The sequence below is a fragment of the Rhodopirellula sp. SH410 genome (genome assembly GCF_055811895.1).
Map to the genome: position 1 here is coordinate 459620 of NZ_CM147949.1, position 57671 is coordinate 517290.

The 57671-nt window shown below is 56.0% G+C and carries 46 protein-coding genes, 3 tRNA genes and 1 pseudogene (2 of these 50 running past the window's edge); 30 read left to right on the forward strand and 20 right to left on the reverse strand.

Annotated elements, in window-relative coordinates; translation table 11 throughout:
* Both SH410x_RS01890 and SH410x_RS01895 read left to right on the forward strand, forming a co-directional pair.
* Positions 1-728: the end of a helicase-related protein gene (locus tag SH410x_RS01890; protein WP_473674112.1), read on the forward strand. The gene continues 2875 nt to the left of window position 1, outside the view; only the last 728 of its 3603 coding nucleotides appear in the window; its start codon lies beyond the left edge, outside the window; it ends in the stop codon at positions 726-728.
* A gap of 20 nt (positions 729-748) precedes the next feature.
* Entirely contained in the window at positions 749-3850 is a 3102-nt protein-coding gene (locus SH410x_RS01895) for a sacsin N-terminal ATP-binding-like domain-containing protein (RefSeq protein WP_473677225.1), read from the forward strand.
* A gap of 127 nt (positions 3851-3977) precedes the next feature.
* Here SH410x_RS01895 and SH410x_RS01900 read toward each other — a convergent pair whose 3' ends face one another.
* Positions 3978-4466, reverse strand: a complete 489-nt coding sequence (locus SH410x_RS01900) for a hypothetical protein (RefSeq protein ID WP_473674114.1) — start codon at positions 4464-4466, stop codon at positions 3978-3980.
* A gap of 723 nt (positions 4467-5189) precedes the next feature.
* On the opposite strand from SH410x_RS01900, the gene SH410x_RS01905 reads away from it, so the two are divergent.
* A complete protein-coding gene (locus SH410x_RS01905; protein WP_473674116.1) occupies positions 5190-5495 on the forward strand; it encodes a hypothetical protein in 306 nt (101 codons plus the stop codon).
* Positions 5496-6471: 976 nt separating this feature from the next.
* Here SH410x_RS01905 and SH410x_RS01910 read toward each other — a convergent pair.
* From SH410x_RS01910 to SH410x_RS01925, 4 genes are all read right to left on the reverse strand, one after another.
* Positions 6472-6543 (reverse strand) — tRNA-Arg (locus SH410x_RS01910).
* An 86-nt stretch (positions 6544-6629) separates the two neighbouring features.
* Positions 6630-6698, reverse strand: a tRNA-Leu gene (locus SH410x_RS01915).
* Positions 6699-6797: 99 nt separating this feature from the next.
* Positions 6798-7685: an AAA family ATPase gene (locus SH410x_RS01920; RefSeq protein ID WP_473674118.1), complete on the reverse strand. Its 888-nt coding sequence runs from the start codon at positions 7683-7685 to the stop codon at positions 6798-6800.
* A 31-nt stretch (positions 7686-7716) separates the two neighbouring features.
* Positions 7717-8130, reverse strand: a complete 414-nt coding sequence (locus SH410x_RS01925) for a hypothetical protein (protein WP_473674120.1) — start codon at positions 8128-8130, stop codon at positions 7717-7719.
* An 8-nt stretch (positions 8131-8138) separates the two neighbouring features.
* Between SH410x_RS01925 and SH410x_RS01930 the strand changes: the two genes are divergently transcribed.
* Positions 8139-8333, forward strand: coding sequence for a transposase (locus tag SH410x_RS01930; protein ID WP_473674122.1), 195 nt, complete (start codon positions 8139-8141; stop codon positions 8331-8333).
* Between the two features lie 626 nt (positions 8334-8959).
* Here the strand turns inward: SH410x_RS01930 and SH410x_RS01935 are convergent.
* Genes SH410x_RS01935 through SH410x_RS01950 form a run of 4 tightly spaced genes read right to left on the reverse strand, consistent with a single transcriptional unit; the run spans position 8960 to position 11032 of the window.
* The gene (locus tag SH410x_RS01935) at positions 8960-9865 is read right to left on the reverse strand and encodes a hypothetical protein (protein WP_473674124.1); all 906 of its coding nucleotides are present in this window, start codon (positions 9863-9865) and stop codon (positions 8960-8962) included.
* A 49-nt stretch (positions 9866-9914) separates the two neighbouring features.
* Positions 9915-10370: a methyltransferase domain-containing protein gene (locus SH410x_RS01940; RefSeq protein WP_473670559.1), complete on the reverse strand. Its 456-nt coding sequence runs from the start codon at positions 10368-10370 to the stop codon at positions 9915-9917.
* Positions 10348-10587, reverse strand: a complete 240-nt coding sequence (locus SH410x_RS01945) for a hypothetical protein (protein WP_473670557.1) — start codon at positions 10585-10587, stop codon at positions 10348-10350. The genes SH410x_RS01940 and SH410x_RS01945 overlap by 23 nt, the downstream gene beginning before the upstream one ends.
* Positions 10588-10621: 34 nt before the next feature.
* Complete coding sequence (locus SH410x_RS01950) at positions 10622-11032, reverse strand: hypothetical protein (protein WP_473674126.1); 411 nt, start codon at positions 11030-11032, stop codon at positions 10622-10624.
* A gap of 185 nt (positions 11033-11217) precedes the next feature.
* Between SH410x_RS01950 and SH410x_RS01955 the strand changes: the two genes are divergently transcribed.
* The 4 genes from SH410x_RS01955 to SH410x_RS01970 all read left to right on the forward strand — a co-directional run bounded on the left by SH410x_RS01955 (position 11218) and on the right by SH410x_RS01970 (position 19158).
* Positions 11218-12132, forward strand: a complete 915-nt coding sequence (locus SH410x_RS01955; RefSeq protein ID WP_473674128.1) for an anti-sigma factor family protein — start codon at positions 11218-11220, stop codon at positions 12130-12132.
* A gap of 9 nt (positions 12133-12141) precedes the next feature.
* The gene (locus SH410x_RS01960; protein WP_473674130.1) at positions 12142-14463 is read left to right on the forward strand and encodes a heavy metal-binding domain-containing protein; all 2322 of its coding nucleotides are present in this window, start codon (positions 12142-12144) and stop codon (positions 14461-14463) included.
* Positions 14464-14478: 15 nt separating this feature from the next.
* Positions 14479-18456, forward strand: a complete 3978-nt coding sequence (locus SH410x_RS01965; protein ID WP_473674132.1) for an efflux RND transporter permease subunit — start codon at positions 14479-14481, stop codon at positions 18454-18456.
* A 150-nt stretch (positions 18457-18606) separates the two neighbouring features.
* Positions 18607-19158: an RNA polymerase sigma factor gene (locus tag SH410x_RS01970; protein WP_473674134.1), complete on the forward strand. Its 552-nt coding sequence runs from the start codon at positions 18607-18609 to the stop codon at positions 19156-19158.
* Between the two features lie 166 nt (positions 19159-19324).
* On the opposite strand, the gene SH410x_RS01975 is transcribed toward SH410x_RS01970, so the two are convergent.
* Positions 19325-21076 (reverse strand): TolC family protein, encoded by a 1752-nt coding sequence (locus SH410x_RS01975; RefSeq protein ID WP_473674135.1) that lies wholly within the window; start codon positions 21074-21076, stop codon positions 19325-19327.
* Positions 21077-22047: 971 nt separating this feature from the next.
* On the opposite strand from SH410x_RS01975, the gene SH410x_RS01980 reads away from it, so the two are divergent.
* The 4 genes from SH410x_RS01980 to SH410x_RS01995 all read left to right on the forward strand — a co-directional run bounded on the left by SH410x_RS01980 (position 22048) and on the right by SH410x_RS01995 (position 29855).
* A complete protein-coding gene (locus tag SH410x_RS01980; RefSeq protein WP_473674137.1) occupies positions 22048-24171 on the forward strand; it encodes a heavy metal-binding domain-containing protein in 2124 nt (707 codons plus the stop codon).
* A gap of 11 nt (positions 24172-24182) precedes the next feature.
* Positions 24183-27698: an efflux RND transporter permease subunit gene (locus SH410x_RS01985; RefSeq protein ID WP_473674139.1), complete on the forward strand. Its 3516-nt coding sequence runs from the start codon at positions 24183-24185 to the stop codon at positions 27696-27698.
* Between the two features lie 113 nt (positions 27699-27811).
* Entirely contained in the window at positions 27812-28957 is a 1146-nt protein-coding gene (locus SH410x_RS01990; protein WP_473674141.1) for a hypothetical protein, read from the forward strand.
* 439 nt (positions 28958-29396) lie between these two features.
* Complete coding sequence (locus SH410x_RS01995) at positions 29397-29855, forward strand: hypothetical protein (RefSeq protein ID WP_473674142.1); 459 nt, start codon at positions 29397-29399, stop codon at positions 29853-29855.
* 194 nt (positions 29856-30049) lie between these two features.
* Here the strand turns inward: SH410x_RS01995 and SH410x_RS02000 are convergent, their stop codons facing one another.
* The 4 genes and pseudogenes from SH410x_RS02000 to SH410x_RS02015 form a co-directional block, all read right to left on the reverse strand.
* Entirely contained in the window at positions 30050-31513 is a 1464-nt protein-coding gene (locus SH410x_RS02000; RefSeq protein WP_473674143.1) for a PP2C family protein-serine/threonine phosphatase, read from the reverse strand.
* A gap of 405 nt (positions 31514-31918) precedes the next feature.
* Entirely contained in the window at positions 31919-32302 is a 384-nt protein-coding gene (locus SH410x_RS02005) for a hypothetical protein (RefSeq protein WP_473670527.1), read from the reverse strand.
* A gap of 149 nt (positions 32303-32451) precedes the next feature.
* A complete protein-coding gene (locus tag SH410x_RS02010) occupies positions 32452-32730 on the reverse strand; it encodes a metal-sensitive transcriptional regulator (protein ID WP_473670526.1) in 279 nt (92 codons plus the stop codon).
* 128 nt (positions 32731-32858) lie between these two features.
* Positions 32859-33902, reverse strand: a pseudogene (locus SH410x_RS02015) (heavy metal translocating P-type ATPase); the annotation flags it as partial.
* A 329-nt stretch (positions 33903-34231) separates the two neighbouring features.
* On the opposite strand from SH410x_RS02015, the gene SH410x_RS02020 reads away from it, so the two are divergent.
* From SH410x_RS02020 to SH410x_RS02050, 7 genes are all read left to right on the forward strand, one after another.
* On the forward strand, positions 34232-35365 hold the full coding sequence (locus SH410x_RS02020) for a helix-turn-helix domain-containing protein (protein ID WP_473674145.1): 1134 nt from the start codon (positions 34232-34234) through the stop codon (positions 35363-35365).
* Positions 35337-35876, forward strand: a complete 540-nt coding sequence (locus SH410x_RS02025) for a hypothetical protein (protein ID WP_473674147.1) — start codon at positions 35337-35339, stop codon at positions 35874-35876. The genes SH410x_RS02020 and SH410x_RS02025 overlap by 29 nt, the downstream gene beginning before the upstream one ends.
* 81 nt (positions 35877-35957) lie before the next feature.
* Entirely contained in the window at positions 35958-36200 is a 243-nt protein-coding gene (locus SH410x_RS02030) for a hypothetical protein (protein WP_473674149.1), read from the forward strand.
* Between the two features lie 86 nt (positions 36201-36286).
* Positions 36287-37081, forward strand: coding sequence for a hypothetical protein (locus SH410x_RS02035; RefSeq protein WP_473674151.1), 795 nt, complete (start codon positions 36287-36289; stop codon positions 37079-37081).
* A gap of 152 nt (positions 37082-37233) precedes the next feature.
* Positions 37234-37698 carry an Rrf2 family transcriptional regulator gene (locus tag SH410x_RS02040; RefSeq protein ID WP_473674153.1) on the forward strand — a complete coding sequence of 155 codons (465 nt, stop codon included), beginning with the start codon at positions 37234-37236 and terminating at the stop codon, positions 37696-37698.
* Entirely contained in the window at positions 37691-38386 is a 696-nt protein-coding gene (locus tag SH410x_RS02045; RefSeq protein WP_473674155.1) for a class I SAM-dependent methyltransferase, read from the forward strand. Before SH410x_RS02040 ends, SH410x_RS02045 begins: the two co-directional genes overlap by 8 nt.
* 129 nt (positions 38387-38515) lie before the next feature.
* Positions 38516-39916 carry a class I SAM-dependent methyltransferase gene (locus tag SH410x_RS02050; RefSeq protein ID WP_473674157.1) on the forward strand — a complete coding sequence of 467 codons (1401 nt, stop codon included), beginning with the start codon at positions 38516-38518 and terminating at the stop codon, positions 39914-39916.
* A 310-nt stretch (positions 39917-40226) separates the two neighbouring features.
* Here SH410x_RS02050 and SH410x_RS02055 read toward each other — a convergent pair whose 3' ends face one another.
* Positions 40227-40919, reverse strand: a complete 693-nt coding sequence (locus tag SH410x_RS02055) for a hypothetical protein (protein WP_473674159.1) — start codon at positions 40917-40919, stop codon at positions 40227-40229.
* 362 nt (positions 40920-41281) lie between these two features.
* On the opposite strand from SH410x_RS02055, the gene SH410x_RS02060 reads away from it, so the two are divergent.
* The 4 genes from SH410x_RS02060 (at position 41282) to SH410x_RS02075 (ending at position 44818) form a co-directional block, all read left to right on the forward strand.
* Positions 41282-41608 (forward strand): ArsR/SmtB family transcription factor, encoded by a 327-nt coding sequence (locus tag SH410x_RS02060; RefSeq protein ID WP_473674161.1) that lies wholly within the window; start codon positions 41282-41284, stop codon positions 41606-41608.
* 176 nt (positions 41609-41784) lie between these two features.
* On the forward strand, positions 41785-42159 hold the full coding sequence (gene arsD / locus SH410x_RS02065) for an arsenite efflux transporter metallochaperone ArsD (protein WP_473674162.1): 375 nt from the start codon (positions 41785-41787) through the stop codon (positions 42157-42159).
* 191 nt (positions 42160-42350) lie between these two features.
* On the forward strand, positions 42351-44126 hold the full coding sequence (gene arsA / locus SH410x_RS02070; protein WP_473674163.1) for an arsenical pump-driving ATPase: 1776 nt from the start codon (positions 42351-42353) through the stop codon (positions 44124-44126).
* Between the two features lie 260 nt (positions 44127-44386).
* Positions 44387-44818 (forward strand): arsenate reductase ArsC, encoded by a 432-nt coding sequence (locus SH410x_RS02075; RefSeq protein ID WP_473674165.1) that lies wholly within the window; start codon positions 44387-44389, stop codon positions 44816-44818.
* Between the two features lie 98 nt (positions 44819-44916).
* Here SH410x_RS02075 and SH410x_RS02080 read toward each other — a convergent pair whose 3' ends face one another.
* Positions 44917-45972 carry a bestrophin family protein gene (locus SH410x_RS02080; RefSeq protein ID WP_473674167.1) on the reverse strand — a complete coding sequence of 352 codons (1056 nt, stop codon included), beginning with the start codon at positions 45970-45972 and terminating at the stop codon, positions 44917-44919.
* A 314-nt stretch (positions 45973-46286) separates the two neighbouring features.
* On the opposite strand from SH410x_RS02080, the gene SH410x_RS02085 reads away from it, so the two are divergent.
* A complete protein-coding gene (locus tag SH410x_RS02085; protein WP_473674169.1) occupies positions 46287-46835 on the forward strand; it encodes a cysteine hydrolase family protein in 549 nt (182 codons plus the stop codon).
* A 309-nt stretch (positions 46836-47144) separates the two neighbouring features.
* Here the strand turns inward: SH410x_RS02085 and SH410x_RS02090 are convergent, their stop codons facing one another.
* Positions 47145-47756 (reverse strand): 3-keto-alpha-glucoside-1,2-lyase-like domain-containing protein, encoded by a 612-nt coding sequence (locus SH410x_RS02090; protein WP_473674171.1) that lies wholly within the window; start codon positions 47754-47756, stop codon positions 47145-47147.
* A complete protein-coding gene (locus SH410x_RS02095) occupies positions 47677-48000 on the reverse strand; it encodes a hypothetical protein (protein ID WP_473674172.1) in 324 nt (107 codons plus the stop codon). Before SH410x_RS02095 ends, SH410x_RS02090 begins: the two co-directional genes overlap by 80 nt.
* A 575-nt stretch (positions 48001-48575) precedes the next feature.
* On the opposite strand from SH410x_RS02095, the gene SH410x_RS02100 reads away from it, so the two are divergent.
* The 3 genes from SH410x_RS02100 (at position 48576) to SH410x_RS02110 (ending at position 51205) form a co-directional block, all read left to right on the forward strand.
* Positions 48576-48755: a hypothetical protein gene (locus SH410x_RS02100; RefSeq protein WP_473674174.1), complete on the forward strand. Its 180-nt coding sequence runs from the start codon at positions 48576-48578 to the stop codon at positions 48753-48755.
* Positions 48756-48964: 209 nt separating this feature from the next.
* Positions 48965-50086, forward strand: a complete 1122-nt coding sequence (locus SH410x_RS02105; RefSeq protein ID WP_473674176.1) for a hypothetical protein — start codon at positions 48965-48967, stop codon at positions 50084-50086.
* A gap of 267 nt (positions 50087-50353) precedes the next feature.
* Entirely contained in the window at positions 50354-51205 is an 852-nt protein-coding gene (locus SH410x_RS02110) for a DUF1853 family protein (protein ID WP_473674178.1), read from the forward strand.
* 739 nt (positions 51206-51944) lie between these two features.
* Here the strand turns inward: SH410x_RS02110 and SH410x_RS02115 are convergent.
* Positions 51945-52029 (reverse strand) — tRNA-Leu (locus SH410x_RS02115).
* A gap of 508 nt (positions 52030-52537) precedes the next feature.
* On the opposite strand from SH410x_RS02115, the gene SH410x_RS02120 reads away from it, so the two are divergent.
* A complete protein-coding gene (locus tag SH410x_RS02120; protein ID WP_473677226.1) occupies positions 52538-54709 on the forward strand; it encodes an ATP-dependent DNA helicase RecG in 2172 nt (723 codons plus the stop codon).
* Between the two features lie 201 nt (positions 54710-54910).
* Positions 54911-55438: a hypothetical protein gene (locus SH410x_RS02125; protein WP_473674179.1), complete on the forward strand. Its 528-nt coding sequence runs from the start codon at positions 54911-54913 to the stop codon at positions 55436-55438.
* 65 nt (positions 55439-55503) lie between these two features.
* Here the strand turns inward: SH410x_RS02125 and SH410x_RS02130 are convergent, their stop codons facing one another.
* The gene (locus SH410x_RS02130) at positions 55504-57000 is read right to left on the reverse strand and encodes a Do family serine endopeptidase (protein ID WP_473674181.1); all 1497 of its coding nucleotides are present in this window, start codon (positions 56998-57000) and stop codon (positions 55504-55506) included.
* 329 nt (positions 57001-57329) lie between these two features.
* On the opposite strand from SH410x_RS02130, the gene glgC reads away from it, so the two are divergent.
* Positions 57330-57671: the 5' portion of a glucose-1-phosphate adenylyltransferase gene (gene glgC / locus SH410x_RS02135; RefSeq protein ID WP_473674183.1), read on the forward strand. The gene runs 915 nt beyond the window's last position; only the first 342 of its 1257 coding nucleotides appear in the window; the start codon lies at positions 57330-57332; its stop codon lies beyond the right edge, outside the window.

Here is a 57671-nt window from a genome sequence, read left to right on the forward strand (position 1 = left end):
TACTGCTCGACGCTCTTCGTAAGTTCCCGCGTTCAACCGAGCCAGTTTGGCGACACTGGGAAAAATGGCTCAAAGGTGACTTGCCAACGCTGTCAATCACATTCGACCAAAAAACAGCCGCCGAAAATGACCGGGCGACCTATCTTAACGTACTACATCCGCTTGTGCGGCAAGCCGCCGAAGCATTGCAGCGGAATGGGATGCTGACGGTTAGCCTGGAAATCGTCGATAACACACTCGTTCCGGGAGAGTACGCATTCGCGGTCCATCAATGGCGGAACACCGGTGTGAAGCCAGACGAAACACTGGTCGCGATTTGTGATTCGCCAGAGGTCGAGGCTCAACTGATGACGTTGCTTCAGACTGCGTCTGATTCAGCCAAAGGCAGGAGCCTGGAAGCCGAACAGATTAAACGATTGGACGCTCGCCATCACGCGAAGTGGAGCGACGCTCGTGCCGAACACATCGCTCGCAACGTTGAGTTGGTCCAGCATCGGATTCAGAGCTTACTAGCCAGCGGTAGAGCACGCTGCCAATTACTCGAAGATCAAATCAACGCTGCCACGAATGACAAAATCACACTGATGAAGCAACGAGAACTTGCGTCGGCGCAGCGAGACGGTAAACGTCGACTTGAGGAGTTGGAAAAGTCTTCTGGAACTGCGGATATCCATGCGAAACAAGTTGTCGTTGGACGGTTGCATATCGTAAATGCGAAGGGGCAGTGAGAGTGCATTTTATCGAACAGGTGCGGGCAAAAAGACAAAAACTGGCGGATGTTTTAGTCGACGAAGAGTACTCGGGGCTTCGGCAATTCGTTGAAGAACTTTACCCCGACAAGGCTCACTTTATCTATGAGTTGCTGCAAAATGCCGAGGACACCGGGGCACGAATTGTCCAGTTTCGGTTGGAGAAACATCGACTCATCTTTGCTCACGATGGAAGGTCGTTTACGGAGGACGATGTTTGGGGAATCACCAACATTGGCAAGGGAACCAAGCGAGACGACGAAGACAAAATTGGTCGCTTCGGTGTTGGCTTCAAGGCCGTGTTCGCCTATTCCGAGACTCCCTCAGTCTGGTCACCGACACACAACTTCCGAATCAGTGATCTCGTTCTTCCCACTGAAATTCCGCCACGTACGCCGGCAGACAACGCAACTGTCTTTAGTTTTCCATTTAATAATGCGAAAAAATCGCCACAGGCTGCCTTTAGCGAGACGGCAGAGGGACTGCAGTTGCTTTCCGAAGAGTTGCTGCTCTTCTTGAACCATATTCATCGAGTAAAATGGGAGGTCATAGACGGTGACAAAGGTGAACTGAAACGCATCGACCGACCGCCTCATGTGATCGAAGTTCAGAAGATAGTCGATCGCAAGATAATCGCTAGTTCGTCTTTCCTACGATTCAAACAGTCAGTAGGCGGTCTCCCTTCGCAGAACGTGGCCGTTGCGTTTCCACTGGAGGCGAAAAACAGTGATACTGCGCGGCGCGACTCCGATCCGATTTCAGAGGCATTCCGCGTTGTTCCACCTTCACTCGCGCGGGTGTCTGTCTATTTCCCTGCTGAGAAGGAAGTCTCTGGGCTAAGGTTCCATATTCACGCGCCGTTTGTGCCGGAGTTGAGCCGAGCGAGTATTAAGGACACGCCAGCGAACGAACCATTGTTTCAACAGTTGGCGCACCTGCTACCGGAGTCACTGAAAATGATCCGTGACCTTGGTCTATTGACCGTAGACTTTCTGAATGTGCTTCCACATCACAACGATACAATACCGTTAAAGTATCGGGCGATTCGCGATGCGATTATCGATTCAATGAACGTGGATTCGCTAACGCCTACTATGTCCAAAACCCATTTCCCAGCACGGAAGTTGCTTCAAGCGAAGGCCGTCCTAAAAGAACTGTTAACAGTCGATGATCTTCGGCAGATTTTAAACGACGATAACGCATGTGATTGGGCAATTGCTGCACCACAACGAAACAGTCACGCGGATCGCCTATTGGCTAGTCTTGATATTCGACGCTGGGACATTGATTGTTTTGCTAGTTTGCTTGCGAGACGAAAATGCGAGGATTGGTTTCGGGATGTTCGAAGCCGCAGACAACAAATGCCGGAGCCAAGCGAGGAATTTGACGATTGGTTGGCATCTAAGCCTGCCGATTGGTTTCAACTACTGTACGCAATGCTCTACCGAGAATTTGGCGAGAAGGGCGTTCTCGATCGGTTTAAAGCAATGCGAATTGTTCGCTTAGTCGACCACAGTTTCGCAATGCCGGATCAGGCTTTTTTTGGCAAGAGTGCGACACAGAATGATGACCGCTTTCCCAAGGTGGACTCGCATGTTTTTGAAAGCGGTAAGAGCAAAGTAGATCAGGAAGCAGCGAAGAGGTTTCTCGAAGTTGCAGGGGTTCGTGCCGTCGGTGAACTCGAAGAAATTCAAGCGATCCTTGATACATACTATTTGAATAAATCGACACGAAATTTCTCTGACCATCTCAGTGATTTAAGCCGTTTTCTTAAGCTAATTCATTCAAAACCGAGATCAGTCGATCTATTTGCAGAACGCCACGTGCTGCTCAGCGAAACTGACATCTGGTCGCGTCCATCCGAGTTGTATCTGGATGAGCCATACTGCGCGAGTGGACTATCTGCATTCTTCCAAACCGTTGGTACGAGACGCGGTCCTCTCGCCCTATCTAGAAAGTATGCAGAATTTGACGGAATAGCTAAGATAGCTTTTGAGTTTGCCGAAACTATCGGTGTATTGTCAAGCCTCCAAATTTCCACGACGAGTTGCAACGCGAATATCAACGCGACATATCTCGTTGAACAGGCGCCTGGAAATCCAAGTCGCTATCAGATCGACGAAGACTATCAAATTATTGGTTTAGACGAAGCGTTGCTAAATCCGTCCGTACCGCTGGCCAGACTGCTATGGAAGACGCTCTCACGGCACGAGGACTCAAGCTGGACTCGTGCGAAATACCGCAACAATCTAACGCAGCCTACGCGTGAATCGGTCTCTCAGCTTGCTTATATCTTGCGTGATTCGAGATGGTTACCGCAGCGCGGCGGTGATTTCGTTCGACCGGCCGACGCCGATACCCGATTGTTACCGGATGACTTCGAGTACGCCCCAGGTTGGGAATGGCTCACTGCGATCGCGTTTGGCGCAAACATCGCAAAGCGATCCGAGGAGTACAAAAAGAAAAAGGAGTTCGCCGTTGAGTTGGGCTTCAACGATGATCAGTCGCTCGAGGATGCCAAGTGGTTTGCAGCCCTAGATGCCGACGCGCGGCAATCGTTCAGATCTGAATATCGCTCAAGAACGAACGTTGAACTACCAGAACGCTCGCCCGCCAATCCCGAACGACGAGCCGAAAAAGTAAGTCAACTCGCTTTGGACGCTCCCGAAGATGAGAAGGAGAACCGACCGAGATCAGTTTCAACGGTCAGCCCCAGCGTTAAAAAGGAGATAAAAACGTATCTGTGCGAGCAATACACCAATGCTGATGGAGCTATGTTTTGCCAAATTTGTCAGAACGCCGTTCCGTTTTCTTTGGCCAACGGTGATCCCTACTTTGAGACCGTTCAATTCATTCCCAAGACTAAGAAACTACACTTCCAAAACTATCTCGCACTCTGCCCCAACCACGCGGCGATGGTTCAGTTTGCCAACGAATCGAAGGACGCGATCGCTGAGCAATTTGCTAGTCTCGACGGTGATCGTTTGCCGATCGTCCTCGCTGGGAAGTCGTTCGACGTCTTGTTCACCGAAACACACCGTAGAGATCTGCAGGCGGTCATTAAAGCGTCCCCGCAATCCGGGATCGTCCAAAATCCGTAGTATCGCCAGCACTCGGATAGATCAAGTGCGCGGATGAACGAGGAATTCCAACACAACAAGTTGCTTGAGTTCGTCGATGCTTTGAAACCTAGTTGATAGCTTACGCGGCGTTTTTCGGAAAATCCACTCAAATGTTGTCGCTACTCCAGCGAGATTCGACGCATGAGCCGAAGCGCTTTTCCACATGTCCGCCCGTTCGCGTCAACAATCGCTTAAAGCACGTTTCGGAATCAAAAATGAAACACGCCTTGTTAATCGGAACGCCGTGTCCCGCTATGCGAGTACTTCCAAACGCGGTAATTCCGTTCAGGCTCGGGAATCCAGGCTCTAGTCGATTGAAAATTGCGTGCCAAAGCTCCGTCAACTCATCCGCATTTTGCACGCAAGTGTCGTGACCATACCCGCTATCGTCAATTTTTAGGTCAATAGTCTCGACGAGCGTCTGTCGCATTTCATCCAAACTGCTGTGAGCATTGAGTGAATCCAAGCCTACGAAATCCTTTCGATACTCGCGACGCCACTGGCGAGTCATCGCCGAGAAATGCCGACAAGCACGCAGTAAATCAAATCGCTCTTCCTCCCTTAGTGACGCCAGCACGTTATCGTAGGGGATCACGATTCCGCTATTTGAAATGTCTCTAGCTGGGCGACCCTGAAACTGCCTTTCAGCCCAAGCTGCGAAGACTTCTCGACAAGGCCTACATATGGCCTGAGCTTCATCGCTTCGACTACGCTCTCGCCAAGGCTTGAGACCGCCGTCCTTTCAAGCTTCACGCCCGGTTAATTGCCGGACAGCTTCGAGCCCAAGTCGGGCCCAACGGGGCAAAGCCCTGATCCTTTTGCTGGGTCAGGACCACCGTCGTAGCTGCATGGCCCAGCCGATCTTTGACGGAGTTCTCGACCCGCTCGTGATTCACGATCCACTCACAAGCCAAATCGTTCGTTTGTGGGACGCGGGAACTCGAGACGTTCGAGCGATCGCGAAACAGTGCGGGGTGCATTCCACTAGGCTCCCCACCGGAAGGTTTTGAGTGATGAGCCAACGGACCTCCCTTTCGCTCGCGTTGATACCTGCATCCTCAAGCAGTTTTCGCAATATGGTTCTCCCGGGCATTGGCACTTCGGGATAGCCGAACGTGGCCAGAATGGGCCCCGCCGCTTCGAGCAGTCGCTCTCGCGTTTCTTGGGGGCTTGAACGAGGCTTGACGCGAGGCCGTGCCGTTCGCGTCTGACACCAATCCCCCCACTTCCGCACTGACTTCTGGCAGCGAGTCATGAGAAATCGGCTGTGCCACTGCTGAGGCGAGCAGAGGGTCGTCGTTGGCCAGAGAAACAGTCCGTGGGTGTTGCTCTCCAACTTTACCTGTTTAAGCTCGTTGCCCACGATACCGCCGTGCACTTCTTCCCGCACACCACGGAACACTGCGCTGCAAAGCTTCCGGGCCTAAGCTACGAGCATGACTCGGCTGGCAACGCTCTTGCCGCGATGGTCAAACCGGGACTAATCGAATTTCGCCATCATCGATCTTTCTCTGATGCTCGTGTGCGAATGATCGCCAGACGCATCATGATGCACCCCGACTCTTGCTTCACGGCGCTGTTCACCGTCACTTACCAAGGGCGAACTTTGATCGCGGGTGCCTGATAGTACGCTGGCCGCGACGGTCGTCACGGTTTTGGATCGAGTTTCGGTTGTGGTTTTCATGTTTCCGTAATCGTTGAAAGATTGAATTGTGCAGGCGTGTTCTCTGTCGGGCAGCGAGTTTGGATTACTCGCGGCCCGTCGTAATGGCGAAACAGGAATGTAAAACACGCATAGTTCGATCTCTCGAGACGATTGGGGAAAACGCGACTAACGAAGTGGTTGAATCAGAATCGCTTCGATGCTCTATCCAATTGAGCTACGGCACCGCTTGGCAATGCCGGCGGGAATCGAACCCGCAACCTCCGAATTAAGATGTACTCCGAAACGGCAGTTAGTCGTGTACGATGGGCGACGAAGTTTTTGGCCGGAGGTTTCTTTCTGAGCTACCGGCGTTCCTTGCGGATACCGAGCGGGGCTTGAACCCGCGGCCTCGTCGATCGCTCGACGCGCTCTACCTATGTACTCCGAACCGGCAGTCGCCTTGTTCTGGTGTTGTTTGTAAAAACGATTGACGAAGTTTGTTAATCAGACGGTTCGATGCTCTACCAACTGAGCTACGAAGCGAACGCAAGGTTCGCTTCGGTGGGACTCGAACCCACGACAGTCGAGGTGATGTAGTCCAATCAGGCAGTCAATCGTGTAGGGGTGGCGACGAAGTTTTGGCCAGACGTTTTTACTGAGCTACTCGCGAACACTTGTCCGCTGGCGGGGATCGAATCCGGCACACTCCGAGAACATTCGATCTCGGCTCTGGTTCAGAGCCGAGTAACTCGCCCAGTCTTCGAACCTGGTCCGACAGTTTCGAAGACTGCCATGCTGTCCAGCACACCCGCGAGTCATTTGATTGTCTTCATCATTCATAGTCACAAGAGCCGACGACTGGGTTCGCACCAGCATGGGTCACGCCAAAAAAAATGACAGCCAAGAGCGGTGCCATTCTACATCGAGCCACGTCGGCTGGCTTTGTTTCCATCAGTAGCCCGACCAGGAATCGAACCCGGAACTTCTGGTTAGAAGCCAGAGATGATGTCCGTTTCACCATCGAGCCGTTTCAAACAAGCGGAAGGCGAGGGAGTCCGATGCATTACCTTGTCTGCCACAATCCCATGTGTCGTCGTTGATGTTTCGTTTCAGTCGGCGTGGCGGGAATTGAACCCGCGACCGTCGCCTTATAAGGACGCCGCTCTCACCCCTGATACGCCGGGGCATTATTGATATTCAGCGGTTGCCCGCCGAACGCATTGCCTTCGTATATCTGTTCGAGTCGACTGGATTGAATATTTGATAACATCAGAAAGCTCGTTACTCGCTCGTGGCGTGAATGTGACTTGTGTGTTCGAAGAGATAGACTATCTCGCGGCCGGATGGTTCACCAAAATGACAGATTCCGTAAAAACAATCTCCGCGACATGGCCTCGAATGGACTTGGAACACTGACAATTCGACAAAGTCTTCGTTGCCATGGGCTGGGCGCCGTGGTGAAAGCACATGCCTTGAGCGTTTGCCAATGGAGTGTCGCGGACGGGCCGATCGCCGGATAACAGATTGACGCTGGTGCATGCGTCGATCGGAATATTTGGGAGCCAGCGTGTGAACTGGTGACAGGCCTCCCAGGCTGCTGAAGTCCTCGCCGCCGCGATACAGCGAAAGCAATCCGCTTTTCTTGAGCGTTTGGGTCTTCATTTCCCAAACCGCATCGGCAGTGATCCGTTCCTGACGGACCAGTGACAAGCTGAAAGCGTTCTCGGCTTCCATGCGAGTCAAGCCAGCCGCGGCGTCGATCACCGTTTGAAGTTCAGAGTCTTTCGGCAATTCCCCCTCTTCAGTGGCGATTCCCCGAGCGATCTCATCGAGTTCCTGGCGGTTGGGCAGGTCATGCTCCATCACGACGAACATCTTTTCGAGTTCCGTCGGGATCTGCACCACCGGCGAAAGCACGACCACGATCGTGCGGTTCTGCTTGCCAGCCACGATCTGCCGTGCCAGCGCCTGGACGACCTCAGCGGATTGCAAGAACCGATGAAAGTTCGCGTATCGCCAGCCGGGAAGGCTGACAATCACGCCGGTTGCCTCGCTGCTAAACAGCTTGACCGTGCCCCGCGTGGGCGGATCGAGTTGGAGACGACGGCAAGCGGAACCAACCGCGACCTCGTCTCGAACTTCTGTTTTGATTTCCACAATGTGGCTCATGGATTGGTTCTCCTTTGCTTAAGTGAAATGGTTAAATCGGTGGCTCGACGTCATCCGTCGAGTCACCACTGAACAATGCGTGATTGGTTTCCTCGTCGTCGTGATCCAACGCTGGACGCCAAGACGCAGGCCCCGGCAACAACCTTGGTTCATCCGATGTCATTTCGAGAACGAGCATCTCAGCGACGGCCGCATGGTCCGGTTCTTGCAAATACATTTGCCGGATCACGAACACCGCGACGACGAGTGGCAGCACGCACGCAACGGTCAGCCCAAAGTTCTGAATCACCGTCGCGATGATCGGATCTCGGTGACGTTGCGATGCGATATCGCGACGATCCTGTTCGAGCTGGTTATGGCCAGAGTAGATGACCGATTGTTGTTCATTGAGCTGCGAAGTCATCGCAGTTTGGGCGGCGAGCCACCGCGACAGGACTTTCACCATTGAAGACGATGGCCAAAACCCTGACGCGGCTTGAGGAAGGGCTGTTGAGTTATTTCAAACACCGGATTTCTTCTGGACCGATGGAGGGCACCAATAACAAAATCAAGACGCTCCAACGACAATCCTACGGCATTCGTGATCGCGAATACTTCGAACTACTGCTTTATTCGCTCCATCAGAAAAAGTACGCTTTAGTCGGATGAGCCAAAAAAGACACGTTTTCGCGTCCAAAACGGTGTTCTGTCGCCGCGGTAATACGCCGAGGTGGCCAAGACCGAAGCAAGCTTCGCGGCTGGCTGAGTTGCGGAGGTTTGTCCAACCGCCGCGCCGTAGCAGAATTGCCAAGTCGCATCGGTCGAGTTGACCGATGCAGCGAAATATCGGTCCAGTTCATAACCCCGCAGTCGCTGATCCGAATCCGATTCCCACAACTTCTCGGAACGATCAAAGGCGTTTCCGACCCTGATGTGAACAAGGGGTCGACATGGCTCCCATGTCAGCCTTTTTTTTTACGCCGTATTTCGCGGTGCTTGCGAATTCACCGACGCCCGGCCGAGTTCTTCGTTTCTCTGCCCGCGTCATGAATTGGGTAATGGGATCGGCGGTGATTTGGCCTCTCTGGGCGGGATTTCTTTGTTTCTCTGCCGCTCCGGGTTAAGGAATGTCTTAATCGCCCTGACGGTCCCAACGTGAAAAGGGTTTGGCTCGGCAAAACGCTCGCTTTTTGCGAGACTAGTTTTTGCTACCTCCTAAGAAGAGCCGGTCTCTTGGGAGACCGGCCGAGAACGCTGGGTAATGCGGCTTAGAGAAACCAAGAATAGTGTCGCTGCTAGAACGCGGGCGGTGTGACGCCTTTGGCTTTTAAGGCGGCGAGGTATTTGTCTGGCTCGGCGGCTAGCTTTTTGGCGCAGCCGGGGCAGCAGATGTAGACGGCTTTACCGTTCACATTCACTTTGCCGGGGACGCCCATGCCGCCGAGTGGTTCGTCCATCACGGGGCACGTTTTCTGAGCGGCGATCGCGTCGGCGTCGGCGAGCGTCGACTGGAAGACACCTTCGCGGACCTGTTCGCCTTTGGCGGTGTAGTACTCGGTCAGATATTGCTGCGGCGATGCTTCGACTTTCTTCGTGCAGCCGGCACAGCAAACGAACAGCGATTTGTCGCCGATCGAGATCTTGGGTGGCTTGCCCATCGAGCCGAGTGGTTGGCCGCTAACGGGGCACGTGGCTTGAAGGCTGATGAGTAACTCGTCGGATAGTTTGCCGCTGGCGAGTTTCCCCATCGCGTGGAAGCCGAGCGGTTCGCTGCCGATGTTTGTGATCTGGACGTTCATGTGCAGCGGCTGATCAGCGACCTTGGAAAGATCCACGCCGACTCCGATGGCGAGGTTGTTCAGTGTCTTGAGTTCGTAGTTGTATTCCTTCTCGCTGTCGCCGACACGCAATTTCAAGGTGCCAGTCGCATCGGGTGGTGCGATCGGTTGGTCGTTGCTGCCAAGGATCATGAACATGATACCTTTGTCGGCGATCACGGTTTCGACACGGCGTTCGCCAACGATTTGCACGGTCCCGCCGTGTGGGCCAGCGGTCGCTTCGGCGGCATGACCGGCGTGCTGGTGAGCCGCGTGGTCATGGTCAGCGTGGTTGTGCGGTGTGGCCGCTTCTTGGGCAAATACGAACTGGGGTGCTGCCAACAGTGCGGCAGTGCATACGGTTGCGAAGAATTGACGTCTCATGGAATGTTCCGTTGCGGAGGAAATTGGGAGAAAGGCGATCCGTCGTGGGTTAGCTTGTGTGGTGATACACGTGGAAGACAGCCGATCCGTACTCGTAAATCAGGGACTGCTCGAAATACTCGGCGTCGGCCAACAACTCTGGGAACCGAAATTCGTCGATGATCAAACAAAGGTCGCGAGGGTGTTCCTTGAGCGACGACCGGATCATTTCGAGGAAGCGATCGGTAACGGGGTAGTCTAACGGTGAGTAGAGAAAGAAGACGGTTTCGTTTCCGGCCATCTGATAGTCGAGAATATTTGTGCAGGTGACTTTGATCGAATCAGCATTGGGACAGACCTTGCCGAACGCCTCGACGTTTCGCTCCGCGATCCGGCATAACGCGGGCGAGATTTCCAAGTCGAGGACTTGGTCGAATCCGTGTTCCGTAGCGAGCAACAAGACTCGGCCCTTGCCGCATCCAACGTCGACGAACACGCCTTCGTCAGGGAGGTCGACCTTGTCCACGATCTTGCGAAAGTACCTCGCACGCGTTGGCTTGTATTTTACCAGTGTGCTGTTTGTCTTCTTCGCTGATGTCCAGGTCGTTGATTGCGACCTCGGTTCGGGTATCAAGCTTGTAGCGTTTATCGAACGTGTAGTCGTCGATGACGCTCAAGACACTTTGCATCGTCGTTGTCTGTCTCGTGGAGGAAATCTGTTTCAGGAACTCATTAGTGGCCATTGGTACTTTCGGGATTAAGCTTTGTCGTTGCCGGTTACTTCAATTTTGAGAGATATTTGTCGGGGTCGGCGAGCAGTTTTTCCTTGCAGCCGTCACAGCAAATCCACACAGACTTGCCGTTCACATCGACCTTCTCCGGGGCTCCCATCGTGCCGAGCATCTCGTCGCTGACGGGGCACATGTGTTGGGCCATCGCGGACTTGGAGTCTTCCGGCGACAGTTCTTTCAGACCGAGCATCATCTTGGCCATCGGTGAATCGGCATCCATGGCGGCGTGGTCATGGTCGGCGTGTTCGCCGTGGTCATGATCCGAATGGTCATCGGCTGTTTCGCTGGCGGGGGTCGCCGGCGGAATGATGGGATCGGTCTCGGGCTTTTTGCAGCCGTAGAGACCCAGTACGAGTAGACCGCCAAGCAGGACGGGAAGCGATTTTGTCAAACGCATTGGATTTGCCTTTGCAGAGATACGAGGGCGGATGTTCCGTCGAATGTGCGTTTGGATGCGTGGGGCGTGGCTTTCTTCACGACTTGGCGAGAGAATTATCTTTTTCTGCTGAAACCGTGAAGAAATGGACTCGTCGAGCATCCAAAACCACGTCAGCAAAAACGCCCCTGGAGAATGAGCGGGTCATGTCTACGAACGAGTGCCAATCGGTGCAGCCTTTTCTGTCGGCCTACCACGACGGTGAGTTGTCGGCTGCGCAGGTTGCTGTGATCACGAAACACGTCGAATCGTGCTCAGCGTGCTCGTCCGAACTGGAAGCGATCGCATCGCTTGGTTCGATTTTCTATCAGGCTCCCGTCCTGGCGAAACCGGCCGATCTGTGGCAGCGAATTGAACGTGAGCTTCCGACGCCAGCAGAGCCGGTAACACTGTCGCGGAGATTTGGCGTTTGGGTTCGCGAGTCACCGTACGGGGCGGGATTGGTTTCGACGGCGGCGTCCGTTTTGGTGCTGCTGGGTGCGGGACTTTGGTACGGCGGCGACAATAAGCACGACATGGCTGGCAACGGTGGTAAGATGGCGATGCACGGCAGCGACGGGCATACCCACAACAATAAGATGCCAGCCGAGCACATGGCCGAGTTCGCCGGCGTGATGACCGACTATTTGCAGAAATTGCCCAGCGATCCGGACGCTGCGGAAAAGATGCTGCTGTCGAAGTACAGCGGCGAAACCGTCGACTCGGATGGTGCTGTGAGGTTGGTCGGCTATCGACCGATCATCTCAGGCGGATTGCCAGAGGGTTATTCATTGGCGTCGACCAGCGTGTTGAAGATGCCGTGTTGCACGTGCGTGAAAGCGGTTTGCAAACGCAGTGACGGATCGACATTGGTGTTGTTTGAGCACGACGACGAAGACACCGCGTGGTTCGGCGATCGTCCCTCTACGATGGCGATGTGTGGCGACAAGGATTGCTGTCTCGTTGATCTCGATTCCAGCATCGCGGCGACCTGGAAGCAAGGCACACGAAGTGTGACCGCCGTCGGCGTTCGCGATCAAGAAGAAGTGGCGACGCTGGTGAATTGGTTGGACAAGTCTTAAGGAAATCTCATGAACGAACTGATCAAACGACACCGCGGAAAACTCTGGATTGCACAGGCGGTAGCGTTTGTGCTGTTCGGTGTGTTCGTTGCCTCGTGGTTTGGTGGCGGGGAATCAGGCGAGTCGAAAGTCTCTGCGACTTCCGCTACGGGGGAAGCTCAATCCAAGCCTTCGATCTGGACATGCAGCATGCACCCGCAGATTCGTCGGGACGGTCCAGGCAGTTGTCCGATCTGCGGGATGGACTTGGTGCCAGTCAGGGAATCGGCCGACGGAGTCCGCACGGTTTCGATCAGTTCAGAAATCAAGAGTCTGATGAAGGTGCAAGTCAGTCCCGTGCGTCGGCAATATGTGACGGCCGAAGTTCGCATGGTCGGCAAGATCGACTACGACGAAACTCGCCTCGCACACATCACCGCTTGGGTGCCTGGTCGCTTGGAACGCATGTTCGTTGATTTCACGGGCGTCGAAGTCAACAAGGGCGATCACATGGTGCAAATTTACAGCGAGTCACTTTACACGGCTCAAGAAGAATTGCTTTCCGTGACGAAGCGTGATCGACCGCTGAGTACCTCGCGCTTCATCGAACCACTTGATCTTGCCGAATCCGCTCGCGAGAAGCTGCGTTTGCTCGGTTTGACCTCAGAGCAAATTCAGGCCATCGAACAGCGAAGTAAGTCGTCCGAGACCGTAACGATCTATTCACCTGCCGGCGGCGTGGTGGTTGCGAAGAACAAGCAAGAAGGCGACCGTGTTCAAACTGGCGACCGCATCTACACCGTCGCTGACCTGAAGGTCTTATGGGTTCAGATGGATGCTTACGAATCGGACCTGGCTTGGTTGCGGTACGGGCAAGACGTCGAGTTCACGACAGAAGCATATCCCGGCGAGGTGTTCCGCGGCCGAATCGCGTTCATTGACCCAATACTTAACGAGGACACGCGAACCGTGAAGGTTCGAGTCAATGTGCCGAACGAAGATGGTCGCTTGAAGCCGGAAATGTTCGTGCGCGCAATCGTGCAGAGCAATATCGCGGCCGGCGGTCGAGTACTGAATGCTTCGCTGGCGGGAAAGTGGATCAGTCCGATGCACCCGGAAATCATCAAGGACCAACCGGGCGATTGTGACATTTGCGGCATGCCGTTGGTGCGAGCCGAGTCGCTTGGCTACGTCACAGCGGAGCCAACGAATGCCGCGAAGCCTTTAATCGTTCCCGTAAAGGCTGTGCTGCTGACTGGAACGCGAGCGATTGTGTACGTCCAGATTCCCGATGCAGAGAAGCCGACATACGCCGGTCGCGAGATCGTGATCGGGCCGCGAGCCGGCGACTTCTACCTAGTGAAGTCCGGGCTCGAAGAAGGCGACTTGGTCGTGACCAACGGCAACTTCAAACTCGATAGTGCGCTGCAGATTTCTGCGAAGCCCTCAATGATGACGCCGCAAGGTGGCGGCGGGGGAGGCCACAACCACGGCGGCATGGAAATGCCTAAGGCAGACGAAGGTGTGAAAATGGACACGAGTCCGATGGAGTTGGCTGCAGCGGTACGTGACGCGATGCAAGGTATTGTTGAGCGATACAAAAGGATTCTAGAAAAGGTCGAAGCGGCGAACCTCGCAGCGATTCGCGAAGGCTACGGTCAACTGGGTAAAAATGTGGAGGCCGTCCCGGCAGACTTGATCGGTCCTCAAATGCGACCGCAGTGGTTCGAGGTTGCGATGCTATTGCGGAACGATGTCACCGAAGGCCGCGAGGTCAATTCCATGCGTGATGCCGATCGGGTGTTCGCGTTGACTCGCCAGCACGTCGATCAGATGAAGGGTCAGTTTCCGTTGCCGATGTCGCATGACGAAATGCAGATGCCAGCGATGGCGACCATGGACGCTCCGCCAGAAGTCGTTGAACAACTCAGTGGTTTTGTCGCTCCTTACTTGCAACTTAGTCAAGCACTCGCGGCCGACGACATGGAAGCGGCGAAGCGAGCAGTCGAACCGTTGCATCGGAGATTGGCCGGCTTGCTGCCGATCGTCTCCAAAGCCAAATCGGTCGAAGTGTGGAGCAAAGAGAAACGCGACTTGTCTGAGATCATTGCACGACTGCAGAAGGCGAACGATCTCGAACCCTTGCGTAGCGGGTTCGCTTTACTGTCCGAGCAGATGTTGAGTCTCGAGCGGATGTTCGGACTGCCGACCGACGAAACCCTCTATGAGCTTCATTGCCCGATGGCCTTCGAGGGTCGCGGTGCGTCGTGGCTTCAATCCGATGACGCGGTTCGCAATCCGTACTACGGCGCTTCGATGCTGAAGTGTGCCGACAAAGTCGAAATGCTGTAGGCCAAGTAATTTAGCATGACAAACAACGATGAGACCATTGAAATCGCGAAACGCTCTATCCTTGGTCGACTGATCTGGTTCTGCTTGACCAATAAGCTGGTCATTTTGTTGTTGGTCATTGCGACGATGGGTTGGGGCGTCATGGTCGCTCCATTCGACTGGGACACCGGAGCGTTGCCTCGCGATCCCGTACCCGTCGATGCGATTCCGGACATCGGCGAGAACCAGCAAATTGTGTTCACGCAGTGGATGGGTCGTAGCCCGCAAGACGTGGAGGACCAAATCGGTTATCCGCTGACGGTCGCGCTTCTCGGTATTCCTGAAGTGAAGACGATCCGCAGCTATTCGATGTTCGGATTCTCGTCGATCTACATCATCTTTGGCGAAGACGCGGACTTCTATTGGTCGCGAACGCGGGTGATAGAAAAACTGAACAGTCTTCCGGCTGGAACCCTGCCGGAAAGTGTGCAACCCACGCTGGGACCGGACGCGACGGCGCTTGGACAGATCTATCTCTACACGCTCGAAGGCCGTGACCCGGATGGCAACGCGACGGGTGGTTGGGATTTGCGAGAGCTGCGAACGATCCAGGATTACTACGTTCGTTATTCGCTGATGTCAGCGGAAGGCATCAGTGAAGTCGCTTCGATCGGCGGCTTCGTTCAGGAATACCAAATTGACGTGGACCCGGACGCGATGCGGGCCGCTGGTGTGACGCTGGCCAATGTATTCGAGTCCATTCGCATGACAAATGTCGATGTCGGTGCGCGAACGATTGAATTGAACAAGGCCGAATACGTCATCCGGGGTCTCGGCTTTATCGAGAGCATTGAAGACATCGAGAAGACCGTCGTGAAGGTGACTGACAATGTGCCGATCACGGTGGCCGATGTTGGCAACGTATTGCTTGGGCCAGCGCTTCGTCGAGGTGCGCTCGACAAAGCCGGTGCCGAAGCCGTCGGCGGTGTCGCGGTCGTGCGTTACGGTTACAACCCGTTGGCGGCGATCAAGAACATCAAGCAACGTATTAAAGAAGTCTCGCCGGGTTTGCCGACGAAGGTGCTCGTTGATTACACCAAGACGTCGGCCGATGAAGTTGATCTGTACGCTGATCAGCATGACCTGGAGCCGATCACAGGAACAACCCCCAGCAGTGATGCGTGGGTGAAACATCTTCGTGGCATGCCTCAAGAACAGTGGCCGACCTGGATCACGACCAGCCAAGTCGCGGTCGTTCCCTTCTATGATCGTACGGGCTTGATCTACGAAACGCTGGGCACGCTAAACACGGCGCTCTTTGAAGAAATCCTCGTCACGATCATCGTGATCCTGGTGATGGTCATCCATCTGCGCAGCTCGTTCCTGATTAGCTCGCTGTTACCGCTGGCGGTACTGATGTGCTTCATCGCCATGAAGACTTTCGGCGTCGACGCCAACATTGTGGCGTTGTCAGGCATCGCGATCGCGATCGGGACAATGGTCGACATGGGAATCATTGTCACGGAGAATATTCTCAAATATCTCGATGAGGCCGATCCCGAAGACGACAAGATGACGTTGATCTTTAAGGCCAGTCACGAAGTGGCCGGTGCGGTGCTGACCGCCGTGACAACCACCGTGGTCAGTTTCCTGCCCGTGTTTACGATGATGGGTGCCGAAGGAAAACTGTTTCGGCCGCTCGCGTTCACCAAGACATTCGCGCTCGCTGCGTCAGTGATTGTCGCGTTGACCATCATTCCGCCAGCCGCCCACGTCCTGATGGGGGGACGCATTGAATCCAAGAGCCTGCGTCGCGGAGCTTGGTTCGCGTTGCTGATCCTGGGCATCGCCGCGTCGATGCTGCTGACGTGGTGGGTCGGTGCAATCTTGATCGTGTTGTCGGCATACAAGCTGTACGAAGAACGGATTCCCGAACGGTTCCAGCGATACGGTCCGTACGCAGCCAGTGCACTCGCGGCGTTGGTCGTCGGGGTGTTGCTGACTCAGGAATGGCTGCCGCTGGGGCCACAGAAAGGTTTGCTGCTGAATTTGCTGTTCGTCGGCGGATTAATCGGGAGCATCCTCGGGTTCTTTACCGTCTTTCAGCGATTCCTGTACGAACCGATCCTGCGTTGGTGCCTGAATCACAAACTTGCATTTCTTTGCTTGCCAACTGCGATCCTGATGTTCGGCGGATCGGCTTGGTTGGGCTTCGACAAGGTCTTCGGGTTCGTCCCCCAGACGCTCTCGATCGTTGGCGTTTCTGAAACGACCGTTCGACAGACCGCTCCTTGGAAAGCAGCAAGCAACTTACTGCCGGGTCTTGGCAAAGAGTTCATGCCACCGCTCGACGAAGGCTCGTTCCTTTACATGCCGACAACGATGCCGCACGCTTCGATCGGCGAAGCACTCGACGTGTTGCAGTTGCAAAACCGATTGCTCGTTTCGATTCCAGAAGTCGAATCGGTCGTCGGCAAGATCGGTCGCGCCGACACGCCGCTCGATCCGGCTCCCGTGTCGATGCTCGAAACCTACATCACTTACAAGTCGGAATACAAAACCGATCAAAACGGTCATCGGCTGAACTTTCGCTACGACAACGCATCCGAAGAATTTGTCCGCGACGAAGCAGGCGAGCTGATCCCTGATCCCGGCGGCCGACTGTTCCGACAATGGCGAGATGAGATTCGCAAGCCGGATGACATTTGGCAGGCGATCACGACGGCAGCCCAGATTCCCGGCACGACGTCGGCACCCAAATTGCAACCGATCGCTGCTCGGATCGTGATGCTGCAAAGCGGCATGCGGGCACCGATGGGAATGAAGGTCAAAGGTCCGGACCTTGAAACGATCGAACGGGTCGCGTTGGAGCTGGAAGCCTTGCTGAAGCAAGTCCCAACTGTCCAATCATCCGCCGTCATCGCCGATCGCATTGTCGGTAAACCGTACTTGGAAATCGATATCGACCGCGACGCGATCAAACGATACGGGCTGCACATCCGCAGCGTTCAGGACGTGATCGAAGTCGCGATCGGAGGCCGACAGATCACGACGACCGTCGAAGGCCGCGAACGATTCCCCGTTCGAGTGCGATACGCTCGCGAGTTGCGAGACGACCTGGAATCGCTCGAACGAATCCTTGTCCCAACGCCGATGGGACCACAAATTCCGCTCGGGCAACTCGCCGACATCCGTTACACCCGTGGCCCGCAGGTCATCAAGAGCGAAGACACATTCTTGCTTGGTTATGTGTTGTTCGACAAGCTGCCCGGTGAAGCGGAAGTCGATGTTGTCGAAGATGCCCAAGCGTTCCTGCAGGCTAAGATCGAGTCGGGCGAGTTCACGCTTCCCGCCGGCGTGACGTACACATTCGCAGGCAACTACGAAAATCAAATTCGATCGCAAAAGACTTTGTCGATCGTGTTGCCGCTAGCCCTCGGAATCATCTTTTTGATTTTGTATCTGCAATTCAAGTCGGCCATCACGACCTCATTGGTCTTCAGCGGCATCCTGATCGCATGGGCCGGTGGCTTCATCATGTTGTGGTTGTACGGTACCGAATGGTTCCTCGACTTCAGTTTACTCGGCACCAACATGCGAGAACTGTTTCAGGTCAAAACGATCAACCTCAGCGTCGCGGTCTGGGTCGGGTTCCTCGCCCTGTTCGGTATCGCCAGCGACGACGGCGTGATGATCGCATCGTACTTGGACGAGAGCTTTCGCAAGGACCACATCGAGAACGCCAAGCATGCACGCGAAGCCACCATTGCCGCTGGCATGCGTCGCGTTCGCCCCTGCTTGATGACCACGGCAACCACGCTGCTCGCATTGATTCCGATCCTCACCTCCACGGGACGTGGCAGCGACATCATGGTTCCGATGGCGATCCCCAGCTTTGGCGGCATGACGATCGAGATCATGACGATGCTGGTCGTACCGGTGCTGTATTGCGGTGCGATGGAATGGAAGCTGAGACTAGGAATCAAAGACGAGCGGTTCGTGAAGAACGCTTAGATCACATCAACGGTCTGTTAGGGTTTGGCGTCGACACTCCCGATGGCGTCCGCGACATGGTCGCTGCATGGCCATCGGCAGAAATCGACTTGCGGGTACGGGCTATAGACGTCCTGTTTACCCCCGGTGGGTATGAGTAGAATGGCGGAAATGGAGCCTTCGCATGAACCCCCTGCTCATGATTCGATTGACGACCCGACGGTGCAAGCCGCTGCGGCCGGCGATCGACGTGCGCTGCGGGAGATCTACGAGGCGACCAGCGATCGGGTGTTTCGGTTGATGGTTCGGATGGTCGGCGTCCAAGATGCCGACGACCTAACGCAGCAGGTCTACGTGCGAGCGTTTTCCAAGCTCAGTCAATTCAGTGGCGACTCGAAGTTCGAGACTTGGTTGTACCGCCTGGCGACCAACGAAGCCTTGCAACACTTGCGACGAGAAAAGCATCGGCGAACGAGCGAGTTGGTGGTTGAACCAACCTCAAGGCAAAGTGATTCCGTCGAACAAGACGAGCGTGCCCAATTTGTCCGACAAGCACTCGCCGCCCTCGACCCCGACCTGCGAGCGATCTTCACGCTCAAAGAAGAGAACGGATTGTCTTATCAAGAAATCGCCACGACGCTCAGCATCCCCGAAGGAACGGTCGGTTCACGGCTGAATCGGGCGCGGCGGGAATTGCGGAAACTGTTCGGGAAAATGAAGTGACTCGTCGTCCTCTGTGGAGCGTCCAAACGGATCACCGCCTCGAAATCTCAGCCGTATCAATTCGTTCTTCATGCGTTTTACTCCGGTAAGGTTCTTCGTTCCCTTGGAAGAGTTCGGATCGCAACATTCTCACAGAGAATTTTCAATAAACTCTTTGGTAGCCAAATCACGGTGATTGCGTTGAGTACGGGCATCCCACCGTGCGGTCGATCTGGGCGATCGTGCCGGCGATGGTGGCGTCGATGCGGGCGAGCTGAGTCTCGAACATTAAGAGTTCGCGATAGGTTTCGATCAGCGTGAAGAAGTCGGTGCGTTTGCCTCGGTAGTCAGCGATCGACAGTTTCAGTGTGTCTTCGGTGCGAGGAATGATGCGGTCTTGGTAGATGTCGCGTTGTTCGACCAGAGCGTCCGCTTGCACGATCAGGCGACGGATTTTGCCGTATAGCTCATCGCGTTCGGCTTCCAGGCGGCGGGTCGTGCTGCTGCGGCGGTGGGCGGCTTCGCGAATGCCGGCGTTGATCTTCTCACGCCAGATCGGCAGCGTCGTGCCGAAGCTGATGCTCAGGTTGTCGTTGCCGTCCGCGACGGGGCTGAGGACGTCGTGACCGTCGCTAATGATTCCCCAGTTGAGGCCGACGCTGAAATCAGGATATTGCTGCAAACATGCCAAGCGTTCTTTGTCACGATCGCGTTGAATTTCCCAGGCGAGGCCGCGCAATTTCGGATTGCACTGTTCGGCTTGGGCGATCAATGATTCGATCTGTTGTGGCGTGTCGGTGACGCCCAGTTCACTGGACGCTTCGGGAAGCAGGCCGACGGGTTGTTGCAGGAGTGTGGCCAAATCGGCTTGGGCGACCTGCTTCTGTTTGCGAAGCCCGATGAGCTTTTCATCGAGTCGATCGGTTTCCAGTTGAGCGCGAAGTACGTCTTGTTGCGAACCGCCACTGCGGTAGCGAGCCTCAGCAACGTCGGTCAGGTCAGCGACGAAGTCTTTGGTTTCTTCGATGATGCTGATCGCTCGGGTCGCGAACCAGACTTCGTAGTACGCCAGCCGCACGGACTCGGTGATCTCACGAGCGATCGCGTCGACTTCCGTTTGAGCCATCTGAACTTCGCGACTAGCGATGATGGCTTTCGTTTTCAGCTTGTCAGGGAATGGAACCATTTGATTGACCGACATCTGGTTGCCGACGCGTCCGGCTGCCGTTTGCAGGGCGTTGTCATGCAGTGGCCAGAACGTGTTGTTGAACGTCGGGTCGGGCAACGCCTTCGCTTGGGGGATGACGTTCGTTGCTGCTGAGACGCGCTGACGTGCGGCAAGGATCTTGGGGTGACGTGCCAACGCGGTGCCGACGAAGTACTCGACGGGCTGGCCGGTGGAGACTGGCGTCGCGATGGTTTCAGCTTGGCTCTCTTCGTCTGACTCGCCGGTTCCGGCAGAATCTTCATCCGACGCGTCGTCGGCATCGTCCTTGGCGTCGTCATCCGTGTCTTTCTCGTCAACGTCTAACTCCTCCGCCTCGATCTCCTGAGGCATCGCGTCCGGGTCGTCGTCTCTAGGCGGGTCAAGCTGCAAGAACTCGCCGAAGCTGCGATCACTCTGATCCTTGGATGGTTGGGCGAACACGGCGGGCGATGCGCCGAAGTCGCCGTCGTTGTAGCCAACCGCCTGGACGGGAGTGGACGACGGCTGAGCGATCACTTGGCTCCAATCAACGTCGCTCAGGACGTTGGGTTCCGGAGCCGAATCCTGGATCGGTTGCGCAGCGACAGCGGTCCCTTGCGGCGTCGAAAGCGACGTTTTTGTCAACGAAACGCCTCGCCCGGTCGCGCAGCCAGACACTGTCGCGGCGACCATTGCTGCCAATAGAAGGCGTTTGGCGTGCTTCGTGTCGGGGGTTCGCAATTGCCAATCCATGGCGTCCGAGTCCTAATGAGCTATAATTCAACTGTCAAAGTTTGCCCAACCGGTTAATTCCTATTGAACATTTCGGCCAGATTTCCGATACAGTTCATATACCTGGCATGGGTATACTTTTCGGAAGGTCACAGTGAGCCACTCCCCCCTAATTCGTACCGCCGTCAATCTTTGTCTAATCGCTGCAATAGTGATTCAGCCGATGGCGATCGTGGCTGCGCAGGGAACATGTGCTCAAGGCGTTCGAAATGGCGCGTGTTGCGACGCTAAAACGGTCTGCACCGCGTGCAAGAGCTGCGAAGTCGAAACGGATGGCGACCTGTGCGGTTGCTGCAGCGGAAGCGAAGACAACGCCGCTAGCTGCTGCACGAAGAAGACCGGCAAGCCGAAGGTCGACGAATTGTTCGGAGCGATTTCCGACGTTGTGCCGGAGCCGCCCAAGACTGACAACGAGTCGCTGACACAAGAAACGATTTCATCGTGCATGTGTGGTATTCACTCTGAACCTGTCGCGCCGTTGCCCCATCGAGTTCCGGCTCCTCAAGTTCGCAGCTTTGTGGTGATCGCGTATTTGGATCACGTCGCAACCGACACGGGTCTTGTGGCTCGTTCAAATCCCGCGACATCACGTCTCCCAATCGGCGACCTCTCACCGCATTTCTCTCAGCGGTTTCTTTGCATCTGGCGTATTTAACGGCGTCTTCATAGGAGAGCTGCGCGCTCGCAGGTCTTCGACTCCCAGTTGGCTCCCAAGCGAATGATGCTGCGCGCTCATTGGTTGCGAAGCCCATCCAGATGCAACCCCAACGCGATTCGATCGCGTCACCCAAAACAATGAACCGGTCACAGCCTGGAAGCAACTGACCGGTCGGCGATTCGTGCCTTGCATGCGTCGTCGGCCGGTCGCCTCTACGCTGAACGCGTATGGATGGAACCATCGCGTTACGCCGGCAACCGCCGTGAGCAATTTTATGAATCAGGATGAGCCCAGCAAACCCGACAGCATCGACGTTGAAGACCAAGTTAATAGCGTGGATGTGACCGCGCCGGTCGAGAACGCGCCAACGGAAACCAGGACCGAAACAACGCCACCCCAAGTCTCCGCAGAGCCAACGGCCAAGGAGAGTGATGGCGGTACGAAGTGGCTGGTCCGCACCGGCGCGCAAGCGGCCACGGTCGTCGTAGTCGTCGGGCTGATCTTCTTTCTGCTCGGCGTCGCACAGCGAACGAAGTGGTTGACGGCGGATGGCTTTTCCGGCGGGCAAGGCGAAGCCGTCGCGGAAGCTGGCGGCGGCGAAGACAAACGATACATCTGTCCGATGATGTGTACGCCACCATCAACCGAACCTGGTCGCTGCCCTGTTTGCGCGATGGAGTTAGTCGAAGCGACTGGTGGCGGAGGCGGCGATGGCATCTCGGTCACGATTGAATCCGCCGCTCGGCGATTGGTCGGTATTCAAACCGCGATGTCGAAGATGGGCGAAGTCAATCGCACGATCCGCACCATTGGCTCGATCGACTTTGACGAAAGCCGCTTGTCGACCATCAGTGCCTACATCGACGGCCGTCTGGAAAAGATGTACGCCAACTATGCCGGTGTGAAAGTCAACGAAGGCGACGACCTAGCGTTGATCTACAGCCCGCAACTCTACACCGCTCAGACAGAGTTCATCACCAGCATGAACAGCGACGGCAAGATTGGGCGTTTTCAAATCTCAGGAGGTGACCTCAACAAGATGGCCCGCGAGAACCTCGCCGAGCTTGGGATGACGCAAAGCCAGATCGACTTGTTGGCAAAAACCGGCAAGCCGATGTCACGTATCCGCATCAAGTCCCCTCAGAGCGGTACGGTGATCGAGAAGTCAGCCGTCGACGGCGACTACGTGAAGACCGGCCACAAACTGTACCGTGTCGCCGATCTAAGCAGCGTTTGGTTGATGCTTGATCTGTTTCCCGACGACGCGTCTTCAGTTCGATTCGGGCAACAAGTCGAAGCCGAAATTCAGTCGATGCCCGGCGAAGTCTTCACGGGCCGTGTTGCGTTCATCGACCCTACCGTCAATCCGACAACGCGAACCGTTCGTGTGCGTGTGGAAATCATGAACTTCGACGGCAAATTGCGACCGGGCGACTACGCGACCGCACGCGTGACTGTACCCGCAATCCCAATGGACGAGGTCTACGATCCGGCGCTGGCGAACAAGTACATCAGCCCCATGCACCCGCAAGTGATCCGTGACGAGCCGGGGACATGCCCCTTGTGTGACATGGACCTCGTGCCGACATCGCAACTCGGTTTCTCGTCGGAGCCATTGCCTATGCAGCAAGTCGTCACGGTCCCTCGCGACGCGGTTTTGCTGGCCGGCGAGAACAGTGTGATCTATGTCGAAACGGAACCGGGACGGTTTGAGATTCGCCGTGTCACCATCGGCCCAATGAATCGCAAGGAAGCGGTCATCATCGAAGGACTTTCCGCCGGTGAGACCGTTGCCACGGGCGGCAATTTCCTGATCGACTCGCAAATGCAACTCGCTGGCAACCCATCGTTGATGGACCCAACCAAGGCTCCGAGTTACTCTCCAGGACCGTTGGAACTTCCAAAATCCAACCCTGTGATGTTGGCGGTCTACGCTGGCAAGCAGTTTGATCGAGCCTACGACGCCTACTTTGAGATTCAGTGTGCGATGGCGGCTGACCAGACGCCTCCGCCGGTCGCATTGAACACAATGATCGAGGGACTGCGAGAACTGGAGATGTCGGCCAGCGTTCCCGATGAAGCTCAACGCAAGTTCGCAATCGCTCGTCGTGCGGCATCACGTATGGACGGATCGTTAGAAACGGCTCGCGAAGCCTATCGCGGCGTCAGTCATGCGATGCTGCGAGCCGCAACGGTCGCTCGTGGCCCGAAGACGGCCATGAACCTGACGCACTATTACTGCCCCATGGTTCCCGGCGGCGGGGGCGATTGGATGCAGCCTGGCGGCGACTTGGCGAACCCCTATTGGGGCAGCGAAATGTTGACGTGCGGAGAGGTCGTTGAAGACATGGTGATGCCGGTTGGCAAAACTCCCTCAATCGCGCGATCGGTGCAGTAAGGAAACGAACCATGCTTAATTTTATCATTCGCTTTTGCGTCAAAGAACCTTGGCTGATCGTTCTGCTAACGATCGGACTGAGCATTGCTGGCTGGGTTAGTTTCAAGTCGATCCCGATCGACGCGATTCCGAACATTGGCGAGAACCAAGTCATTGTGCTAACGCCGTGGCCGGGGCGTTCGCCCAAGGACATCGAAGACCAGGTCACGTATCCGCTGAGCGTTTCGTTGCTGGCAGTGCCGGGTGCTGCGTCGGTGCGTGGCAAGAGCATGTTCGGTTACAGCTTTGTGCAGGTCACGTTCAAAGACGAAATCGATTTCTACTGGGCACGCAGCCGCGTTAGCGAACAGCTCGGCAGTGCCGCATCGCAGTTGCCCGATGGCGTCGTGCCGCAGCTCGGTCCCGACGCAACGGGACTTGGGCAGGTCTACTACTACACGCTTCAGCCACCCGAGGAAGGATTGGGGTTGGCGGAACTACGCAGCATGCAAGACTTCGTCGTGAAGTACGAACTGCAAGCCGTCGAAGGCGTCAGCGAAGTGGCCTCGATTGGTGGTTATGTTCGCCAGTATCAAATCGAAGTCGATCCCGACAAACTTCGATTCCACGGCGTCTCTCTCGACAAACTGGCGATGGCGATCAAGGGATCGAACGTGGATGTAGGGGCGAAGACCGTCGAAACGACGGGCATGGAGTTCATCGTTCGCAGCAAGGGTTTTCTCGGCTCGGGTGGCGACAAAAACAAAGCCGTCGAAGACATCGAGGACACGGTCATCATGCAACGCGACGGCGTTCCCGTTCGCGTCCGTGATATTGCGAGCGTCCAGATCGGCCCGGACTTCCGCCGTGGGGCGTTGGACTACAACGGGGCCGAAGCCGTCGGCGGTGTCGTCGTGATGCGATACGGCGAAAACCCGCGAGTTGTGATTGACCGAGTCAAAGAAAAGATCGCCGCGATCACGCCGTCACTTCAAGGCGTGACGATTCATGGCGTTTACGATCGCAGTGGCTTGATTGATGAAACAATGGCGACGCTGACACATGCGTTGCGTGATGAAATTATCATCACGGCGATCATCATCCTGCTGTTCTTGCTGCACGTCCGCAGTAGCTTTGTCGTTGCGATTTGTTTGCCCGCTGCTGTACTGATGTCGTTCATCGCGATGCGAGTGGTCGGCGTTGGTGCGAACATCATGTCGCTAGCGGGAATCGCGATCGCGATCGGAACGATGGTCGACATGGCGATCATCGTGTCGGAGAATATCTACCAGCACCTTTCCGACTGGGAGTCCGGCAGCGACGAATCGCGATTGAAACAATCTCGCACCGATGTAGTCTACGAAGCCACGGTTGAGGTCGCACCGGCCGTCGTGACCGCGGTGGCGACAACGATCGTCAGTTTCTTGCCAGTCTTTTTCCTGACGGGCCGCGATTACAAGCTGTTCTCACCGCTCGCCTACACCAAGACGTTCGCGATCGCCGCCGCGATGATCGCTGCGGTCACAATCGTGCCAGCGTTGTGCCGGCTGATGCTACGCAGTTCGGTCCGCCGCAAAAGTACCGCCCTGGTCGCTGGTCTTTCGCTAGCCAGCTTGCTCGGCTCGGCCTCGCACTTCATGTGGGGATCACGATTGGCCGAGCGTTTTGACATCGAGACTTGGATCGTCACCGTGGTCGCAACGATCGTCGGATTCGTTGGTGGCTGGCAATTGATGAGAGAACGGATTCGTCCCATCGAAGAAATCCCGTCAAGCCGCTTTGTTCGTTGGATCTATGCGGCGAGGCTGCGTCATGCTCTCAATCACAAAGCGTTCGCTTTATCGTTCCCGTTGATCTTGCTGGTGATCGGTGTCGGAGCGTTTGTCGGCATGCCAACGGTGCTGCGTCCGGTCGAAAAGGTCGCGAATTGGTTCGGAGCCGAACTGAATGATTTCCCCGGATACGTCGATGCGAAACACGTCTTTACCGGTTTGCAGAGTGACGACTGGATCGCGCTGGACGAGGGAAGTTGGTTCTACATGCCGACGCTCTATCCGGCGGCCAGCTTCTCGCAAGCGATGCAGGTTCTGCAGACGCAGGACGTTTTGATCGGACAGATTCCCGAAGTCAAAGACGTGCTTGGCAAGATCGGCCGTGTTGAGTCCGCTCTCGATCCTGCGCCAGCGTCAATGATCGAAACCTATGTGATGCTCAAGCCCGAGAGTGAATGGCGAGAAGGCGTCACCGCTCGCGATGTCTGGGACGAGATCAATCGCGTGGCCACGTTACCCGGCGTCACGCCTGCGTCGGCTCTTCAACCGATCGAAGGCCGTGTCGTGATGTTGCAATCCGGTATCAAGGCACCGATGGCGATTCGCGTTTACGGTGACAAATTGGACACGCTCGCCGATGCCGCGATGAACGTTGCGGCCGAGTTGAAGAAGTCGCCGCTCATCAACGCGGGCACGGTCAATCCTGACATCGTGCTCGGTAAACCTTACGTCGAGTTCACCGTTGATCGCGAAGCCGCGTCGCGGTATGGCATGAATGCGGCGATGGTGAACCAAGTCATCGAAACGGCACTCGGCGGAATGAATTTGATCAAGACGGTTGAAGGCCGCGAACGATATCCCGTGCGGCTTCGATACAACCGAGATCTTCGCGAACAAATAGATGGACTAAAAAGACTGCCGGTCGTCACGCACTCCGGTGCCGTCGTTCCCTTGGAAGAACTCGCCAAGTTGGAAACGACCTGGGGGCCTGGTGCCATCAACAGCGAAAACGGTCGGCTGGTCGCTCACGTCTCTTTCATGGCCAATGGCAGCAAAGGCGATTTGGAGTCGGTCGCCGCGATCGAGGAACAACTTCGAGACGCTCAGTCGCTTCCCGCTTCCAACCCAAATCGGTTGTCGTTGCCCGCTGGCTATTCGCTCGAAGCCGTCGGCAGCTTCCGCAATCAAATTGAAGCAAACCTTCGTTTGATGTGGATCATTCCATTGGTCATCTGCATCAACTTGCTGTTGATCTACATGGAGTTTCGCAACTTCGCGATCTCGCTGGCAGTGTTCTCGGGCATCCCCGTCGCCTTCGCCGGCGGCATGATCGCCGTCGCAACGATGGGCGTGGAACTCAACACGGCGGTCTGGGTCGGCTTCATCGCACTGTTTGGCCTCGCCGTTGACGATGGCGTGGTGATGGCGACCTATATCCATCAACTGCTCAAGAAGCGAAAAGTTCAATCGGTCGAAGACATCCGCAACACGGTCTACGAAGCCGGCCTGAAACGTATTCGACCGTGCATGATGACGACCGTGACAACGCTGGCAGCGCTCGTCCCAGTCTTGATCGCAACCGGCCGCGGTGCCGACGTGGCCCGCGCGATGGCGATCCCCGTGTTCGGTGGAATGCTAGCCGAACCGTTCACGTCGTTCATCGTGCCGACGCTGTATTGCGGCTATCTGGAATTGAAGATGCGATTCGGTTTTCAAGACGAGCTTTGGGACGGAACCGAAGCGATGCCCGAGGAGGAACTGATGAAAGCGGCATAAAACTTTTCGTTTGCTCGTGAAGAAACCTTCGACTCGGGCATCCAACTAACCAACCTCACCAATATCGACGGACCATACGGATTGTGTCCTGACTTTCACAACGGAGTTCTCCCATGAAACGAACATTTATCATCACCGCTTGCTCGCTCGCGATGTCCGCATCGACTGTGTTTGGGCAAACCATCCAATCGCAACACGACCATGCCGGTCACAACCACGCGATGCCCAGCATGACGAAGGCTCGCGAGGTGACTCAAGCCGGACCACATGGCGGCAGCTTGAAGCAAACGGGAAACCTGCAAATCGAAACCATCGTTTCCCAAGGCGGCATGCAAATGTTTGTCTATGATCGCACCGGCAAGCCGATCTCAGTCGATCAAGGACGCGGTGCCGTGTCAGTGCGAGTCGAAGGCAACGCGAAACGCTATCGCTACGACTTACTGCCCGACGGCAAAGGAGCGTTGACGGCTCCCGTGAACTTGTCGCAACTCGCTGGGCGGCAAATCGACGTCGACATTCAATTGGTCGGCATCACCGCCAGCACGGTGAGCTTTAACGAAGTCGCCACGGTCCCCGCCAGCGAACAACAACTGGCCGCCGCCGCAATCGCACGCCAAAAGATCTGTCCCGTCAGCGGCAAGCCGCTAGGCAGCATGGGTGATCCGGTCGCCGTCGATGTGAACGGACAAAAGCTCTACGTCTGCTGTTCCGGTTGCGTGAGCGCCGTCAAATCAGACCCAACCAAGTACGCCGCCGGTCGTCCGCAAATCACGGTCACCACGGCGACTCAAGCGGATGCAGCCGGAATCGCTACCCAGAGGGTTTGTCCCGTGATGGATGAACCGCTCGGTGGAATGGGCACACCGATCAAAGTGATGGTTGGCGATAAGCCGATCTACCTGTGCTGCAAAGGTTGCATCAAGAAGATACAAGCCGAACCGGCGAAGTACCTTGCGATGGTCTACGGTGACGACCAATCGAGCACAGCGACCGCCTCAGCCGTTCCAGCGGGAACCGAGCAAGTTCGCGAAGGCATCTTCCAGGTCGTTTCTGCTGACGCACCTTTCATCGCCGCACAAAAGAAGTGCCCGGTGATGGATGAACCGCTCGACGCGATGGGTGGACCCTACAAAGTCAACGCGGCAGGCAAAGCGATTTACATTTGCTGCCCCGGTTGCGCAAAGAAGATCGCCGCAGAACCGCAAAAGTGGTTGGCGGTGTTGAAATCGCAAGGGGTCGAAGCTCCATTCATTCGTTAATCCACTCGGGAGCGAGACAGCAAGTTTGCCGCTCGCTTCCTTTCTGACACACGCGGGGGCGGTGTCGCGTCTGATTCACGCAAGTGATGACGTCACCACGCCGTCCCTGCCTGTTTTGTTTTAACTCACGACAAGGACGTCGTCATGAAATCTCAATGGAAATCCTGCGCCACCGCTGCGCTCATAAGCACCACATTGCTATCCACGGGATGCCAATCATTGCCCAGGGCTGGCAACCGAAACGACAAGCCGGTGATGACTGTAGATCAATATATCGAGCAGGCCGCCGCCAACATTCAATACGACACGTCGGTCGACATGGACACAGACTATCAACCACCCGCACCGCGTTCCTCATTCGCTGCTCCCAGTTCAGCGCCGCCTCGATCGTCTTCAGGCGGTGGCAGCTGTTGTCACTAACGCTTGCGGAATCCTCCCAATGAAGATTGCATCCTCTCGCTCGCTACGGTGGTTGCTGTATCGAGCGATGCGGCGACTCGCGATTGCGAACATCTGTCATTTTACCAATCCCCCCATCGACCAGCTGCCGCGAACACCCATCCCCGATGGATACACGATCGAGTCGTGTTCCTCCGATCGGCTTCGCTCGCACGCACACGGACTGGAATACCAAATCCCAGAACGGGACTTTGAATTGCTGGCTACCGGACACGCCAAGTGCTTCGCAGCGTTCCAGTCCGATTCACTCGCCGGGTTCGCGTGGGTGGCCTACGGAAATGTTCCTGGCGACATGAACCACGACGGCAAACCTGAAACCGGTTTGCAAATCCAATTGGCCGACAATGCTGCGTTCGTATTCCAAGTGTTGGTCCTTCCCACCTACCGCGGCCGTCGCCTCTACGCAGCCATCATGAGCCAGATGGCTGACCAGTTGTAAACCGATGGAATCCAAACGCTCGTGCTAACCACCGAAGGCTCCAACTATCGAGCTCTAAAAGCAGTCGACCGAATGGGCTTCCAAAACGTCGCTCAAGTATCGCTTTTTCGGTTTGGCCCACTATGCCGAGCAACATACGCAAATTTGCCAGAAACCAGCGGCTTCAAAATCAGCCGCTACGCTGGCGATGAATCCTAACGCGAAAGCTGAGCAACCAAGAGCGTCGTGTCATCGAACGCTTTGCGACCATTGCGAAAGGCGTCGAGCGATGTCTCAAACTCTTGGACCAGCTCGCGAGCGGTCGACGTTGGAACTTGGCTCATCAGTTGCTTGATTCGATCGGTGCCGTACTGTTCTTCACTCGGATTGAAGGTTTCGGTCACTCCGTCGCTGACGATGACAATGCGTGCGGGGCCGTCAATTTTGATCGTCTCTTCTCCGTAACGCGTGTCTTCTCCGACTCCCAAGATCAAGTCACCGACGTTCAAACGGACCGGCGTTTCCTCGCCCATTTGGACAAATGGCAACTCGTGGCCGGCGTTGGCGTACGTCATTCGTTGGTTCTTCGGATCGACGACCAGCAGCGTCATCGTCGCAAAGTGCCCCAGCACCACATATTCGCAGTAACGCTGATTGACGTCAGTCAGAATCTCCGCAGGACTCGATGACTTCTTCGCTGCTTCGGACACGAAAGCCTTTAACAGCGTCGCCGCCATCGCCGCCGGCACTCCGTGTCCTGACACATCTGCGACACAGAGTAGATGGCGATCATCGGGCAACGAAATCACATCGTAGTAGTCTCCGCCAACGTCGTCGGCTGGCTCGAACAGTTCCGCGACGTCGAGACCATCGAAGTTCGTCAGGTCAGGTCGCAGGTTCTGTTGAATCTGGCGAGCCTTGTCCATGTGGAGGCGATGATCGCGTTGAGCGTGGGCGAGCGCCTCGGTCATCGAATTGATCTGGTCTGCCAGGTAGCTCAGCTCTTTGCAACTGCGGGTGTGTGCGATCGTGCTAAGGTCGCCGGATGCAACCAATCGCAGGGCCGAAACCAGTTTCTCGATCGGTTTTGCGATCAATTGCCGCAGCATGACGCTGACGATCACCGGTGCGATCGCAGCCATCGCCATGATTCCAATTGTCTGTCGCAGCAAGGATTGCCGGGTTGCGTCGACGACCGCCGAACGAAGCTCGGAGATATACACCGTGCCCCCCGGGCCGCTGAACGAGCCGACCACGATCGTTGGCATCTCCGGCATCTTGCCGGCAATTCCATTTGCTTCCGCCTTCATTGCCGCGAGCATTTGATCAGACGCGTGTCCGTGCGAGACGGCTTGGAACGGAAATCCACGCCAATCCGCAGCGATATGGTGACCAGGCGAATCATCCGTGTTCATTCGAGCACAGACGTTGTCGACCAAGTCCTGGATTGCCTCGCCTCCACCGACCTCAGTCACCAACAACGATTCGTACATCGTCTTAGCTTCCTCGGTCAGCGAGATCTGCTTTTCGCCGATCCGTCGGGACATTCGAATGCGATAGTCGCCGACCAGAAAGACAGCGACCAAGCCGATCAAGATGGGGTTGACCAAAAAAAGAAGCTGGCGACTTATTGGCAACCGATGCCAACGTTTGGTGATGGTCTTTGATGAGAACGACAAGGAAGAATCTCTTGGGTGCGGCAGGAACAAACGCCATCAGCCGAACGAAACAATCGTCTCGCTCGGCTGATGAACGATTCAAACGGAGAACGTGCGACTAGATCAGTCGCGACGCTTCAGGCTCGTTTACACTGGCAGCGTTCTTGCCGCAGCACGCGGCTTTAATCGAGCAGCAGTAGGCGTGTTTCGCACAGCAGGTCGGTTTGGCTGCAGTGGCAGCGTCAACATTACTTGCGGGAGCGAACGAGACGGCAAACAAAACAGCAGAGAATACAGTCGCTAACATTTTGGGAACTCCAAGGTTGGCGGCGCAGCCGACATCGACATGCACCTATTGGGTAACAAGCAGGAAACATCTTTGATTCAGATTGGCTCTGGCCTCGCAGGTCGAAGCACTGCCAACGGCTAAATCTGAAGACGAACGTGTTGTTCAATCAGGGAGTTGGAGCGAGCAAACTGGATCGGTCGGCCGAACGACACCGATTCGATTTGCCAAACGATCCGCGAGTAATCGCTGTCGATCAATCCGCGAGGCGTGGGTTCCTCGCCAGTCGTTCGCGGAGGCAGCCACGCCGTTGGCTCGCACGAAGCCATCGAGGGACACTCGTGCGATGAATCACCACCGTCACAGCAACCATGACCGGCAGGCTGCGTTGAGCAGCACGCTTTGTGATGAGAACCAGGACATGGTTTGGCCGCCCGAACCACCGGTGACGCTGCCAACAAAACCGCCATCACCGCGAAAGCGGCAAAGACTCGAGCGGTGGTGTTGTTGCGACGGCGGTTCATGGTCCACGATTCCGTAAGAGCACCTGGGGATTCGGATAGGAATCCTTCTCTTGATGCTCTTTGGATGCGTGACACCGTCGCTTCTTCACGGCGAGAATAGAGAATCTCAAAAAACTTTTTGAGAAGTCCCCAGCCGACTGGGACAGCATTCAGTCGGAATACTTACGGAAGATCTTGATCAGTTCTGCGATCTTCTCATCCCGATCGGCAGCGTCACCGTTCTCGATCGCATCGCTCACACATGACTTGATGTGCTGCTCCAAAACGATCTGCCCGACCTTATCTAATGCTCCCGTCGCGGCCGACAACTGCATCAGAATGTCGACGCAGTATTCCTCTTCCTCGATCATACGACCAACCGCCTCGACCTGTCCGATGACACGCCGGAGTCGATTGTTGAGCTTCTTTTTCTCGTCGTCTGAGAGCATGGAGAGAACTTTTAATACAAATACGCGGCTTCAGACCGGATTTTAGCTTCCAAGACCGTCGGGCGTTAGACGGGGAAGGTTCTACGGTGGTCGCACGCTGAACCCTGCATGTGCAAGGCGGAAATACGTCATGCGAGCCTTGCCGCCCGCAATCTCAACGCATTCGCGATCACCGACACGCTGCTCAAACTCATTGCCGCTGCTGCAATCATCGGACTGAGCAGGACGCCGAAGACGGGATAGAGAAGCCCCGCTGCGACTGGAATGCCCAGTGCGTTGTAGATGAATGCGAAGAACAAGTTCTGACGAATGTTGCTCATCGTCTTTCGGCTCAGATTCCCGGCCGCCGCGACTCCGCGAAGGTCACCGCCGACCAGCGTCACGCCCGCGGATTCGATCGCCACGCCCGTTCCGGTGCCCATCGCGATGCCAACGTTGGCTTCGGCCAGAGCCGGTGCGTCGTTAATGCCGTCGCCGCACATCGCGACTATTTTTCCTTCGTTCTTCAGCTTGCGAACGAAGTCGTGCTTGTCTTCAGGCGAAACGCCGGCATGGAACTCGTGGATGCCCAACTTCGCCGCCACCGCTTTCGCTGTTGGCTCTGCATCGCCGGTCAACATCACGACCTTCAGGCCAAGTTCGTGCAACGTCTTCAATGCCGCCGGCGTGCTCTCTTTGATCGGATCCGTGATCGCCAGGATCGCAGCCAAACAATTGTCAATCGAAACGAACACCACAGTCGCCCCTTCGGACTGATGCGATCCAGCACGACCGCGTCCCGAGTCGACGTCCGCAACACCCTGTTCAACAAGTAGATCAGCGTTGCCGATCAATACATCCCGTCCATCCACACGAGCCTGAACGCCACCGCCGGTGATGCTGTTGAAATCAGTAGCCTCGGCGACATTCAATTCATCCGTCTTCGCTCGCCGCACGACCGCTTGAGCCAACGGATGTTCGCTCTGAGCTTCAACGGCTGCCGCCAATGCCAGCACATCGCTCTCGCTCCAATCGCCGAACGTCTCAACTGCCGTGACCTCGGGCCGTCCCTGAGTCAGTGTTCCGGTTTTGTCGACCACGATCGTGTCGACCTTTTCCATCACTTCCATCACTTCCAACACTTCCGCATTCTTGATCAACACGCCCTCTTTCGCACCGCGACCGACGCCTAGCCGCGTCAACGCGTTACAAATCGCAAGCGGGATCTGGATGGAGGACTTCAGCCGCCGGATCAGAATGCCAGATTTCAGCTTTGCCGACTATCTTGGCACACACCTCGACTTGGCAACTTAGAGGATCGTTTGATACCTCGCTCTTTACGACTGCCAATTCGGCGAACTGTCCGTACCGGATTAGCGTCTCCCCGATTCCGAAATGCAGCAAGTTTCTCAACAAAAACCGATGGAATTCGGAATTCCAGAACTTTTCGGGCCTAGAAACAGACGAAACTAAGTGTATAGTTCTGGAAACTGAAATTGGAGTTGTCTGGGAGGGACATCAAATGAGCTTTGGGACTCGCCTGAAATGGGCTCGGGAAGCGGCTGGGATGACCCAGAAAGAGCTATTTGAGGCTACGGACATTGGAATTTCCACAATTTCCGAGTTTGAAAGTGATGGCCGCGAGCGTGGGCCCTCGGCCATGCAGATGGTTCAGATTGCGGAAGTACTGCATCGCAGCACGGACTTTTTTTATCAGCCTGGTGAACCTGAACCCGAGGTCGTTTTGTGGCGAGAGCGACCAACGGAATCATCGCCCGAAACCATTCAGGTTCGATTGATCGAATTGGCAGAGCAATTTCACCGACTCGAACGGGTTTGCGGCAATCCTGAACCGCCCCAGCTGGAATTCGCTAAAGGGGCAGCCGAATCGTTCACGTTTGCGAAAGCGGAGTCGCTCGCGCATACATTTCGCAATCGTTTCGCGCTCGGCGAGCGTCCGGGGCAGGTCCTGCTGAGAGTCTTAGAAGATGTCATTGGGGTGAAGGTTTTCTTCTTGGAGTTTGAGCCGACCGGGACAGCCGCTTGCACGCTATCGGAACGCTTCGGCGCAGCGATTTTGTTGAACTCACGCAACGTCAGTTGGCGACGCAATTTCGATCTGGCGCACGAACTGTTTCATTTGTTGACTTGGAAAGTGTTTCGTGTGCCTGGATCACCGTCGGCTGAGGTGTCCGGTAAACGCGAGGAGCAATTTGCAAATTGCTTTGCAGGGCATCTCCTGATGCCTTCGGAGGCACTGCGGACAGCGATCGCAAGGCAGCAGCGAGACAAGAAGACTCTCGACTTTGATGATTTGTTTGACATCGCTCGGCAATTCGCGGTGTCCGTGCCCGCCTTGGTTTGGCAGATGAAGGATGCGGGTATCGTCAATCGAGAGGCCGCAGAGAAGTTGAGTGAACGAATCAAGGGTCGAACGCACTATTGGGAAAGTCGTAAGAACACACCCCCACCGAAACGGCCACTGCGATTTGAGGCCCTCGCCATTGAAGCGATGGATAAGGGGCTGATTGGAACCGGCAAGTTTGCGCAGTACATGGGAATGACACGGCGTCAGGCAATGAAGTTAATTGAAGAGCGAGCGGAGGAATTTTGGCAGGAGGACGACGGTGTCGAGATTGAAATTATTGATTCTTGACGCCTGCGTCGTCATTCAACTGCATGAGATGAATTGCTGGGATTTGATCCTCCAACGCTGCGATGTCTATCTGTCGGAGATTGTCGCCAAGGTTGAAGTTCGCTTCGATGATGCCAATGGCGTTCGGATCGACCTCAGTTCGGCAATCACTTCTGGGACAGTTCGGGTGTTTGCCGTCGACAAGTCGGATATTGAAGATTTTCGCAGTCAGTTTGATACGGAGTATCTGGAGTTACTCGACGACGGTGAGGCTGAATCACTCGCTTTTTTGTTCGCCTCCCGCGACGAGTACCTGATCTCGTCCGCCGACCGAATCGTCTATCGTGTGCTGGGTAATCTGCATCGCCAGGAGCGAGGAGTTTCGCTCGAGGAGATCCTGAATCGCCTCGGATCGACGCCATCCAGTTTGCCCCAGCAATACCGCAAGTCGTTTCGTGACAGGTGGAGCGAGGCGGGGTACCAAGAACGGATGCGAGGTATTGGCGTCCGATCCGATTCAGTAGGAGACTAATCATTGTGGATTAGCGATTTCGGATTGAACGCGAAATTTAGGAACGACAGCTAGCACCCATGAAACAATCGAAAGTCCCAAATGAGTACCGCACACGTACCATCGACGCTTTTTGAGGAAATTGCGACGTTGTTTGCCTCGGCTCCTACGCCGCAAACGATCGTCGATTTCCATCCCTCGCAAGCATCGGTGGATCGAGCGTCGGAATTACTAGAGCTGAATCGTCAGAATCAACTCACTGAAGAAACTCGCGAGGAACTGAATCGGTTCGAGCAGGCTGAGTTGCTGATGCGTTTGGTGAAAGCTCGTATCCGGGCCGCCTGAGCGATTTTGGATTTGGGATTAGCAAAAATCAAGCAACAACAAATAGAAACCATGACCCAATCGACAATCCAAAATCCAAAATCGAAGTGGCTCTCGAAAAGCTGTTCACCAAGCACCGCATCGTGTTTTGGTACGACGAAGAGGACTCGTTGCGCAAAGATTTTGAAGCAATTGATGTCGCCGGCGTTGAGAAAGCCGAAATCGTCAACAACGAGTTCGGTCTGAAGTTTCGGATGCTGCGGCAAGAGCCGAAGCAGAAATTCCTTGTCTTCAAATCGGGCGGACCGCCAGAGGATAATGAGAATTGGTTGCTCGATGTCCAGTTGGCGCACACGGATTTTCGTACGGACAAGGCTTCGCTGTGGCTAACGGAGTTGGAGTTGCCCTACGAGTTTCGTCCCTTGGTTTCGCGGCATGCGTTCTTCTTCAATAGCGCAAAGCGACGGGACACGCTGAAGAAGAAGGTCACCAAGAACGACACGCTGACGCAGGTGGCGATGAAGATGCTAGTGCCGCAACTTGAAATTATCACGACGCTAAACCACTCGGGCGGGGTTTTTCGAAGCGATCCGTCGAGCAATTCCGCCGATTTTATCGCGATTTCCAGCATCTTGGAATTGCGCAGACAGCGTCTGCGCAATTGTTGCCGAACGAAACGGAATCTCAGTTTGCGCAGACGGCGTTTGCGCAAATGTCATCCCCCATCCATCTCGAGTCGGTCGCGTCATCGCCCGCGATTCGTCTGCCATCGCTTTCCTGGTCCCACTACGTCAAGCAGTCACGCCGCAATGTGCCTAAGAACAAGTCTGTCTCGCAGCAGCCAGGAAACGACTGCAGTTGTAGCTGACGGAGGGATTCCTGGCAGTTCTGCTCCCGTTTGATGGGGATCACCGAGTTAGTTCTTGCTCGGCCTGCTGCCCGTGAGCATCAAGGGGGCGTTCGATCTCAAGCTTTTTTGGGGATCTTCGCTTTATCACGATTCCAGAAATGAGATCCCTTGACGCCAGTTGCTTCATGTAATATCATATGTTGCATGAGACGCGATAGCAAACTTTCTGGCGTGCTTCACATTCTGCTCCACCTCGCTGAGCGTGATGGGCCTGTTACGTCCGCGGACCTTTCGAAGGTGATGGACACCAATCCGGTGGTGGTGCGTCGCACAATGGCGGGGCTTCGGAAGCAAGGCTATGTGCAATCGGAGAAGGGGCATGGCGGCGGATGGACGCTTTCGTGCGATCTGGCAAAGGTAACGTTGCGGCATATCTACACAGCAGTTGGCAGTCCTTCACTACTTGCGATCGGAAATCGCACCGAGTCGCCAGAGTGCCTCGTTGAACAGGCGGTCAATGCGGCACTGCAACAAACTTTTGATGAGGTCGAAGAACTTCTGCTCACCCGGCTTGGCGATGTAACGCTCGCCAAGTTAAACGCGGACTGCCATGCCCGTATCGTTGTTCGTGGCCGTAAAAGCAAATCGAAAGGTGATACTCATGGATGAGGATAAATACTTCGCTGAGACTGCGTTCTCCGACATCGATGCAGTCGCACGTTACACCGAAGGTCCGCCACGATTCGTGCCGGGATTTTCAGGCATGCAACGGATGGCGAATTTGCTCTTGGCAGAGCGAGTCCCGGAAAATGGTCGCGTCCTCGTAGTCGGGGCAGGCGGCGGATTGGAGCTGAAAGTTTTTGCAGAGGCTCAGCCCAGCTGGTCTTTTGACGGAGTTGATCCGTCCGCAGAGATGCTGGCGTTGGCCGAACAAACCATGGGGCCAATTGCATCACGCGTTCAATTGCACCACGGCCTTATTGACGTTGCCCCTGACGGCCCATTCGATGCAGCAACTTGCATCCTGACGATGCACTTTGCCGAGCGTGAAGAACGTCGGCGAATAGCGAGCGAAATTCGCAGACGTCTGAAACCCGGCGCCCCACTCGTTGTGGCCCATCTGAGCATTCCGCAAGGTGATGGAGAACGGGCTGTGTGGCTGTCGCGATACGCAGCCTTTGCAGTCAGCTCAGGTGTCGAATCCGAAAACGTGAATAAAGCTCGCGAAGCAGTCGATACCCAGTTGTCGATCCTCACTCCCGAAGAGGACGAGGCCATTCTGCGAGAGGCAGGATTGTCAAACGTCAGTCTGTTCTACGTCGGCTTCGCTTTTCGTGGCTGGGTGGCTTATGCCTAAACAGATCAGAATGAACAAAACCAGATTGTCGATCTGGGTGCGTTGTGCTCAAGACTGAAGTGGCGATACGAAATTCATCTCCCGCCGGGTTCATCCCAGCGATCCCCAGTGCTAACAGGTAATACTGTCATGAATAGTTTTGCTGTTTTTTTGATGTTCTTCGCGATTGCGGCTAGCATCGCGGGATGCAGCCAGCAAGAGAAATCTACCATGGCTGACGCCAACAACGACGCCCCGGTCGATCACGAGCCAACACACCAAGACAACGGGGGACAGGAGAAACCAGCCATGCATGATGGCGGCGAACATTGCCATGCGTTTGCCAATCCTGCCGAACTTGCGAAGAAGTGGAATGCCCCGGAACGCGATATTTGGCAGCGCCCTGATCAAATCGTTGAGGCGATGTCCCTTGAACCGGGAGCGACAGTGGCTGACATCGGTGTAGGAACCGGCTACATGGTGGCGCACCTGAGCAATTCTGTTGGCAAAGACGGAACGATCATCGCCCTTGATGTAGAGCCTGCGATGGTTGAGTACCTAACCGCACACAAGTCGAAATTTGGCCCAGCGACGATCGTGCCAAGAAAAGTTAGTTCTGACGATCCTGAACTGCCGCCAGCGAGTGTTGATGGCGTTTTGATACTCGATACATGGCATCACGTCGTGGGTCGAGAAGCCTATGCGAAAAGAGTGCATGACGGCTTGAAGCATGGAGGGCGGTTCGTGATTGTCGACTATGAAGTTAATGCAGGCGTTGGTCCACCAGAAAAAGTGCGACTTTCCCCGGAACAAGTAACCAAGCAACTCGAATCAGCAGGGTTTCGAGCTGAGGTGGTGAAGGAGTCCATGCCAAGACACTACATCGTTGTAGGGCATAAAGACAAAAAACACGAGCAAGAACTCAATAAAGCAATTCCTTCACAACAGCAAGGGCTTCCGAGTGCAGAGGATGTCGAACGCTTTTTTGCCGATCCAATAACGCGTGCGAAAAAGTGGAACGATCCAGATCGCGACAAGTGGCAGCACCCGGACGAAATTGTTGCGGCACTGGCTTTGCGGCCGGGATTGACTGTTGCTGATATCGGTGCGGGAACCGGCTACATGGTGGCTCGATTGAGTAAGGCGGTCGGTGAAGATGGCACAGTCATCGCGATCGATACTTCAGAGGAGATGGTCGCATACCTGAACGATCAGAGTGTTGACCTGGGGCCGGCCAGACTCGTGGCGAAGAAAGTTGGTTACGACGATCCGGAGTTGCAAACGGGCAGCGTCGACAGTGTGCTGATGCTGGACACGTGGCTTCATTTGGATAAGCAAGTAGACTATGCCAAGAACGTGTTTGCGGGGCTGAAACGTGGTGGCAGGTTTGTAGTGGTGGACTATGCAGTTGATGCGAAGGTCGGGCCACCAAAGGTGATGCGACTGTCAACATCCCAAGTGACCAAGCAACTCGAATCAGTCGGCTTTCGGGTTGAGGTGGTGCGTGAGTCCATGCCTCGGCACTATATCGTTGTCGGTATTAAGGGCTAGCGATGGCGTCCGCACCTGAAACAAAGGGAACTAGCTACGTGCTGCCAAGCGGACCACGTTTGGGCTTGATGACGGCAATCTTCGTGGTGGTCTCAAGCACGATCGGTACGGGAGTCTTGACCATATCGGGACTCACAGTCTATGTCGTCGGTAGCAACCAATTGATGCTCTTTCTCTGGATCGTTGGTGCCATCCGTTGTCTCGCCTCGGGCTCCGGGTAGATAGAATGCTTACTGATGGAACAGCTGCCCGATCGGTAAAACAGCCTGCGGTCCCCAACGAGATCGCAGGCTGTTGATATTGCCACTGTTCAGTGTTGTGAAAAGCGAATGGGAAGGCCTTCGAATTGTCTGACGCCGTGTTGCCCCAGGTCACGTACCGGCATCGGGACCTCATGAGGGATGCTGGCAACGATTGGCCGCGACACGGCCACCTCCCGATGAAAGAGCTGGAGAATGAAACGCGTGGCATGCTGTTGCTCAATCTTGCGAACTGCTCCCAACGGAAACGCAGGCAGGCCGATCTTCTCGCGGCTTTCGACTTGAAACTGCATTGGTTTCTCTCCAGACGGAGACGTTCTGAAATTCACGCGTTCATATGAGAAGTTGCACTCGAACCTTCCGCTCTCGGTGAAAATGGTCGCTTGTTCAATCACATCCCAGTCATTTCGCGGTACCGGTGCGTGATCGAAGCGAATCACCACGGTATCGAAAGCGATTGGAAAGCGGTTGAGGTTGCCAAACTCGAAATTGAGAAACAGCGAATAGGTCAGCTCAGAGGTGGGCTTCGTTCCCAGCCCCGAAGTACCGAAGGGCGAACAGGGACCGGATTGACTAATGCCAGAGCTGAATGGATCAGGGCCAGGTAGTTGCAAAGTTGAGGGATGGCGGAGGTATTGGCCAGAAGCTTGGACAATTTGCACAAAAATACTGGCGTGTGCGTCGATCGGCCACGGCGGATCAGGTTGCTTGCGGCGTTGTGGAGGCTTCGGAATGGCAATCATCTGTCGTCCTTATCCATTTGCAAATGGTGCGGGGGTGGTTTTCATCATAAACCAGTGCGTTCGCGGGGCCAACTTGATCGCTCCAGAGAACCGTCTGGAAAAGCTCTTTGGACAGCAGTCTGCGAGTTTTTCGACGCAGAGGACTGGGCTCTTGTCGAGTCCGGCATCCTTGTGTTGAAAGCTCCTTGGCATCCATTATCTAGATGTGAAGCCAGCAAGCATTCGCGTGAGTTCAATGAAGGAGCCTCCGATTTGCGACGCTGCACAGAACAAAACTGCTCGGGAAATCCAAGTTTTTGGCTGATGAACCATTGCCGGATGTGTCGATATCGTCTATCGTGAATGGACGATAAAGGAATTCAATGGCAAAGCAATCTACCAAAAAAAACTGTGACTCGACGCCGGTGAAGCTGCACGCGGATCCGACAGCGGAGACGTTTGCGAAACTGGCGTGGGCGATCGCACACCCGGCTCGCGTTCAGATCGTGCGGCTGCTGATCGGTCGCGAGGCGTGCGTATGCGGTGAGATTGTGGACTGTCTGCCCTTGGCTCAATCGACGGTTTCTCAGCACCTCAAAATTCTTAAGGAGTCCGGCCTGATCCAGGGTGAAGTCGACGGTCCTAAGGTTTGTTACTGCATCAACCATGACAAACTCGACCAGCTCAAATCGCTCGTCGCGGAATTGTGACGACGTTTTTTTACTCGCTATTAGCGTCCATCGGCGATGGACGATCTCGTGCTGGTTTCGGTCGCCAGGTGTTGTTTTTTGTCTATCGATTGGGGCAAGATCGCGTTCGGCGATGTTTGCCCTGATGGCCGTTGTGACGACTCACTATTGATACTCTTATTCTTGGAGATGATGTGATGACCAAAGTTCAGATTTACGACAGAGCGATGTGTTGCTCGACGGGCGTTTGCGGTCCCCAGGTTGATCCTGTCCTGCCGAAGTTTTCTGCTGACCTGGATTGGCTCCGAGGTGAGGGGCACGAGGTCGTGCGGTTCAACTTGGCCCAGGATCCTGCCGAGTTCGCAAGCAACGCGGTCGTCCAGAAGATGCTCACCGACGAAGGCGTTGAGTGCTTGCCGCTGGTCATCGTCGACGATCGGGTTGTCAGCCGCAGTGAATACCCATCGCGAGAGAACTTGGCGATGTGGACCAGCACTGCGACGAAGCCGAAGGCCGCGCTGCCAGTGTCCGGTGGCTCGGGTTGCTGTGGTGGCAGTTCGGGCTGTTGCTAGATCCCTGGCGAGAGCGAAATGACTGTCTGAATTGGCGGCCGAACGTTTTGCGTTTGACGATTCCGAGCGTTCGGTGATTCGGAACGTGGAGCGTTTGATGATTCCGACCGCGGAGCGTTCGGCCACAGATGTTTCGCTTGTTTGTGAACTTCCAGTGAGCCTACTCAATCTTTTAAACGAGGAGAATCGAAATGCAATTTCTCAATCAGCCTACTCGCAATCTGTTTTTTACCGGCAAAGGCGGCGTCGGTAAAACGTCGATGGCGTGTGCGAGTGCCGTTCAGTTGGCCGATCGTGGTTTGCGAGTGTTGCTCGTTTCGACTGATCCGGCGTCCAATCTTGATGAAGTGTTGGGGACCGCTCTAACGAGTGCACCGACGCAGATCGAGTCGGTGCCGAATTTATTTGCGATGAACCTCGATCCCGAAGTGGCGGCTCACGAGTATCGCGAGCGCATGGTGGGTCCCTATCGTGGCGTGTTGCCTGATGCGGCGGTCGCGAGCATGGAGGAACAGTTCTCGGGATCCTGTACGCTGGAGATCGCGGCGTTCGACGAATTTGCAAAATTGCTGGGCGACAAAGAGGCAACGTCCCAGTTCGACCATGTCGTGTTTGACACGGCACCCACCGGACACACGCTGCGTTTACTGACACTGCCGTCGGCTTGGTCGGGTTACATCGACAGCAATACAACCGGTACGTCATGTCTGGGGCCGCTCGCTGGATTGCAGGCTCAAACGTTGATCTACAAGCAAACCGTCGATGCGTTGGCGGACGGCGACTGTACGACGTTGGTGCTGGTCACACGTCCTGAGCCCTCGGCGTTTCGTGAAGCGTCTCGGACCAGTAGCGAGCTGCAGGAATTGGGCGTTCACAATCAGCACTTGATCGTCAACGGCATCTTCACAAGTCAAACGCCTGGGGACGAAATTGCGACGGCGATGCAGCGCCGAGGCGATGAAGCGGTCGCGGCAATGCCCGCCGGAATCGCCGCGCTCGATCGTTCGACGGTTCCGCTGGCGAGTACCGGATTGATGGGGATCGATTCGCTGCGGCGTGTCGGCCAAACCGTAACATCTCCCCGGGTTCCCGATCTCCCTACTCCCCCGCCCCCGGTGTTCTCCGATGGCCTCGGTTCGCTGGTCGACGAGCTGGCCGCCGTTGGCCATGGCGTGATTCTGGCGATGGGCAAAGGGGGCGTCGGCAAGACAACCGTCGCCGCTGCGTTGGCGGTCGCGTTGGCGGAGCGAGGATTGGATGTGCATCTTTCGACAACGGATCCGGCGGCGCATCTCTCGGCGACGATCGCAGCGGACGAGCTTGCTGGATTGACCGTTGGCCGAATCGACCCGGCTCAGGAAACGGCTGACTATACCGCGGAAGTGATGCAAACGGCGGGTAAAGATTTGGACGCTGAGGGCAAGGCACTCCTCGAAGAGGACTTGCGTTCGCCTTGCACCGAAGAAATTGCGGTGTTTCGAGCGTTCGCCAAGGCGGTTTCGGAGGGGGCAGACCGGTTCGTCGTTCTGGACACGGCACCGACGGGGCACACGATTCTACTGCTCGATTCTGCATTGGCTTACCACCGCGAGGTGACACGGCAATCCAGTCAAATGCCTGAATCCGTTGAGAAGCTGTTGCCACGTTTGCGCGACCCAGACTTCACGCGGGTTCTCGTGGTGACGTTGCCCGAAGCGACTCCGGTTCACGAGGCGGCACGCTTGCAGCAGGATTTGCGGCGTGCGGAGATCGAGCCATTCGCGTGGGTCATCAATCAAAGTCTGGTGCCGCTCAGGGTGACCGATCCGATCCTTCGTCAGCGCCAGCAGAACGAGTTGCCGTTCATCGAGGAGGTCCGATCAACACTGGCCACTCGTGTGGCGATTGTTCCTTGGCAAAGCGAACCGCCCACCGGCCTGGCGGGATTGCGCCGCCTCGTCGCAGCGGATTCGTCTCTGACTCGCTAAGGGGCGAACCGATTTTTTGGCATCGCCTTTTGCTTCCCAATCGCAACCCGCCACCTCGCTGCCGCGGAGCGAATGGCGACAGTTTTTTAGTGCCCCCGTTTATTTTAGGGGGCTGTGTGAATGGCCGTTTCGGGTGCGTGGCTCTGCCACCCATGCACCATGGGAGGTACTGAAATCACTCCAACGATGGGGCGGGGCATGGGGTTTTTCCGTCCGCCCGATCGATTCATTGATCGCTACTCAAGCAAAGGTGAAAACCAATGTCCAAAAAGAATGTTCTGTTTCTATGCACCGGCAATTCCTGTCGCAGCCAGATGGCTGAGGGTTGGGCGAGGCATTTTCATGACGACAAGATGGAAGCGTACTCGGCCGGCATCGAGGCACACGGTATGAATCCGAACGCGATGCGAGTGATGCAGGAAGCAGGCGTGGATATCTCCGGTCAAACGTCGAAACTCGCCAGCACGCTCACCGAAGTTCCTCTTGACCTGGTTATCACTGTGTGCGGTCATGCGGACGAAAACTGCCCTGTGTTTCTGACCAATGGAAAGTTGGTTCACGTCGGCTTCGACGATCCACCGAAGCTCGCCAAGGAAGCGGCCAGTGAAGAAGAAGCTCTCGATCACTATCGCCGCGTTCGAGACGAGATTCGGGATTTCGTCCGTGACAAACTGGTGGGTTTGTTGCCGTAACAGGCTGTTGATTTCGCCAACGTTCGCCCGGCAATGGTGAGCCGAATGCCGTAAGGCATCGGGTAACTCGAGCTACCCGGTCGCTCACGCAACTCGGCTCAGGAAATGTCTGCGCCGATTCGCTCGTCGGTTGCGTGAGTGGATGCATCGGGCGGTAGTTCGACATCGTCCGCTGTCGGCGCGGCGTAGTCGTGCAGGTCGTCGGCGTGCAATAGTTCCAGTAAATTTTGCTCGATCGTGGTGCAGATATTGTCGAGCGGCAAAAAGTCAACGCGCCGCGTATCGAAGGGGTTTTGCAGTTCCATGCCGATCCGATCGAGCGATAGCAACATGAACGCAATCACCATGATGAACCATGGGATGAGCCACACGTTACGTCCGACTTCCGAGCCAAAGATGGCGATGGGAAGTGTACCGTGAAAATCGTCGAGCAGCGAAAACGGCAGGGACGCTAGCAGGATAAAGATAAACTGTCGAACTTGGATTGCGCTGGAGCGGGCCAGCGGCGTTTTCAGAATGCGTTCGCAACCGCCCAGGTAGTCGATCAGCGAGCAGCGTTGTTTTTCTGCAGAGTAGAATGCGAATCCGTCCATGCCGTTGCTCCGCCCCTCGGCCAGCAATGAGGCGATCTGACGCGACACCGCATCGGGCAAATGGCGGTTGGCCAGCAGACCTTCGATTTGTTGCTCGGTCAGGAGTCTCGCCAGTTCCGGCATTTGGCGTTCACCACGCAGTGAGCGCCGGGTCACATGCGGGAATGTGGCGACCCATTTTATGAATTGAACCCGCCAGTGATGGTCGGATGGACCGTACGCCAGCCCGGCAACGGCGAGGTTGCGAGACTCGTTGACGATACCGCCCCATAGCTTGCGAGCCTCCCACCAGCGGTCGTATCCCGCATTGAGGCGCAGCACCAACAGCAGACCCAGCACACCGCCAGCGACTTCAAACGGTCCGCCGGGCACGGCGAGGCTGACTTGATAGTGCTGCATGGCATATTCGCTGACATACACGATGCCCGTCGCCAGCAGCCCAAAGCCGATCACGTCGAGCATGACACGCGGCGCCACTGAGCCTTGGAGAACGAACGTCCCCAGCCAATACGAATAGGAAAGTGGCTTCGAAGGGACGGGAACCGATTCAGTTTTTTTCAAAGTGTTGGGGTTTCCTTACGACGGTCTCAGAACGGAGCAAAGTAAATGGGGTGGGCGTTGATGAGGCAGCGACTTCAATCACGCCAATCGTCGGAATCTCGTCCGCATCCATCACGATCGCCACTGGTGAGCAAGGTTCGTCGTGTGTCCACCGATTCGATCATGTTGCCTGCATTGAATCATGCCGATGAGGACTATTCCGCGACACGATATCGAGTGGACGTCTACCTTCCTCTGTCAAACAGGCGATAATGGTTGTCGCGTTCGTCCACCCCGTCCTCGCATTTTCATTCTCAGTTTACTAGGTTTTTCAGATGAGCAGAGCCCTCTTAGTTATTGACGTGCAGCGTGAATATTTCGAAGGAGCGTTTCCCATTCGGCACCCGGTCGGTCACTTGGACTCAATCCTGGAAGTCATGGATGCCGCGAAACAAGCGAATCTGCCTACCGTGGTGGTGCGGCATCACCAGCCCGATCCTGAGTCTCCCATCTTCCGCAGGGGGAGCGAGATGTGGCAGCTGCATGACGAAGTCGAATCGAGGCCGCGCGACGTTTTGGTTGACAAGCAGTTACCGGGATCCTTTACCGGCACCCCATTGGATCTGTTTTTGAAAGAGAGAAAGATCGACACCGTATGCATCGCCGGTTACATGACCCAGGTGTGTTGCGACACGACAGCGCGTCAAGCATTCCACCGCGGGTACCAGGTCGAGTTTCTGCGGGACGCCACGGGCACACTCGATGTGGAAAACAAAGCCGGTTCAGTCACCGCTGAGCAGCTTCATGAGTCGATCCTGGTCGCGCAACAGATGTTCTTTAGCGATGTCATCGACAACCAGACTTGGCTCGAGCGAATTGGCTGAGGCGGAAAGGCTAGCGAGTCGACCGATCATGTGACCACCGGTACCGATCGGTCTGCACATCGGTACCGATCGGTGTGCACACTGGGGAGTCTCCGGAATCACATTCGTTAGGCGATGCGATACCGCTGGATGGTATGCGTCGTTCGGGTGTGAGTCCGTTGCAGGGCCGAACGCGGTGAAGCGTTCTGGCAGATCGACGCGGTCATCAGTCACAGGGGGAGCCCGACGTCTCGCGAGTCGACGTCTCGTGTCGCTCCGACATGCCGTCCACACAAGGTCCGTGCCCGGTCTCGGTGGAGGGGCATTCGACTATGGTTTGGCAGGCTTGGGGCCTTCGCCGATGGGGTGTAATTCCCAGCGACGAACAAAAACCTCGGCCAGCTCCGTCTGCAGCTGCAATTGTCCCGACGCTGGCAGCACGTTGAACGCTTCGTTGACCTTCACTCCGTTGACAAACACTTCGACATGATCGCCATCGCAGATGGTGTCGATGCGAGTCCATTCTTGGCCGGGGCTGTCAACGTCTTGGCTGCCACGAAATCCTCGCACGTCTTCCCAGTCCGGGTCGCGACCGTACCAATTGATGCGTTTTCGGTTCGTCAGATCAAAGGTTTGTTTCGTGGCACCCGGCTTCCACACGACTTCGCCGTCGCGATCAAGTTCGACTTCGCAGGTAAGCGACAAAGGCATTGGATTGCCATCGGCGCCATTGCCCGTGACCATCACGAAATCGCCCACACCACCTTCGATGATCTGCACCTCTAGCGACGGCATCCAAATACCACCATACGCGCCGTCGGGGCCATTGCTGTGAATCAGCAGCCCGGTGTCCTTGGTCTTTTCAGTTCGATCCTGCCATGACTTCGTTCCCCATTTGTATTCCAGCACGCAATGATAATCGCGATACGATTTCTTGCTCACCAAGGGCGCCTAGGCCATCGCCGGAAATATGGAGAAGACCATCGGTGACACGGAAAACATTGCGAGGGTCTTCGTATTTGGTGTCCTTCAGGAAGGTATAGAACTCATCACTCACAGTACCATCAAGCAACTTGATGACCTTAGTGGGTTTGATCGCCGCGTCAGGCGTGGGGGAATCCGCATGGGCGATACACGCCAGCGAAGTAAATGCGAGGACGGCAGCACCGATCATTCGGTTGGGCATGAAGTCAGTCTTTTCGTTGGTGGGAGAGGGGGGGGGGAGAGGGGGGGGGAGTGGCCTGGTGACAAAACAGTGTTTTGACAGGCTCGTTAAGATCGAGTGGAAGTGCGGGCCGCTTCGTCGATTCCAACAAACGGACTGTGCTTCTTGGCTCGGCATTGAATGGGGCCGCACAGTCATGCGGCTGCGAACGAACGGGCCTTTTCGACGATCTCGTTCGAGCGGCAAGTCTTACTGTGGTTATGCCATCAGAAAAGTCAATTGCCGAAACCCATCTGGTACAGCGTTTTTGCTGCATCTGAGGAGCTTGGTCGTCTCGTCGTTTTATTCCGTTTAGCGATGACTCGGGGCTCGAACTTCGCTTCGAGCGATCGATTGTATCGTTTTTCGTTGATGCGTGTGACGACGTGAAATGCACCACTGGATGGGTGCGTCCGGCCCCTCGTTGCGCAGGGAGTTTGAAAGTAAAGCCAAACGTGCTGCAGCCTTGGAAGAACCCCGATCCAACGCGGCCCTGGCGATGAACCGACCACCACCAGGCTGAGATTCGCGAGGTCAAGCTTCGGAAGATCTGGACGGTGATCGTCACCCGCTCCCGCGAACCGGCCCTACTCTGGTGCGAAACGGAAGTGGAAGTGGAAGTGGAGGTGGAGGTGGAGGTGGAGGTGGAGGTGGAGGTGGACCGAACCACCGCCAAAGAGGCTAGTGATTTTGTCCTGCCCCGCAACGGCGGTGAGACGAACGGCCGTTGGATATGATCGCTTGAGCGGTGTGGTTGCCGGCTAGGTCCTGGCGCAACGCAACTCCGTGTGATCGTCTGCTAGACACTTGTGTTGTGTTCGGGCGTCGATAAGATGGCGAGTCGTGTTATTAATTCCATCCTTGTCTTGAGTTTGCTATTGTGCTTTCCAACCGCCATGTTTTTTGTTTAGCCATCATTTTCGTATTCGCATTAAGATCGAACTCGATGGCTCACGAAGGTCACGACCACGGTGCGTCCGTCAAGTCGTCGGCGGTACCCCCCTCCGGAATCGACCCTACTGCAGCGACAAACACTTTCGAGGCCAACGGCAAGACGTATTTCTGGAAGCATCGGCCTGAACTCGGCAAGCAGTCTGACGCGATGATCGATGCAGCCAAAGGAGGATTGCACAACAACGCCGATCGCGATCCGTCGACCGGTGAGATTGTAACGGTCATTGCCAAGCATGGACTCGTGACGCTCGATTCACAATTGAAAGAATGGAAGTTGGTCGACGGCCAGGATCCAGTCTTTGCTAGTGGCGTCAATGCCCATGGAACGGACTGCTTTACGATGGATGGCGAATCCTACTGGGCGTTTGCATCGACCAACACAAAAGAAGTGCTGGTGACAAAACGTGGCAAGATCCTCGCCAAACTGACCCAACCCAAGGGAGACGAGTTTGATAATCCAACGGTCAACGAATACTTCGCCGCGGGCGGAAAGTTCATACCCTGTGACGTGGTCTACCTGCCCGTTGCAAAACAGCTGGTCGTTGTCATCGGATACGCACCCGGCGACTTCGCCCTAACAGCTGTGCTTCGTGACGGCCAGTGGAAATGGGGTGGTCCGGCATGGGGCGGCGGAGAAAACAATGGGGGGATGCTCAGCACCGGTCATGGTGTGGAAGTTGCAACCGAAGGCGGCAAAGAGATTGTTGAAATCGCGTCTCGTGCTCACGGACGCATTTTCGCGTTCACCCCCGGTGGAGCACAGCTCCGGATGCCTGGGGCGGACAAGGATTATTTCATTCAGCTACCCAAGGGTTCCAATCCATGCAACCTCTCGCATCAAGGTACCAGCATGTTTTTGCCGCTGCTCAATCCCTTGCCCCGAACCGACGGATTGGCGCCAGTGTTGGTGTTGGATGATGGCAAGCCAGCCGGTAGCCTTGTACCGGCGACCTACGACACACTAGCGTTGATGCGCCACATGCACGGCTTTTGCCCGGTCGAAAAAGATGGCAATCTGTATGGCATCGTCTTATCATGGAGGAACGCTGGCGAACACTCCCAAGGCAAACTCAACGATGGTCGCATCGCAATCTTCGAGGCTGTCGAAGAGTAAGGATCGAACGCGAAAAAAACGGTCCATCCGGGAAGAACCTCCGAGATTGTCGGGGTCATCCGACGAAAGCGTGCACCGGAGGTTTTGGAGTACTGTCTCAAGTATCCAATGATTTATTGGTGGGATTGGATTGGCAGCGTTCGACTGGGCCTGCCGGGAAAAACGGAGCGATTGACCACCGCTCCCTTAATCGGCACATTGATACTCTGCTTCAATATTTGAACGAAGATGGGAGGTCACAGCTACCTTTCAAATCGGCATTGGACCATGAAACCATCCCCCGCGAAATTGCTGGCCGATCTCCTGTGGGTGGTCAACAGTCCATCGTTGATCGAATCGGATGCGGAGGTGACGGCGCTTGCGAAGTCGGACGTTGACTTAGATCGATTGGTGCGATTCTTTGACGCCGGAGTTCCGCGGCGGGTCGGATATTACTTTGAACGCTTGGTACTGTTTTGGTTGGCACACGTTCGCGGCGTCGAGATGGTCGCCAATGGCATGCCAATCCGTGAGGGCAAAATCACGCTCGGTGAACTGGATTTCATGTTCCGAGACGAATTGAATCGGCTGACACATCTTGAAGTCGCCGTCAAGTTTTATCTGCATCATACGGAAACGCTCATCGAGGGCAGTCACTTCCTCGGCCCAAATCTCAAGGATACCTTCGAGCGGAAGATGAAGCGAATGTTCGATCATCAACTGCCGCTCAGTCACGATCATGTCGAAGGCGTTGATGTTCGTGAGGCGATGGTCAAGGGACGAATCTTTTATGCGACGTCGGATTGTCAATCGATCGAATTGCCAACGTTGATGTCCGCAGAACATTTGCGTTGCCGCTGGATTCGAAGGGATGAGTTTGAAGCGGCGCCGCGCAGCGATGTCAATCGCTATCGCGTGGCTGCGAAACCGTATTGGTTGTCTGCCGAAATCGATACTGGAAACGAGTCCGGCCTGATGGACAAATGTGAAATCGGTGCTTGGTTAAACGAATCGGCTAAGCGAAGTGAGCGACCGGTCTTGATCGATCAGCTCGATGAATGGGAAGACCGGCTGAGCGAGGTCGAGCGCTTCTTTGTGGTGCCCAATGGTTGGCCGGACCAACCGAAGGAATCAGAGTGACACCTCGGGGAACAAGGGAGATATCGCAAACACAAAAGGCAACACCGCAGTCGTAGCGAACTGGAACGACGAAGGCACTTATCCACCCCAAAACAGGGCACCGCCGGGAACTGCTGGCGAAATCCGTTCGTGCTGGGGTCGCCACACCGGTCGATGAAAACGGAACCGCTTGAAATTACGTTGCTCATCCGGCGTCGGCCACCGGAATAAGTCACTGCTGATGACTAGAAACCTCCGTGGACTCGAAATATTACCCCCGTCACATTTTCCGACCCACATTTTCCGACCCCCTGAGGAGCTTGGTCGTCTCGTCGTTTTATCCCGTTGGGCGATGACTCTGGACCCGATCTTAGTTTCGAGCGATCGATTGTATCGTTTTTCGTTGATGCGTGTGACGACGTGAAATGCACCACTGGATGGGTGCGTCCGGCCCCTCGTTGCGCAGGAAGTTTGAAAGTAAAGCCAAACGTGCTGCAGCCTTGGAAGAACCCCGATCCAACGCGGCCCTGGCGATGGATGGGCAAGGAACCTGGACAGCGGCAAGCATCGCGTGAACAACAAGTCACGAATTCTCCCGTGCCACCGCTGCCAGACGGTGGGCCTCCACGCTCTGGCGAGCGTAGCCACGTGTTGCCCGGGCTGACCGCTGGGAGACGCAGTGTCACTTGGTCGAAGTGACACGAAAAAAGGGTTTTCGCTCGAATGAGCGAAAACCCTGTAAAAGATGATCTTTTTCTAGTACGGATGAGAGGATTCGAACCTCCACGTCCTTATCGGACACTAGATCCTGAGTCTAGCGCGTCTGCCAATTCCGCCACATCCGCATGTGAGCGAGCTAGAATATCCGCTCGCAGGATTTTCGGCAAGTGTCGCTTGGCGACGATCTTTGCTCATCGTTTCCGCCCGCCGCGGCGGAACTCGGCACGACTCCGTTTCGTTGACGCCGCATTGAATGACCCGGAAGAGGGGGGCAGCGGAGTTGGAAGGTCCTGCTCTCAGGCCCAATACATGGGACTATGCCTTTGGTGCGGCGGGGCGAAATCGACTTCGGGCAGCGACAGGTGCTCGGCCGGGGGCGATTTGTTCGCTCGGGGGCGATTTGTTCGCTCGGGACGATGGTCCCAAGCTACATGCACACTGGCCGCTGGCTACTGGGGAGCGTTAGGATAAGTGAGGTGAAATGCCGTTTGTCCGTGCCGCTCATTCCCAAAACCTGCTGTTGTGACTGATCCAGCGAACCCGACGCCGCCCGCCGCCGAGCCGCTGGAACCGGCTACGACCGTCCCCGCGGCTGAGTTTGAGTTGACCACGCCGCTGCAATATCTGCCGGGGATGGGGCCCGCGCGAGCCGATCGGTTGCGGAAACTGGGACTTCGCAAGGCCCAAGATGTGCTGTTTTTCTTTCCTCGCGAGCATCAGTTCCCGCCGCCACCGACCCGCGTCGATGATTTGCGTGAAGGGGTCCCGGCGACTTTCGTGGGCAAGATCACCGATGCGGAATTGGTCTCACGGACGCCGGGGAAATCATTGTTTGCGGCCATCGTCGAGAATGAATCAGGAGCGGTCCGAATCGTCTTTTTCAACCAGCCGTTTCGCGCCGAGCAGTTGACGTTCTATCGCTATGTGCGGCTCAGCGGCACGCCAAAACTCGATGGGTTGCGGTGGGCGTTTTCGCACCCGAAGTACGAGATGCTCGACAAGGAGGAGTTCGAGGGTGAGGAGGGGCTCGAGGGTGCCCCGCATCGTGGCGACATCGTGCCGGTTTATTCGCTCACCGAGGGGATCAAGGATTACGAGCTACGGCGATTGACGAGGCGGGTGGCGGATGTGCTCGCCGGTCATGTCACGGAGGTCATGCCGGAGTCCCTCCGTGCTGCGGCGGCCGAGCGGTTGCGGGAGTCGGGAATGGAATTTGTTGGTGATCTCCCGGACATCGCCACGACACTGCGTGATATCCATGGGCCACCGTCGAAGGACGCGTTGACGGCAGCCCGGACGCGGCTGATTTTCCAAGAACTCTTTGTCATGCAGCTCGCCTTGGCGATGCGTCGCAGGTCGCTGACGGGACGATTGCAGGCTCCCGAGATGCCCTGCACGGCGCAGATCCGGCAACGCATCCTGCGGCGTTTTCCGTTTGAGTTAACGGCCGATCAAGACCGTGTGATCAGCGAACTCGCTCGCGAGATGGGGCGACAGTTCCCCATGAACCGATTGCTGCAGGGCGACGTCGGCAGCGGCAAGACGGTCGTCGCGATCTTTGCCATGATGTTGGCCGTTGCCAACGGGCATCAGGCCACGCTGATGGCGCCGACCGAAGTGCTCGCCCGGCAGCACTACCAAACACTCACTAAGATACTCGCCGATAGCCGCGTGCGGATCGGGTTGCTGTGTGGATCGCTGACCGCCGCCGAGCGACGAAAAACGCTCGCCGCGATCGCGTCGGGTGAGTTGGATCTGATCGTTGGCACGCAAGCTCTCGTGTACGACATCGAGTTTCACTCGCTCGGTTTATGCGTGATCGATGAACAGCACAAGTTTGGGGTGCGACAGCGAGTTCAGTTACGGGCCGGGGGTGTTGACCCGCATTCCCTCGTGATGTCTGCCACGCCGATACCGCGCAGCGTGGCGATGACCCAGTTCGGGGATGTGGACCTCAGCACGCTACGGGAAAAACCTGCGGGACGAGGGGATGTCCACACGTATCTTGCCAACGACAAATGGCGTGATCGTTGGTGGGAATTTGTACGGCAACGCATCACCGAGGGGCGTCAGGCGTATGTGGTGGCGCCGCGTGTCGGCGACCAGGCGTCGGGCTCCGAACCGTCCGGTAGCGAGGCAACCCAAGCCGAGCGATCAGGTGACGCACCGGCTGTTTTGGAAGAGGAGGTGGAGGACGTCACTTCCGTCAGCCGTACGTTTGAGCGTCTGCGTGACGAGGTCTTCCCCGAGCACCGCGTCGAACTGTTGCATGGGCGGATGAAACCGGAGGTCAAGCAGGAGGTGATGCAGCGATTCGCCGATGGCGAAATTGACGTGTTGGTCAGTACCACGGTGATCGAAGTGGGGGTCGACGTCGCCAACGCGACCGTGATGACCATCCTCGGTGGCAATCGATTCGGTCTGGCCCAACTGCATCAACTTCGCGGCCGTATTTCGCGGGGCACTCACGCGGCGTACGTGTGCGTGTTCACGGATGGGGCACGTTCGCCGGAAGAGAGTGAACGCTTGAAAGTATTTGAGCAGACCTCGGATGGTTTTGAGCTTGCCGAAGCCGATTTTCGTCTTCGTGGTCCGGGCGATCTATTGGGGAAAAAGCAAAGCGGATTGGCGCCCTTGCGAATCGCGGACTTGAGTCGCGACGTTGAAATCCTGCAAGTCGCCCGTGCAATGGCTCAGGAGATGATCGACGAAGATCCGGAGATGGACGCACCTGAGCTGGCGGGACTGCGTGATCAGGTGCTCCGACGGTACGGGGAGCGGCTCGATTTGGGCGATGGCGCGTGAGTCTGGATCGCTTGGGGGGATTGGTCCGAGCTCGCGATGGGTCTTGGGCAAGGCAAGGATTCTGTTCTGCGATCGTGGCGGCGATATGGTATTGGAACTAAAAAGGAGCCTTCGGCGTCGAAATGGCGAATTCCCTCCCCTCCGAGCTCCGGAGGTCGTGGAGCGACGACAGCACTCAGCCTTCCTCTTCAGGATTGACCGATGAAGCGATACGCGATGCCCGTCATTTTGACCCTGCTGGTCGCCAGCAACCTGGTGGCTCAGAAGCCTTCGGGGGGTGCTGAGTTCAAGGGGCCCAATAAGGATGTGACCTATCGACTCGTGTGGTTGATCGAATCCGACGATGAAAACCGCGTGGCGTATCAGGGGCCTGCGCGGGAGGGTTTATCGTCGGCGGGTTACCGTCGTTTGGTCGTCGCGGGCTCGGCGACAGCGATGGTGGCAGTCGGGCAACGCAGTTCGGTGATGGGCACGTCACGGTATGGCCAGATGAACATGACCGTGTCGCTGTTGAACACGATCGATCGCGACCAATTTGAGGTCAAGATCAACGTGCAAACGAGACACCGATCGCCGATGAGCATTGAGACCACGGCGCGAGTGCCTAAGGGGCATTGGTTTTTGGTCGGAGGTGCCGACTCGCGAACCGGCCAGCCGATTTATGCCGACGATGGCAAGCGAGCCGTCGCGATCATGCGGATCGACGACGGCGTGATGCTGTTGGACTGACTCTTTGAAATGGCTGCGAGAGAATTCAAAAAGTTAAATTGAAACGGGAAAAGTAAGAGCGATGGTTAGCGGATCACGAGCAGCATTTTCGTGTTGCCGCGGCGGACGACGACTTGCAGCGGTAGCTGTCGCTGTTTTGCCGCGGTCAGGATTTTGGTGAGCTGGTCAACGGATTCCAGGGGCCGGCCAGCAGCGGTTTCGATCACGTCACCGGCCTGCAGACCGGCTTCCGCGGCGATGCCTTGGTCGCTGACGCTGGTCACGATCAGGCCACCTTGTAGATCGGCGTAGCCGTACTCTTTGGCTGACTTGGGCGTGACCGGTTCGAGCTCGGCACCCCAGGGAGAGCGTGGGCTGAACATGGCCATCGCCTTGTCGGTTCGCAACTGCAAGTTAACCGTTACGTTCAATTCTTGGCCGTGACGATTGATCTTCATCTGGACACTTTGGCCTGGCGTGCGGCCTGCGATGTAGTTGACCAAGCGTGAGCTGGTGGTCACGGGGCGTCCGTCGGTCTCTAGGATCACATCGCCCGGTTGCAGATCGGCATTCGCTGCGGGTTGGCCTTCGAGGACACCGCGGATGAGTGCACCCTTGCTGACTTTTAGACCGAATTCGACGACCACTTCGGGGGTCACATCGGCGACCTGAGCGCCCAGGAAACCGCGGCGGACTTCACCGTTCTCGATAATGGATTCGAGTACCGGACGAGCGAGGGCCACGGGAATGGCAAAACCGATGCCGGCGCTCGTACCCGAGCGTGACAGAATCGCGGTATTGATACCGACGAGCTCACCGTGCAGGTTGACCAACGGACCGCCTGAGTTGCCTGGATTGATGGCGGCATCGGTCTGCAGGAAGTCTTCAAAGCCGTGGCCGTCATCGACGATACCTTGGACGCGATTTTTGCCGCTGATGATGCCCGCGGTAACGGTCTGGTCGAGCCCGAAGGGGCTGCCGATGGCGAGTACCCAGTCGCCGACGCGGATCGCTTCGCTGTCGCCGAAGGGCACGGGTTGCAATCCATCGCGGTCAATTTTCACGACCGCGAGATCGGTTTCGGGGTCAGCCCCGACGACTTCCGCTTCGATCTTGACACCACTGCTGAGTTCCACCGTGACGATATCGGCGCCTTCGACGACATGGTTGTTGGTCAGGATGTAACCGTCTTGGCGAACGATGACCCCACTGCCCTGCCCTTGCTGTTGCGGTTGGGGTTCGGCGGCGCGTCCGCGGCGGTTGCCATTGCCAAAGAATTGGTCAAAACCGGGAGGCAGTTGTTGTCGGAGATTGGGCGACAGTTGGCGAGTATGGGCGCTAGGATCCGTTTGCGTGCTGATGCTCACGACGCTGGGACGCATCGCCTCGGCGACATTGCGAAATGCCGTCGAGATGTCTTGGGCCGTGTTGAGGTTCTGGGTCGCCGCGCGGTCACGGAGCTGTTGATCGGCATGGGCTTCCGAGTTCGCTGCGCGGGGCAGGCTCATCATCAGTCCAAACACGAGGGTGGCAACCCAGGCGGACGCCAAGACAATACTGATTCGCTTCCAGTGCAGTTGCATGATTCGGGTTCTCCGTGGCGGGGCGATGCAATTTTGGGGGGGATCGGTTCCAAATTTAGTTGAAAAAGGACACGTGCTTACTCCTACGTGCCAAATTCAATTTTGGTTGATCATTTGCGTTAGAACTCCACGAGTCAACTTTGGCGGGGCTCCTGCTGCGACAAAATTCCCCAAGCAAGCCACGCACCTATTTGCTAAGTTGGTTCGAGGGTCTCGGTGATGCGGTGCCGATGAATACCCTATCGCGTGCACGAAGGGTGTCTGTCACCCGTTGGTGGATTGCGTAAAAACCGATTCGCGCTGCAGTTTGGCAACGGATGGATCTCGAAATGATGCAAGAAACCTTGACGGTGATTTTGGCGGGTGGTCGTGGCTCGCGGCTGGAACCCTTGACGCGGGACCGTGCCAAACCGGCCGTGCCGATCGGCGGTTGCTACCGGATAATCGACTTCGTGCTGAGCAATTGTCTCAACAGCGGCATGCGCCGCGTGCTGATGTTGACGCAGTACAAAGCTCAGTCGCTCGACCGACATATCCAGCTGGCGTGGACGAATTATTTTTGTCGCGAACTCGGCGAGTTCATCGACGTTGTCCCGCCCCAGCAGCGCATCGACGACAATTGGTACCAGGGCACCGCTGACGCCGTCTACCAAAATATCTACGCGATCGAG

Coding starts and splice junctions, on each gene's coding strand:
- SH410x_RS01985 (WP_473674139.1), top strand. CDS start 24,183: ATGCTTAATTTTATCATTCGCTTTTGCGTCAAAGAACCTTGGCTGATC.
- SH410x_RS02010 (WP_473670526.1), bottom strand. CDS start 32,730: ATGCTCTCAGACGACGAGAAAAAGAAGCTCAACAATCGACTCCGGCGT.
- SH410x_RS02075 (WP_473674165.1), top strand. CDS start 44,387: ATGTCCAAAAAGAATGTTCTGTTTCTATGCACCGGCAATTCCTGTCGC.
- SH410x_RS02105 (WP_473674176.1), top strand. CDS start 48,965: ATGGCTCACGAAGGTCACGACCACGGTGCGTCCGTCAAGTCGTCGGCG.
- arsD (WP_473674162.1), top strand. CDS start 41,785: ATGACCAAAGTTCAGATTTACGACAGAGCGATGTGTTGCTCGACGGGC.
- SH410x_RS02095 (WP_473674172.1), bottom strand. CDS start 48,000: ATGCCCAACCGAATGATCGGTGCTGCCGTCCTCGCATTTACTTCGCTG.
- SH410x_RS01995 (WP_473674142.1), top strand. CDS start 29,397: ATGAAGATTGCATCCTCTCGCTCGCTACGGTGGTTGCTGTATCGAGCG.
- SH410x_RS01965 (WP_473674132.1), top strand. CDS start 14,479: ATGACAAACAACGATGAGACCATTGAAATCGCGAAACGCTCTATCCTT.
- SH410x_RS02130 (WP_473674181.1), bottom strand. CDS start 57,000: ATGCAACTGCACTGGAAGCGAATCAGTATTGTCTTGGCGTCCGCCTGG.
- SH410x_RS01955 (WP_473674128.1), top strand. CDS start 11,218: ATGTCTACGAACGAGTGCCAATCGGTGCAGCCTTTTCTGTCGGCCTAC.
- SH410x_RS01990 (WP_473674141.1), top strand. CDS start 27,812: ATGAAACGAACATTTATCATCACCGCTTGCTCGCTCGCGATGTCCGCA.
- SH410x_RS01945 (WP_473670557.1), bottom strand. CDS start 10,587: ATGGCCACTAATGAGTTCCTGAAACAGATTTCCTCCACGAGACAGACA.
- SH410x_RS01935 (WP_473674124.1), bottom strand. CDS start 9,865: ATGAGACGTCAATTCTTCGCAACCGTATGCACTGCCGCACTGTTGGCA.
- SH410x_RS02125 (WP_473674179.1), top strand. CDS start 54,911: ATGAAGCGATACGCGATGCCCGTCATTTTGACCCTGCTGGTCGCCAGC.
- SH410x_RS01950 (WP_473674126.1), bottom strand. CDS start 11,032: ATGCGTTTGACAAAATCGCTTCCCGTCCTGCTTGGCGGTCTACTCGTA.
- SH410x_RS01930 (WP_473674122.1), top strand. CDS start 8,139: ATGGCCAAAACCCTGACGCGGCTTGAGGAAGGGCTGTTGAGTTATTTC.
- SH410x_RS02055 (WP_473674159.1), bottom strand. CDS start 40,919: ATGATTGCCATTCCGAAGCCTCCACAACGCCGCAAGCAACCTGATCCG.
- SH410x_RS01980 (WP_473674137.1), top strand. CDS start 22,048: ATGAATCAGGATGAGCCCAGCAAACCCGACAGCATCGACGTTGAAGAC.
- SH410x_RS02005 (WP_473670527.1), bottom strand. CDS start 32,302: ATGAACCGCCGTCGCAACAACACCACCGCTCGAGTCTTTGCCGCTTTC.
- SH410x_RS02110 (WP_473674178.1), top strand. CDS start 50,354: ATGAAACCATCCCCCGCGAAATTGCTGGCCGATCTCCTGTGGGTGGTC.
- SH410x_RS02040 (WP_473674153.1), top strand. CDS start 37,234: ATGAGACGCGATAGCAAACTTTCTGGCGTGCTTCACATTCTGCTCCAC.
- arsA (WP_473674163.1), top strand. CDS start 42,351: ATGCAATTTCTCAATCAGCCTACTCGCAATCTGTTTTTTACCGGCAAA.
- SH410x_RS01920 (WP_473674118.1), bottom strand. CDS start 7,685: ATGAGCCACATTGTGGAAATCAAAACAGAAGTTCGAGACGAGGTCGCG.
- SH410x_RS02020 (WP_473674145.1), top strand. CDS start 34,232: ATGAGCTTTGGGACTCGCCTGAAATGGGCTCGGGAAGCGGCTGGGATG.
- SH410x_RS02030 (WP_473674149.1), top strand. CDS start 35,958: ATGAGTACCGCACACGTACCATCGACGCTTTTTGAGGAAATTGCGACG.
- SH410x_RS02050 (WP_473674157.1), top strand. CDS start 38,516: ATGAATAGTTTTGCTGTTTTTTTGATGTTCTTCGCGATTGCGGCTAGC.
- SH410x_RS01960 (WP_473674130.1), top strand. CDS start 12,142: ATGAACGAACTGATCAAACGACACCGCGGAAAACTCTGGATTGCACAG.
- SH410x_RS02085 (WP_473674169.1), top strand. CDS start 46,287: ATGAGCAGAGCCCTCTTAGTTATTGACGTGCAGCGTGAATATTTCGAA.
- SH410x_RS01975 (WP_473674135.1), bottom strand. CDS start 21,076: ATGGATTGGCAATTGCGAACCCCCGACACGAAGCACGCCAAACGCCTT.
- SH410x_RS02120 (WP_473677226.1), top strand. CDS start 52,538: ATGGGGCCCGCGCGAGCCGATCGGTTGCGGAAACTGGGACTTCGCAAG.
- SH410x_RS02060 (WP_473674161.1), top strand. CDS start 41,282: ATGGCAAAGCAATCTACCAAAAAAAACTGTGACTCGACGCCGGTGAAG.
- SH410x_RS01970 (WP_473674134.1), top strand. CDS start 18,607: ATGGAGCCTTCGCATGAACCCCCTGCTCATGATTCGATTGACGACCCG.
- SH410x_RS01925 (WP_473674120.1), bottom strand. CDS start 8,130: ATGGTGAAAGTCCTGTCGCGGTGGCTCGCCGCCCAAACTGCGATGACT.
- SH410x_RS02045 (WP_473674155.1), top strand. CDS start 37,691: ATGGATGAGGATAAATACTTCGCTGAGACTGCGTTCTCCGACATCGAT.